The organism is Endozoicomonas sp. SESOKO1 (assembly GCF_024606265.1).
In the GTDB taxonomy this organism is placed as follows: Bacteria; Pseudomonadota; Gammaproteobacteria; order Pseudomonadales; family Endozoicomonadaceae; genus Endozoicomonas.
In genome coordinates this window covers 1-50,671 of the sequence record NZ_JAHHPP010000036.1, presented here as the reverse complement: position 1 = coordinate 50,671, position 50,671 = coordinate 1, and the positions used below count along the sequence as shown (strand labels likewise).

Here is a 50,671-nt window from a genome sequence, read left to right as displayed (position 1 = left end):
CTCCTGTCTTATATCACCGCCCGATTGGGCGATGCTTTACGACGGGTTTGGTAATGCCTTTCATCCCCCCCAGCACGGCATAAATAAAGACGATACCCATCCCGATCATAACCCCGATATTGATGTCCACCTCCAGGTAACGCGAGAAAACAATACCGACGCCACGCATCTGCCCGGCAACATAGGTAAAGGAGATAAAGATAACGCAAATAACCGCAACCACCCGCGCCGTCTGGCTGTAGTAACGTTCAGCGACAAAGTCCGGTACCGTGAACTGGCCAAATTTACGCAGATAAGGCGCAAGGCACATGGCCAGCAATACATAACCGCCGGTCCAACCCATCAGATACATGGCCCCGTCGCGCCCCATAAAGGAGATAATACCGGCCATGGAAATAAAGGAGGCTGCCGACATCCAGTCCGCTGCGGTTGCCATACCATTGGCAACAGGATGAACGCCACCACCGGCCACATAATAGTCTTTGGTTGAACCGGCCCTGGACCAGATAGCGATACCAATATAAAGCGCAAACGATAAGCCGACAAAGAGGAAAATCAGTGTTTGAGTCGCCATCTCACTCTTCCTCCTGAACGTTGTATTTTCTGTCCAGGCGGTTCATCAACCCGATATAGACGAAAATCAGAACCAGAAAGGTATAGATGGAACCCTGCTGGGCAAACCAGAAGCCCAGTGGAAAACCGAAAAAGCTGAATTGGTCCAGCTGGTCCACGAACAGTATGCCGCAACCAAATGAAACGGCGAACCAGATTACCAGCAGGGAAAGTAATATCCGTATATTCTCCCGCCAGTAGGCGGCAGCTGCGCTTTGATTATCACGAGAAGGATTATCACGAGAAGAATTATCACGGGAAGGATCAGCAGACATGAAAAGACGCTCCTGAAAGTATTATTGTTTTTCTTATCTTCAGTCACTGAGGACTGTCCGGGTCTCTCACAGTAACAAATGTGCGGACATGAGCATCTTAGACTTTAGGCTAATAACTTTGGGGTACTACTGATTTAATTATGCCTCAATTCAACAGGTTTACCGATGGGTAACAGCAATATCAACAACATTGCCACCGGCGTATAACCATTTCGCCTGATCTTCTGTCAGACAAGATAAACGGTCACTGGATGCATAGCTGCAGAAAAGCTCATCCCAATCGGGACTTCCGGTTACATTGTAACCGTAGCCATGATTGGCCTTTGGCATGGCTTGATCCAGCTTCACAAAACCAAATGAGTTCCCCCTCTGCACTTTGAGCAAGACAGCAAAGTCATGGGGAAGAGCATTCTCACCAGCAGTTTTCGAGTTCCACTTCCACGAGCCGGAAACCATGGGCTCACCAAAAAAGTGAGAGATTTCATATTTGACAGTTAACTCATCAATGGTGATATCACCTACCTTGAACTTGATTTTACGAGACTCTCCGGAGATGGGATCGGGTTTGCCTTTGTCAGCCAAGTTCTCATTGTAGAAAGCCAGTTTGTTGCCCATCGGCTTTGGGTCAACCCCAGGCTTTACCGGTGCTTTTTTCGATTCTGGTTTGGCTTGAGCTACCTTTGACTGATTGACAGTCTGATTCTTTTCAGTGGTGTTAATGGCTGCCTGCTTTGTGGCTTTTTGAGTACCTGCGGATGCAATTGGCTGACTGTCTGTCTGTTTGGGAGACGCACTCTGATGAGATACCTTTGGCGCAGGATTGGACACAGCTTGTGCAGCAATTACTTTTTGTACGACATAATCTCTCCTCTGTGCTTCAGCAATAGCTGTATTTTGCTGAGCAAGAAGAGTACTGGTTTTTGCCATTTGCTGAGAGAGGGCGGTTAATCCCGACATAAATGCTTGATGATTACCCTCACTACGCTGCCTTTCCTCTTCTCTGATTCTTGCTCTTCTTGCCCCCTCTCGTTTTTCCTCTTTCACACGGATCGCGTACGCTTTTTCAATCTGTGCATACACCTCTCTTCCCTCAGCCTGGTTCTTTAATGTTGACCTACTAAGATGTCTCCGAGCCTGAAGTATATCCTGATTGCGGACAGCAAGTTCTGCTTTTTTCAGATGTATATCTTTAGACATAAATTTTCTGTGATTTATGTAATAAGGCCTGAACATAACTCTGTCTTTATAGTCATGAAAAGCAGAGGTCCCCCAAAAATTAGTTTTTCCAATATCAATTACTGTCGAAATCAAGACCACCTCACAGTAATAGTCCTGATCAAAATCGATCACTGCATATTTGTTAACATAGTGAACGCCGCGACCATAAGCCAAAAAATCCCACACCTTAAATTTTGGGTTTGGAGATCTCGTATCTGCTTCCAGACCCATTAACGGCTTCATTGGCTCATAGAAGGTATGCAAAATATTCACTACTTCATTCTGGATATCACCATCATCCTGATCGTTAGTTTTATAGGCTCTATGAGTAGGGCTTAACTTGCGACCAATATTGTCGAACATAATCTGCCATTCTTTATAAAAAGCGTTTGTTTCTACTCTACTAGTCTCATCATCAAGAGAGATAGAAACAGCATCAAAAAATGAATTAAATTCATTGAGATATACTTGTTTTGCAGATGCATGGATTTCCGATGATAGTTTTCGAGAATCTTCGGTGCTGACTGGCTGATTGAGTATGTCAGCAGACTGGCAACCAGAAAGTAAAAGAATCAAAATAACTATTGAAATTTTAACCATGCATTGTTTCCCTCATTACTGATGAGAACACCAGATTGATTTGTCACAGTTTATATTCATGGATAGGTGCGAAACCAAAAAAAACTGAGTGAGTAACAAGCCTACAGCTCGTCACTCAATCCGTAAGTGGTTATTTAGCTTACGCAGTCTCGGTATTTGACAACCTGGTTGTTGCCATTTCGAATAAGCCATTGCAGGCTGACACTAATAATCCTTCAGAATAATTTCTTCAGATAAATAAAAACCTCCCTGTAGCGCCTTCATTCTTTTTTCTGAAAAATCTGCGGGAGTATATTCGTTGGAGGGTTTGATTTCATCTAATAGACCAAGTCGCTGGTATGCCTCTGCTACCAGTTCGCTGCAAAATATGGTCGATAAATCCTCGTGGTTTTTCCCGAAAGGACCATCATACGCGGCTTTAAACAGTTCTAATTTACTGCGCTCATATTCTTTGCCTCTCAGCTCCTGGCGAAGTTCCATGAGTCTTCTCAGGGAGTCTTCCGGTAATTTTGCTCCCTGTAACCGCCTTACAGAAATATCGCCATTGTACTTCTGTACACGATCACTCAGCGCTACCAATTGCACACCTTTGCGGGGCATCTGAGTTTCCAGGTCATGTATATTGCTCAACGTTGTGGATTCCCATATCGTCAGAAAGTCATACTCGGGAATTCTGAGCACCATGCCACAATGGGACCACTTACTTAACGTGCCGTATTTAATGATGTCGCTAAACGCGCCCTTGCCGGAAAACAAAACCAGATCGCCTGTTTTTAAACTGTTCCGAATAGAACCATAAGACGTTTCCATGAGTAATCCTTATTTTATTGGACATAATTATTTTTTTAGAGTTGGTTTTCAACCATCCGCTTCTATGACTTAACTATTCAACCCAATTTTTTGTTATTCAGACAGAGGATATTACGCAAAATTATTTATGATGCAGCCAGTCACTTCATTGACCTGAATCAATAAGTCAGAAGAAATTTCTCATTGAATGAGAAGGATGTAAAGTTTTAGCCTTACTCATTCATAGTACCCTCCGTGGCCAATAAGGCATAACACTTGAAGTAACCCTCCGTAGCGGAGCAAAGATCGGGTTGACTGATTCGTTAGGCAATACTCTCAGCCTGCTCCTTAAGATACCTTTCAGCCGTTAGCAGAATAGAAGCCAGTGATTTATCAGTGCTATGCCCTGGCAATATGGATGACAAATATTCATGCAGTGCCGCAATTTTAATCCACTGCCGTTGAGATGGCTTCGTACTTTCCTCAAACTTCAGTCGACCGAGAAAATCCTGGCTTCCATTTTTTGTACCCGAAAAAAAGCAGACTTTATCAATTAACAAATTAACCAATTTTATTTTTCCACGTACGGTTCCTCTGAATATATTTGTATTTATTCTTTCATGAACCATTAAATATGCAATAGCTTTTAACTCTTTTCTAATTCTATCCGCCCGTTGTCTGGCGCTCTGATTTTCAGTTAGCTCAGAAGAGCTTGCTGTTTCAAGTAACGCAGGAAACTTTCCTGCCCTGAGGTCGAAACGTCCTTGTTCCCCAAGCCCACCGTCGTCAATTCCTTTACTATTCCGGACAATGAACAGCCTTGCAGCTGTGACAATAGCCAGGGGTTCATTAACAAGCCGCTCACCAGCAGCGCATAACATTTGAAAAAGATAGTCGAGCGTGAAAGAAATTCTCAGGGCTCCCTTTTGTGATTCATGCAGGCCGGGGATACCCGGAACATTCTTGAGCTTCAGGTGGTTATCAAGCTTGTTAGTAAGTTTGGAAATCTCACAAATTTTCTGTATAGCCTGTTTGAGAGTATTTAACCTGCGACAGGCTTTCGCTTTGCCTGTAAAATCCTGTGTCCGTTTTCCCTTAAGCATCATGGAAAGCATCTCGAATGCAATCTTGCACTCATCACCTTCGATTGTTCTTCTGATTGAGTTTGCCAGCCCTGCCATATCGGGTGCTGCCGTATCTCCGGAAGGTATGGGAACTGCCCTGTTTCTGCTATTCATCGTCAGGGAATCAGCCGTTAAGTCACCGGACAGTGTTAAATCCTGATCCCTGCTTACTGTTGGTAATTCCGGAAAGCAGTGACCAAATCCCTCCTTACCTTGACAACGGTCTGACGATCTCTTGAGGACAGGCTCGAAAGCATGACGCACCCCATGAATAGCGGGCAATAATCGACGTTTCTTTCTCGAACAACCGGGAAAATCCTCTACCAATTCTGTTCGCTCTCTTTTTAAAGGGGGCAGGCTTTTAATTCTACAACGTCGAACAGTCTCCTTATCCATTTCTGTAGAGTCTGTCTTTACCTTTGTGGCAACTGGATAATGCCCTTGATCCAGGAGTGACGAATGAATAGCCGTCAATTCCGGCTTATCGGGTGTTGCAGCTTTGACCGGACTATGGTCTTGAGAAATAAATGATGAAACAGTTATTTTCTTCTCAGGGCTTAATTCAATATCCATTGATTCGTGGGCATCTGCTATGGCAAGAGTTGCACCGGAGGATCCACTCTCACTTGAATCCAGCCTTGAGAAAGCCTCTGGTACAGAGGTAGAGATTGCTGATTTCCATGCCCCCGACAATACCTTATCAATAGCTTCCGCAGCCCCTGAACCAGAAACCTGGCAGACTCTTTCATGTTCAGCAGGCGCTAAAAGTAGTGGTTTTGGAAAGATCATGACAATCCGGTTAAAACGACCAGGTTCTGTCAAAGACTCTTTGACTTCAGTCTTGATATAAAAACGTTGACTATCTCTGTAAATGGGTTCTCCCTCAAATAAGGGGCCTGACCGACATACGGGTTCTCTATAAACGCGTTCACCTGCGTGAAAGGAAAAGTCAGATCGCCCGGTCTTTCGTAATAATTTCAAACGGGCGTCAAGCCGTTCAATAACATAGCAGACATCCCGCCGAACCCAGAGCCTTCCGACTTCGGAATTAGGGTCAAGATAATTATTTAAAAACTGACACCAGCGCCACAGCAGTTTATTCACCCCCATAGTCATTGCGTTTGACCTTAACCTCTTTAGCCAAAGCATTAACTCATGGCTTTGACCCAACCACTTTAAAAAAGCACCGTCAGGCCATACATTCAACTCTGCCTCCATGGTCACAAAGTTTTTATATCGTTTTAACATTTTCAAATCATGGCCATTAATTTCAATATCTGAATACATGGAGTTCCTTAGCCAGCGATTTATTGACAATTTCGAAGCTTTTCCAAAATCAGGCTTTAAAATCCTGATAAATAAAGGTGTAAAATTCCTGAGCATATCCTTCCAGAAGGTCAATGTCTTATTGGTTTTACAGAAGGCAGCCATATTCAGAGTCTTACCAGTATCCGGATCCATGAATCCGTGCCTGAGATAATATTCCTCCAGTGTTAATTTCCTGGCATGACTGACCATGGTTTTTTTTTGAGCATCAGAAACATGATCCTGACTTCCCTGATAAAATTTCAAAAGAACAGCAGGTAACGAAGCTAATGGTATAGCACCTACCTTTATATTTTCCGGGCGCCTCCTGGCTCTCTTGCCCTGCTTACCCGATCCTTCTGCAGGGAAGGCCCGGTAGTCTACCGGCGAAGTACCCGAATGAGCATCCTCCACCAGCTGTATAAAAAATGAGTCAAGCCCATTCCGTTCTTTATCAAAAGACAGTAATACTTTAAATGCCATCATTGTGCAGCTGTGATAATCCTTCTGAAGATATCCAGAAGCCGGTGTGGTCAAAAAATACAACCGATTATCCTGAATATTTTCTACGGCGCATGATATGCCATGAATGATAAAATTTCTTGTCTCTGTAGCCAAAGGACAGTCTGGTTGTATTGTTTCGTGTAAATAGACAACAAATTTATTTCTGACCTGAATAAATCTGACTGCAGTCATATGTGAAGCAGAAGCATTCATAACCAGTATGCTGAATGCTGCCATGCCACTACCATTTGCGATACTTCCAGAGATATATTTTTTCAAAGCCTTCAAAGAATTTCCATCATTGACAAGACCGCAATAATAAACAGCGGGACAAGTTCCAGATTTTCTTTTTAGCACAGAGAGTTCTTTAATGGCTCTAACGGGAAGATAGTATTCGCCATTACTTGTGGTTGTGTCATTGAAATCCAGTCGCTCCTGAAGCAGGGGATTCATCTGAACCATGCGCTCTTCATGGTGATAAGCGGCCACTTTATCCCAGTAGGGTAACCCCCCTTCTGATACTTTATACTCCAATACCACGCCTTCACCAGCTGATAATGTAACGGACTGCCCACCCCCGTAGTGGAGATTGCTCTTTATATCACTGGCTTCATATGACTGATACACGCCAAGATAGCTGCCCTCCTTCAGCTGTTGGCTGGTTAAGCATTTCACGTCTTTTTTATCTGCATCTTCATCTGCATCGACAGAGTTTGAATCACGTACAACCACAATTGAACTGGCATCCAGTTTCGCTATCTTTCCCCTGCTTTCTGCTGTTGCCAAACCAGCCTTATTTTCCATGACTGGTTCCAGATGAAATCGTAATTCAGATTTACTATTCTGATCCAGAACTGAGGTCATTACCCGATCAATAGACCACAAATGATTCTTGTGATCATCAATATAGGTTATTCGCCCTACACAGTGGCGCTGCTCTAACGTTAGTAAAGGTAAAGGAGGTAAAAGTTGATCTCGAATGGTATCAGGAAGCCGCCAGAGAGCATGCAACAAACCATCCGTTACATAACGTGATTTAAATCTGCCAATGTGCTGTTTTAAACAGGTTTCATCTGCCAGAACAGATTTTTCCAACGCCGTCATTGGCTGAATAACTAATTCAACAGGCAAAACACTATGGCTCCTGAAACTGCATCAAAAAGCATTTAATTTAGAGAGGCCATTTATCCATTAGTTCACTTTGAAATTATTGGTACCGGAATTTTTATAGCAGTAGTGAAAGCCAATCAACGACGACAGGTCAGACGGCAGAAATTGTTGTGCAGGTTGTATCAACGGATTACCCGGTTGCAGGATTATTGCGGTGGTCTAATCTGTCCCTTATAGACGACATATGATTACTCTTTTTCAGAAAAAGGTTAATGGTAGATAATTCGAGGTTATGTCTGTGAGTAATAAAAAAGCGATTCGTGGTGGCATTCTGACCTTTGTTGCCGACCCATTTTCTGTTGAAAGCAATAAGTCTTATCAACACTATCAGGATGGTTTGATTATTCTGAATGGAGGTACGATTGAAAAAGTCGGTGCCTACGAAGACCTGTCAAGCCTCGTCAATAATGACCTTGAGTTTCTGGATTATTCCGGATCCCTGCTCACTGCAGGTTGCGTCGATACCCATGTACACTTCCCGCAAACCCCGATGATTGCCGGTTATGGTGAACACCTGCTGGAATGGCTCAACGAATACACATTTCCTACTGAATTAAAGCTAAAAGATAAGGCCTTTGCGTCGTCAGTTGCGAAAATGTTCCTTAAAACTACCTTGAAAGCAGGTACGACAACCAGTGTTGTTTACGGCACCGTTTTCAAAGACTCGGTGGATGCTTTCTTTGAAGAAAGTGAACGGCTCGGCACGCGTATGGTATGCGGCAAGGTCTGGATGGATCGTAACGCTCCGGATCAGTTGCTGGATACTCCCCAGTCTGCCTATGACGAAAGCAAGGAGCTGATTGAGCGCTGGCACAATAATGGTCGACAGAAATACGTTATCACTCCACGTTTTGCCCCATCCTGTACCGGTGAGCAACTTCAGAAAGCCGGTGAACTCTATAAGGAATACCCTGACGTTTATATCCAGACACACTTATGTGAAAACACCGGTGAAATGGACTGGGTGAAGGAACTTTTTCCGGAGCGCAAATCCTATACGGATGTTTATGACCACTATGGACTGATCGGAGAACGCGCTGTTTTTGGCCACTGCGTCCATTTTAACGAAGATGACTTCAAAACGCTCAGTGAAAAGCGGGCTGCCATATCCCATTGTCCAACATCTAACCTGTTCCTTGGCTCCGGCCTTTTCGATATGGAGCAGGCCAAACGGGGTAAATACCCCTGTCTGGTGGGGCTGGGTACTGATATCGGTGCAGGAACCAGCTTCTGCCACCTGCAGACACTCAATGAGTCATACAAAATATCCGAACTGCTTAACCACAAGCTCACTGCGGTCCAGGGGTACTATCTGGCGACGTTGGGTGGTGCTGAATCCATCTACCTGGACGACAAAATCGGTTCCATTGCCGAAGGAAAAGAAGCAGATATTGTCGCCTGGGACCTCCACTCTACAGAACTGATCCGATATCGCATGTCGTTCTCAAAATCTCTGGAAGAAGACCTGTTCACTCAGCTGGTGATGGGCGATGATCGTTCAGTTCGCGCCACCATCGTCAATGGCCAGGTTGTATACAATCGAGACAGTGGTTTTTTCAAGGAGTAGTTAACCATGGCTGCCGTTACCGCAAATCTTGGTGGTGGCCGTGCATGGTTCTATTGGATCATCGCGACGACCTTTGTTCTATTCCTGTTCAATTTGCAAACGGGCTACAACATTATCAACCCGGAGCTGGAAAACAGTTTGTCACTGACCGTTGCTCAAATAGGTCTGGTGGCCAGTACCTATACGGTAGTCTTTGCCATTTGCCAGTTATTTTCCGGGCCGTTGCTGGATCGCTTTGGAATTCGCTGGATCACGCCTTGCGCCATTACTGTTGTAGCTATTGGCGCTATGCTGCTGGCCAGGGCAGAGAACTTCGAAATGTTGCTGGCAGCTGAAATAGTTATGGCACTGGGATCTGTATTCGGGTTTGTCGGTGCCGGCTTTGTCGGAGGAGAATGGTTCGGCCCGGCAAAATTTGGTCTGATGTTTGGCTTTGTGCAAACAGCGTCGTGTTTTGGTTCGTTGTTTGGCGGCAATATCATCAATGAATTGCTGGTTGATTTCAGTTGGCGGGATATTATTGAGACATTTGCCTGCTTCGGTTTTGTCCTCGCTGTCATTGCTTTTATTTTCCTGCGGGACAGCCACCCGATGACTGGGGAGTTCTCAGTCATGTCAGTGCTGTCAAAACTGGTAGATACAGCCAAGGTTGGGCAAATCTGGCTCATTATGTTAATGGGGGCGGCCTTATTTGGCACGTTACTGTGTATGGCGGTGGTATGGGCCAGCAAGATTATCCAGAGTCATGGCGTTGCCGTCAGTGATGCCAATACCGCTTCCCTGCTGGTCTGGCTTGGGGCAGGTGTGGCTGCCGGGCTTATGGATAAATTTTCCCGCATGGCAGAAAGCAGAAAGAAAGTGATTGTCGTCTGCTCGATCATTTATATAGCCAGTATTCTGGCCCTGCTTTACCTGCCTATGGATTTTTATGTAGCCAGTGGCATCATTCTGATACTGGGTTTTGTCAGCTCCGCCCAGATGCTGACATTCACCATGGCCTCGGAAGTGGTGCCGGTTGAGCTGGAAGGGACGTCAGCTGCCTTCGTAAACAGCGGTATGTTTATTGCCGGAACAATTTTGATCTCTCTGCCGGGTTACCTGCTTCCGGATACCCAGGCCCATCATTTAACACTGGGTGACTTTCAGGAGGCCATGACCCCCATATGGATTATTAATATCGTCGTGTTGGCTATTTGCGTTCTTTTTATGAAAGACACGTACAAAAAGGTGTAGAGGGATGCCAGAACCGACCTCGGGCAACATCAGCAAAACCGGAGGTGCCAAAGCATGGTGGATGTGGATTATTGCTACAGGTTTTCTGCTGTTTCTATTTAACCTGCAGACTGGCTACAACATTATCAATCCTTCGCTGGCCAGAGATCTGTCCCTCACGGTATCCCAGGTCAGTGTCGTTGCCAGTGTCTACACGGCTGTATTTGGCCTCAGTCAGATAATTTCCGGTCCTGTTCTTGACCGCTTTGGTATTCGCTATGTAACTCCCTGCGCGATTTTAACCGTGACTCTGGGAGCTTTTGTCCTGACTCATGCCCAAAGTTTTACCACACTGCTTATTGCCCAGATAATTATTGCCATTGGCTCTATTTTCGGATTTGTGGGCGCAGGTTTTGTCGGTGGCGAGTGGTTTGGCAGTATAAAATTCGGTTTTATGTTTGGTCTGGTACAGTCTGCGGCTGCTTTCGGGTCTTTTTTCGGAGGTAATTTGATTAATGAACTGCTTGAATCTTATAGCTGGCGTGAAATCCTTCAAGGCTTTACCTATACCGGATTGTTTCTTTCCGTTATTGCTTTTCTCTGTCTGCGTGACAAGAAAGACTTTTCTGAAGTCTCTCTTTCTTTCCGCACTGGCATAATCAAAGAGCTGATCACCGTACTTGGCGTAAGCCAGATCTGGTTATCAACCCTGATAGGTTCTGTACTCTTCGGTGGGCTGCTCTCCCTTGCCGTAGTCTGGGCCAGCAAAATTATTCAGAGTTACGGTATAGAGCCTGCCAGTGCCAATCGGGCATCACTGGTTATCTGGCTTGGCTGTGGCCTTGGGGCCGGAGTGATGGACCTGATTTCCCGGTCGCTGAAAAGCCGTAAACTTGTGCTTCTGACTAACGCAGCCGTTTTTGCAGTAGCCCTTTTACTGCTGCTTTACTTCCCGTGTAATTTTTATATTGCAAGCTTGTTGTCGTTTATTATTGGCTTTACCAGTGCCGCCCATATGCTGGCATTCACCATGGCTGCCGAGATGGTACCCGCCGCACTGGAAGGAACATCCGCGGCCATCACCAACAGTGGACTCTACCTGGTCAGCACATTGATGATCACTCTGCCAGGCTACCTGCTGCCTCATTCCGAACCATTAACACTGACTGGTTTTCAATCGGCCCTTATGCCAATCTGGGTCATTACCGTTGCCAGCATTGGTCTGTGTCTGTTTTTTTTACAAGATACTTTCAGTGATAACAGTGAGAAACAGTCGTAGCCATCAATGATGCCCCCATTTTGAACCACCCTTGCGTGTCTGTTAGAAAGTCCAGCGAAGAACCGACTGATCAGGATACTTCCGCAGTCCATGTCCAGGAACGGGTATTTCTGGCAACTCCCGGGGCTGCCAGTGACCATACGACGGCTATCAGAATCCCTTACCGGGCAGCACCATGGCCACTCATGTTCAGTAAACCTGACTACGACTTACCAGCCAAAAAGGCCCCCATTACCTGTCGGGCTTCTTCGGAAAGCAATCGCTCACCAAAGATGATCGCTTCATCATCAATGCGCTGCTGAACATCACGGCGACGGGTACGGGTAATGAGTTTCTTGGTCAGCAATAGCGCTTCACGGGGCTTTGCTGCCAGCTCCCTGGCCTTTGCCAGGGCATATTCAAAGACCTCTTCATTGGCGACGACGGCATTGGCAATGCCATATTCATGGGCGCGCCGGGCATCAAAGAAATCCCCCAGCATCAGCAGTTCTGACGCCCGCTGACGCCCCATAATATCCGGCAACAGCAAGCTGGAGGCGGCTTCTGGCACCACGGCCAGATTGACAAAAGGCAGACGCAGCCGGGTGTTTTCGCCGACATAAACCAGGTCACAATGGAGCAGTAAAGTCACGCCGATACCTACCGCAATACCACTGGCGGCTGCCACCATCGGCTTTTTCTGTACCGTAAGCTGACGTAGCACTTTGATGGCTTCTGGCTCTTCGGTGGTATCCCGGGTCAGAAAATCCTTAAGATCATTGCCCGCAGTAAACATATCGGGCTGGCCAGCAAAGAGAATCACTTTAACACTGTCATCCCGGTCAGCAGCAATCAGTGCTTCAAGAATGGAAGCGTACATCGCTGTTGTCAGCGCATTTTTTTTATCAGTGCGGTTGAAGCGGATCGTCAGGATATCATCCTGCTGTTCGATCAGGATATGATTATGCTGATTTGACATGGGTCAAACTCCCTGTAGCTCTATTATCATTATTCTGTCGTCTGTATTCTATTACAGCTGTTGTTCAATTGGCAGCAAAGAGAGAATACCAATGCCCATTCGGGTAAACACGGAACTCTCCGGGTCAATATTGCTGATAGCACGACACTGTGGATTACAGTCAAACCACTGAATACCACTATCTGTCAGTTTCAATTCCCAGAACCCGTCACTGTCCAGCTGGCCCAAACCAGAAATAAAGTCTTTCGCCATCGCGGGTGAGTCATAAATCGCGCCTATTTCGGTATTCAACAACGCCGACCTTGGGTCAAGATTTGCAGAGCCAACGAACAGATAACGTCGATCAATAATAAAGAATTTGGCATGCAAAGTGGCTCTGCTGGAGCCGGTAATGGTCTTATGGACTTTTCCATTGGCGGCTTGAGTCTTCACCTCAATAAGGCGAACACCCGCTGCTAATAAATCTTTTCGGTATTTGCTGTACCCGGCATGAACAATGGCAACATCGGTTGAAGCAAGACTGTTGGTCACCAATACCACCCTGACCCCCCTGTTGACCAGGTCAGCAAAGTATTTTACCCCCTCTTTTCCCGGCACCAGGTAAGGGGTAAACACCACCAGTTCGCTGGTGGCACCGTCTAAATAAGGCAATAGCCGGGGAAACAGTTGGGTCGACTGGTCTGGAACGGGAGACAGGGTTTTCCCTGGTTCATCGGCATAAACAGAACCTCCCCCCCAACACCAGTGGTCAGAAACGGGGGCCAGAATTTTTCCCGGTTCATCGGCATAAACAGAGACATCGCCCCAATACCAGCGCCCCCATCCACTGGCAATATGCTCAAGCAGTAAAGCCTGATTAAGGCGACTGATGTACTGTTGTCCTTCTCTCGAATCAGCCGCTTTGGTCAGATCATTCTTGAGTTGTTGTCTATCTTCAGACGTTATCGTTCTATTAATGAGTGATTCAGCCGGGTAACTTAACGGGCTGTTCCAATAACGGTCAAACTCACGGGAAATTTGTGGAACCACAACCCCCCGGTGGACCATATCAAGGTCGGCAAACTCAACGGCACTGTTCCGATAATATTCATTGCCAATATTCCGGCCACCCAGAATGGCCAGCTGATTATCAACAATAAAGCTTTTGTTATGCATCCGTCGATTGGCCCGGTCAAACTGGGTCAGCAACTGAACCGCGCGTCCCCAGCCACGGGTAGCCAGTGGATTAAACAGCCTGACTTCAAAAAAAGGATGCTCATTGGCAATAGCCAAAGCCTCATCCAGACCGGTTATGGCCAGGTCATCCAATAACAGGCGAACCCGGACACCACGATCAGCAGCTCTTAACAAATACTGAAGAAATAGCTGTCCGACCAGATCATCATGGTAAAGGTAGTATTGGGCATCAATGGTTTGATCCGCCGCTTCAATCAATGCCAGCCTGGCAACAAAAGCGTCCAGGCCATCAGACAGTGGATGAAAACCGCTTAAACCCGGGTATTTGGCATTTTCATTCCCGACCCATTGACCAATACGCGTTGGCTGGGCACCAGCCGTTTCCAGCGCGTGGGATGGCTTTGTTTGAAAGTCGGATGGCAAACTGGCACAGGCTATCAAATTCATCATTAACAGACTAACCAGCACCGCTTTTATCACAACCCGTTTCCTTCTTTACTATTTCTAGACAGCGCGCACAGTAACAACTGGTTTTCTCTTTTGGAATAGGGAGCAATACTGGACTCCCGGGTTTGTTTTCAGAGGGAAGAGACTGCAAACACCAGCAACTTTCCAGTAGTTTCCCTGGCGAATAAGCACATTGATTCGGCTGGCCACACTGGGGACAAGTATTGAATTCACTCATCGGCATTCACTCCTCGTAATACCCGCATCGTCAGGAGCACATTCCCATGACATTTTTTTGATACCATGTACCCAATAATGATCAGAAAAGCCAGGCACGGAGTAAGGATGAAGCTTAAACAGAATGCGTTGAGAACAATAATACTAACGGCTCTGACCATGAGTTTGATGTCCGGGTGCCGCCAGGAGCAGCCTGAACCGGAAGAAGTGCTTCGACCGGTTCGCTCCATTGTGGTTAATGCTCCCGAATCCGGTTGGATAAAAGAGTTTCCGGCAACCGTTGATGCAGTGCAGAAAGCCAATCTCAGTTTCCGGGTAGCCGGTAAGCTTCAGGATATTCTGGTCAGGGAAGGTCAGTTCGTTCAGGAAGGGGACGAGATTGCCAGGCTTGACCAGGTGGATTTCGACATCACGTTAAAAGACCGGCAGGCTTCCTACGAGGTTGCCAGGGCAGATTACCAACGGGCCAGAAAGCTGATCGAAAAAGGCGCCATTGCCCGTGCGGAACTGGACAACCTGAAAGCCAAGGTCACCACCACCCAGTCGCAACTCCAGGCTGCACAGCAGGAGCTGGAATACACCATTTTGCGGGCGCCTTTTAGCGGACGTATTGCACGACGCTATGTCGATAACTATGAAGAAGTTTCGGCCAAACAGGAAGTCATTTCACTTCAGGACACCTCCGCTCTCCTGGTAGAAATGGAACTGCCCGAAAGCGTTCTGGTTCGCTCAAGGAATCACAAAGGCGATTACACCTTCCACGCCCGCTTCAGCTCCATCCCTGATCGTCTGTTCCCACTGACCTTGAGAGAAACCTCAACCCAGGCTGATGAAAACACCCGGACTTATTCCGTGACTTTTGCCATGCCGGCCATTGACAATCACCTGGTATTACCCGGGATGTCGGTGGTGGTCAGGGCAGAACAGAAATCCCCCCGCAGCGACATTATCCTGATTCCGGCCTATGCCGTTATGGAAGACAAACATGGTCGTTTCGTTTATGTGGTCAATGATGAAGGAAATGAAACCGGCAGCATTACCCGTAAGACCGTTACCACAGGCCAATTGTCGAAACAGGGAATAATTGTTGAATCCGGGCTTGTTATTGGTGACCGGGTCGTCACGGCCGGCATGAGCCAGATGAGCGAGGGTATGAGAGTCCGGCTCCAGGAAGGAGCCGCACGATGAACATTACCCGAGCGACAATAAACAATAACCGAACGGCCCTGGTACTGATTATTGTACTGATCATCGCTGGCCTTCAGGCCTACCAGAACCTGCCAAGAGCTTACGATCCCGGGTTTGTCATCAGGGTCGCCAAAGTCATTACCCACTTCCCCGGTGCCAGCCCGGAACGGGTTGAACAGCTGATTACCGACAAACTGGAAAAAGTCATCCAGGAAATACCGGAACTGGACTTTGTGAAAAGCACATCACGGACCGGTGTGTCGATCATCACGGTCAGCATTCAGGAAAGTTACACCAATATGCGTCCTGTCTGGGATAACCTTCGGCGTAAGATCGAGAATGCAGCCAAAGATTTGCCCGATGGCGTCATCGGCCCGGAGGTCAATGATGAGTTCGGTGATGTTTTTGGGATTGTGGTGACCCTCACCGGCCCCGAGTTCAGTTACGCTGAACTGAAAGACATCGCGGATCAGGCCAGGGATGAGTTTCTCCGGGTACCGGAAGTGGCCAAGGTGGAAATCTATGGAGCCCAGGAAGAGCGTATTTTTATTGAATACAACAATGCTCGTCTTTCTGAGCTTGGACTTTCCCCCTCACAGCTGATGCAAATGCTGGAGAGTCGTAACATTGTGGTTCCCGGTGGTGCCATTACGCTGGATATGGAACGTATTGAGCTGGAGCCAAGCGGCAACTTTGAATCTGTGGATGATATCCGCCATACCATTGTCGCCATTCCCGGCAGCAAGAATGTCGTTTACCTGGAGGATATCGCCACCATCAAGCGCGGCTATGTTGATCCGGCCTCCTCCAAAGTCCACTCTTCTGGCCAGCTGGCCCTGGGGCTGGGTCTTTCCATGCGGGAAGGTGGCAACAATATCCGCATGGGCGAGCAGGTCAGGGAAGTACTGAACTACCTGAATCAAACCTACCCGATCGGGATTGATTTCAACGTCCTTAACTTTTCCCCAAAAGAGGTAGAAGACAAGGTTAATGACTTTGTCAGCAACCTGATTCAGGCAGTTCTGGTGGTTGCAGCCGTTATGCTGGTTGCCCTGGGTCCTCGCACCGGACTGATTGTTGCCTCACTGATCCCCATGAGTATGATCTCAGCCATGCTGGTGATGTCGTTCTTTAATATCGGACTGGATCAAATCTCACTGGCCGCACTGATTATCGCCCTGGGCATGCTGGTTGATAATGGTATTGTCATGGCCGAGAGCATCATGGTTCAGATGAACAGTGGCAAAAAGCCGGTTGAGGCTGCCATTGACTCAGCCGGTGAACTTCGGATTCCACTGCTAACGTCCTCCTTAACGACAGCCGCCGCTTTCTTGCCCATTTATCTGGCAGAATCCGCTGTCGGTGAATTTACCGCCTCCCTGTTCATGGTGGTCACCATTACCCTGCTCTGCTCATGGCTGCTGTCCATGACACTGATACCACTGCTATGTGTCCAGTTTCTGAAAACCAGGCAGGAAAACACCGACTATAACCGTGGTTTTTACCAGAAATACCGGGAGCTGCTGACCTGGGTTTTGCAGCACCGGATAATTTCCCTGGCTGCCACGGCGGTATTATTTGCAGTAGTTATGGGCGGTTTTAAATACGTACCAAAAATCTTTTTTCCACCTTCCGATCGACTCTACTTTAAATCCGAACTGGAGCTTCCCCTGGGAACGGCCATAGAACGGACTGAAACCATTGTTGAAGCGCTGGAAGCGTTCATAAAAGAAGAGCTGCAGGTCAATGCTGATCACACTGATCGCACTGAAGAAGGCGTCACCAGCTGGATCAGCCATATTGGCAACGGCGGGCCACGGTTTGTGCTTCAGCACAGCCCGGAGCCGGCCAGTCCTAACTATGCGATGATGGTCGTTAATACCACCTCATCAGAAATCATTGATGAGATGATTGATAAGCTGGACCGCTACGCCTTTGACAACTTTCCAGACCTGCAAATTACCAGCCGCCGTATCGAGAGTGGCGTTTCCATTACCAACCCGGTAGAAATACGGCTCTATGGCAAAGAGACTGACCAGTTGTTCTCACTGGTCGAGCAGCTGAAAGCTGAAATGTCCCAAATCAGTGGACTGAAAAATATCAGTGATGACTGGGGGCAACGGATCAAAAAGCTGAAAGTGGTGATTAACCAGTCCAGGGCCCTGCGAGTGGGAGCCACCAGCCAGGATATCGCTGTTTCTCTGCAAAGTGGTCTGAGTGGACTTGAGCTAACCCAGTACCGGGAGGGTGAAGATGCCATTCCCGTGCTTCTGAGGTCTGTGGAGGCCGACCGGCAGGATATCGACAAGTTGGAAACCCTCTCGGTATTTATCCAGTCCACAGGAGAGTCCGTCACCCTGAAACAGGTTGCAGATATTGAAGTCGCCTGGGAGCCGGCACAAATCCTGCGGCGTGATGGCCTGAAAACCGTATCGGTGGGCGCACAACTGATCCCGGGTATGACGGCATCTGAGGGCTTTGCCAAACTGCAGCCCTGGCTGGATGAACAGTCAGCTCAATGGCCTGCCGGTTATCGCTATGAACTGGGTGGTGAAGCGGAAAGCTCAGGCAAAGCCAACCAGTCCATTGGTGAAAAACTGCCCATGGCGGCCTTTATTATCCTGATTCTTCTGGTGGCCCAGTTTAACTCCCTGCGTAAGCCGGCCATTATCCTCGCTACCATTCCACTGGGTATGATTGGCGTGATCATTGGCCTGTTGACGGCGCAATCATTCTTTGGGTTTATGACCTTACTGGGAATCATCTCTCTGGCCGGCATTGTCATCAACAATGCCATTGTGCTGCTGGAACGGATCAAATATGAGATTGACGACAATGGCCTTTCCAGTCAGGAAGCAATTATTGTAGCGGCTCAACGTCGGCTACGCCCGATCCTGCTGACAACAGCGACCACCGTCCTTGGGATGATTCCGCTGTACCTGGGAGGTGGCGAGATGTGGGAACCGATGGCAGTAGCCATTATTGCCGGATTGCTGTTCTCAACCATTCTGACCCTGGGTATGGTGCCGGTGCTCTATTCACTGTTTTATCGCATAAAGTTCTAAACAACACAGGGCTCTTTATGAGCCCTGCTCCATATGAATTTACCTGATAATACCCGTTGTGGCAGAACTTTATGGCAGAAAAAAGTGTCGGCTGCTAACAGCTGATAATGGCTTTGATTTTCGGGCTTTTCGCTATAACAGAAATATGCATGTTTTAATGAACTCTAAACGGAGGTAATAGTCTGTTAGGACAATAGAAAATACAGTATTTATTGCAATGGTGAGGTGCATATGGATCGAATACAGTCAGGTTGTTCAAGTCAGCAAACTTTACAGCCTGTACCAGCTCAATATCGTGATAGTGATGCTAATGACGACACTTCCTGTGCATTTTCAAACCGGATTGTGTGTCATAAAAAAATAGGTAGTGGGCTTTTTTCTCATATTTATGTTGGGACAGCAGCTGTTAAGGAAAAAGGGCTACCTGAGCGATTCGCTGTAAAAATATTTGACGGGTGGAAATGCAACGATGAAAGATTTTTCAATGTAGAAGTTAAAGCGCTGACTTTACTGAAGGAGTGCCCTTTTATCGTTGATATTTTCACATCTTATATTGATGATTACCGACATATTTTATTGGAATTGGGAGATATCGATTTAAACGACTTAATGGTAGAAATGGTTAAACAAAAAAACAAACTGACTGATGGTAATCTGAATTTTATAATTGACAACTTATCCAGAGCTGCTGAATTCATGTTAGAAAATGGCATTGCAAATGATGACCTTTTCGAATACAACGTTGTATATTTTTTCAACCAGAGCTCTTTAAAATTCATAGACTTTAATAAAGCAGTGTTTGATATTCCCGCCGAAAAAAATGACATCATGAAAAACATTGGATTAATTGTTATTTTCTGTAAATTAAGAGAATCTCATGATTGCCAGAGGGAGAACAGGTTTAGCTGTAGGACCTGCAAGAATTTTGATGCCAGAATTGATCTTAAGCTTGAAAAGTTCATAGATAAAACAAGATGGGAAAGTCGCTCATTTCATGCGCTGATCAGAAGATTAACAAAATTAGATCCTTCTTCCCCGGTGATCCCCTCAGAAGTTTACAAATCACTTGGGTCAAAAGAGATTCTCCCGCAATTAACTCGCACCTGACGTCTGGGTTTGATGAGTACAATAAGTAGCTAACCATATGAAATCATATATATCTAACTCCTTGTGCTGGCACTCCCAGCACCTGCTCCTGCATCCATGCAGTCGTGCTTCATTACAACTCCGGTCACATAGCTACGGCTATGCTCCCTCCGATGTGCCTCGCATGGTACCAGCTCAAGTAGCCAGAAATATTCGATTCCATATGGCCAGCTACTTATTAGGTTGCCGATTGGCGACCATGGTCTTGAAATAGCTCCAAAACGAGCCCCAGAATTAGGCCTTTAGTACGGTAACCACTTACTTTCTAAATGCTTGTAATTCGTATTGATTATATAAATAGTGTCATCTATTATTTTCCAGAATTTTACGCAGCTTCAGTAGTCTTGAGTAGTATTTGATCATATGGCGGACATTGCAAACAACATGGAAAGTGACTCTGAGGTTATCGAAGAGTGGAAAGACTTAAGCTGGCATAGGGACGTCTGGTATCGCGGCAGTGATGGGCAGTTCGTGCCCACTGGCTTAACTGGGAAATACTCCAAAGGCTACGTTGAGTTGCTGGGCGCCAAACAGTGTATGTCGCCGGAGGAAAAATGCCGCCAAACATTTTTACCATCAGCTTTTAACTTCTGCCCTGAATGCAGTTCACCTTTAGAAGCTCCTCAAGTATCTATTGCTCCGAATAGTTTCTGGTTACAGCCATCGGTTGCTCTGTCTACCAGTACACCTGAGAATTTCACGGGTATGGGGGGGGCTCAACAGTCAATCAAGGTGAAACCTGAAGATGATTCTGGAGTCAGAGCGGATACCTACCTCCCCATGCCCCATGGGGCAAACTATCGATTTATTGTCGGGGCTTTTGGATGGCATGCTGCCAGACTGGTAGCAATAGACATAAAAACGCATTCTCTGTTTGTGTTAAACCCCGAAGATAACACTTGGAGCAGGCTTGAAGACCAGAACGGGTTCGTTACTGATAGCATATTGCCGATGGATGCATGGGGTTGTGTAGTTACTGATCCGGTACATTCTGATGCCATTTATTTGGCCTGTGAGCAAGGTGTTGTTGAAGTAAGAATCAATCTGGTTGCTCAGCACTTTGAGTCAAGAGTTATTGTTTCTGGCCAAGCAAAAGCAGCGCCTGTTGTGAGGGACAATCTTCTATATGTTCCTGTCAATGTAGATGAATCTACTCAACTCTATCAGTATGATTTACAAGATCAGGATAAGGGTGGTGAATTTTTTCCCCTCACTGAACAGGCTGGTGGTCTTTATCTTCGTGCTGTACAGGATGAACGAAAAATCATCTGGGTTTCTGAACACCATCAACTGATCATTAGTTTTGCAGGCGATAAGCTGAGCAGCTCGGTAACACCCTGGTTAAACAGTATCAATCCTGAATTTGAATTTGGGGCCCCTGCACGTTACCACAATCAATACTGGCAACTCTGCTTTGATGACTCTCAGGATGCATACTGTTATGTTCGTCTGGGCAGTGCTGCCAGTACCACAGAAATTCATTCTACGCCCAACCCGCGTTTAAGTACCGGCTTTACCCATTTTCTTGATTCTGAAAACTATCATAGTGGTGAGCCTTGGTTTGTTGGTGAAAAAATTAACGACACTGGTGAAATACTTCTGCCAATCGTTGAATTTGGTGTCAACCTGATTGAGGTCAGCTCAATCACGCCAACAGCGCTTTGTATTCGGCTTCAATCCCCTGAGTCATTAAAAGGAATTCTAAATTCTACTCATCGCCAGGCCTGTGAGGTGGTGGTGCTGGGAGAGCCAGAGCAGACACTTGAGCGTTTTAAAGTCAGCCGCCCCTGGGAAAGTCAGAGTTTTGTTTATAACGGCTATCTGTGGTTGTACCACTGGGAGCTTAAGAATATTTCTGGCTGGAGACTGGAAAGCGGATGTTGAAGTTACTGTTACGGGGAATAGCAACTGTCGCGTTATTATTCCCACTGCCTTTGTTCGCTATGCAGCAGGCTTACCTGATTCAGAATTCCGGTTGGATGGAACCTTTCTATACCGACCCTGATTCTCAGTACAAGCCTCTGGTCAAGGCCATTATTGCGACAACAGCAAGCCAGCATGACAGAATTTCGGTAGCTGCCTTTAATCAGAGTTTGTCAGGCAATCCTTCCCCCAGACTGGTTTATCAGGGGGCTGCTAATGGCAATTATGCGGCTGCTGTTGATGGTATTGCTGTGGCTAGAAAGCCAGGTGGGCAATCTTTTGCAGACACTGACCTGAATGAAGCCATTAAAACAACAATTATCAAGTATTTCCAGGGGCAGCCTGGCATTGTCTGGCTATTCTCCAACAATAAAAACAGCCCGGGAAACAGTCAGGATACTGCCCGTAAAAATCAGGATTTCTACAATCTTATCCATCGGGAGCCGTCCATTAGCCGGGCTCTGGCTTTTCCATTGGGTATGCCAGTGGAGGGCAATCATTATCGCTCGTCCGGGGCAATGATTTATGCCCTGGCATATGGCTCTGAAGCGGCTAATCACCTTACACGTTTGCAGCAAAGCGGGCAGATTGCAAAAGTGCTTAATCAGGCCCCGGCAAGGTTAAAACCCCTTGATGCAGACGCCGTTCGATTAATTCCTGTGGATGTTGCCGGTAATAACCAGGTAGCAGCGCAGTTAGCCCGGGATCAACGGTCTCTGATTCTTAATGTAGATGCAGGCACTACTCTACCGGTTGCGTTGATAAAGGCTCGCATGGTAAATGACTTTTCACCTTATGTGATAGAAACCGCCAGGGTATCTGCCCGTTTTCGGGGAAATGGCTGGAATGATCCGCTGCCAGTCTCCAGTACCAGGCTGAATAATCTTAAGCCTGGCGACAGTATGGAGGTGGTCATAAAGCTCCCCATGCCCCTGGCATCTATTCCCTCAATCTGGTCACCTTCGGCACTGGCCAGCGCCGGTAAGCAATTTACCATACCGGCTGTTATTGAGATTCAGCTTGCAGGGCAATCTCTTGGTGTCGATGGTGAGTATATTCAACGTTTGAACCGTCTCTTTCCCGGCGACCCTCTGCCTGCGGTTTTCAGCCCGCCGGAAGAGGTCAAAAACTCGATTGCCCGGATACCGGTTTACCTGAAAGTCAGCTACCCGTTATACCCGATGTTGATCATGGTGTTACTGGTGCTGATGGCTTTAAGTGTTACGGCCTTTTTGATGCGCAATGGTGGTAGCCAGGATTATTCAGTTTCAGTAAACGGCGAGCGACGTAAGGTGAATCTTGGGCCGTTCAAGCAGAAAGATATCTCAATTGACGGCCAGGTGGTAGCCCAAATTCGGCGAACACTGGGTGCTCCCAAGGTGACTTCAGTTGAGCCGGGGTATAGTGTAAAAGTGATGAAATAGGGTGCTTCTCCCTGTTTCACTTTACAGAAGACCATTTTTTTTAACACATTTATAGATAGTGCGACGCGGAAACTATGAGTCAGGAAAACACTAATAACGGATTTACCCTTCCAGAACCGGGCGCTGCAAACGATGTGGCTTCTTCATCACCTTCTCCCGGCTTTTCGGAAGAGGTGGTTGCAGTAGCTGACACCTTTATGCGTGATCTTGCGATAGGTGCCGGGGTTATGCTGGTGTTGGCGATTATTTTCTTTTTTATGAAAAACGCTTATGCCAACTCGCTGGTAGACAGTAAAAAGCGTTTGTCGCCCAATAAGGCAAACTCTGCCGGTTGGTGGTTGTATGGTTTCTTAATGACCACGTCGTTCTCTGTTCTATTAATGATCATCAGCCCTGCCAGATTTATGTTGCCTGAGGTGATGGCAGGCCTGGCAATACTACCCGTCATCACTCTGGTGCAAACCATTCGTGGCAGCCGTAATTAATTGATTCAAGGAAGAAGACAATGAGTACAGACGATTCAGTCGGCGTGCAGCTGAGCGGTGCCCGGGATAAGGGCGAACAGACCGTTAAATTGAGACCAACGCTGTTTATTGCCGTTGGTGGTACCGGTATGGAAGTGGCCCTGCGGGTACGTCGTCGTATTTTAAATGCGACCTGGGGCAGTGCCGGCAATCCCCAGCGTGTTGAATCGCTGGAAAAATTCCATATTGCCGAATTTATTCATTTTGACCTGGATCATGGTTCGGTTGTTGAGTCTGGTAAATCCCGCAAGAAAGAATTGGATGCCCTCAGTGAACTGGTCAAACTGAGCGATGAAGATAAACTGGTAGAAAGCTTTAACATTGAGAAGTACAGCCGCAGCGATGATGACCTGGATCGTTATCCTCATATTGCAGAATGGTCGCCGCTGACGCCTCGTAAAATCCGTGAGCTGGGTATAGATCCATCGAAAGGTGCGGGTCAGATGCGGGGGATTTCCCGTCTGTACTTCTTCGATAAGTACCCAAAAATTCGGGATATGATTCGCAACAAACTGCATTCTCTCAAGAGCAGTTTGTCGAAAGAATCGGATTTGAAAAAGCTGGGTATGGAAATCGACACCAGCAAGTTCCGTATTGTGGTGATTGGTTCTGTTGCCGGTGGTACTGGGGCAGGCTCGTTCCTGGATATGGGCTGGCTGGCTGGCGCTATTGCCAGTCAGGATGTATCTGCCCATGAAGTGGATATGATGCTGTTCCTGCCCTCTGGCTATGCCTCTGCCAACAAGGACCGCACCGAAGCAAATGGTTATGCCTCTTTGATGGAGCTGGAAACCTGCATGAAAGGTGGCAGCAACTTCGTCAAACGCTGGGATTTACACGACAATATGCAGTTGAGTGTAAAGCCTTACGACGAAGTCTATTTGATTGACTCCGGCAACCTGGCACAGCACGGCACCGAAGACCAGAAAGATGTCTATGAAATGGTGGCTGATACACTGTTTGAAGACTTCCGCTCTGCAGATTTTGCCAATAAAAAGCGTTCCGTTGCCGTTAATCAGTCTCAGCACAAGATCACGCCTTTCTCGGCACCAGTACCTCAGAACCGTTTTGGTGATATGAAGCTGAATTACTTCAAGGGGTATTCAGCTTTTGGCCAGTCGGTACTTGATACCCAAAGCTCTAATATTGCTGATCAGGGTATGTACCGCTGGACCAAGGCAATGCTTGAAGTATTTTTCGGTGTGGCTGCCAACGACCGGGAAACCAACCGGGCGACGGATAAGCAGCGCGATGAATTTATGGAAAATCATCTGCATCTCAAAAAGGTGCTTTTTGATGATAGTCCAGAGTTCAGTAGCGATGTCCAGCTGGAGCTTTCTGATGGATCATTCTTCGATTTTGCCCTGACCGGAAAACTGCTGGAAGATAAACAGGGCAGTTTGCTGGCTGGTATTGAGCAGCGAGTGAATGCAGAAATTGAAACCATAGCGGATACCATGGGCAAGGATGACTGGCCTGCCCGTATTCGTGAAGTTGTTGGTGTCCTTGAGCGAGACTGTATGCGTAATCAGGATCGTACTGCCGACACCAGTGAAGATCGTATCACTGAAGTACGCAGGCTGCTCAGAACAGATCTGCAGGAAGTGCTGCAGGATAAACTCTACCAGTATCTGGACAATCGGGAGCTGGGTGGTCTCGAGTATGTCCTGTCACTGGTTGAGCAGATTAAGGAAAAGCTCTCGTCCTCCCATGATGGCATTGTCAAGCAGCAAGAGCATAATGCCCGTTGTTACGGTGAAATCCGTGATGCGCTTCGTACCAGTGAATATGAGCGTCTGCTTTCTAATCTGGTGGAAACACGTGGCTCCAGTATTTTTGGTAACAAAGAAAAACAGGCCCGCGCCATCCTGGAAGACTTGAAAGAAGAGATCAGTAACTATCTGAAGTTCCACTTACGCGCCAAAGCCGCAGAGCAGGCAGCCAGACTGTTACAGGACCTTTCTGCTTTCCTCGGCGAACAACAGGGCCTGAACGATGATGGTGAAGCCATCTGGAGTGGTCTGGTCGGTGAGCTGCAGAAAGGTCGGGCATCGGTGCTTGTGATGCTTGATGAAATTCGCCAGTTTGAAAGGAGACTGGACGAAGATAATAAAAAGCAATACGCCAACTACTGCAAGATCGATACGCCGATTCATCAGCTAAGCCTGCCGTCTAATGAAATACTGGCAAACTGGGCTGAAGAGGCACTGAAGGAAATTGGTGGTTCCAGAGAGTTGTTCAAAAAACTGATGTCCGGTGAAGGTCAGGTTCAGATCTTTAAGTGTCTGAGCAAACGAGCCAGACAGGAATATAAAGCGGTGGAGGAAAATGACAAGGACCCGCTGGTTCAGGCCCTTGAAAAAATGGAACCCGCCGCCCGTCAAAAAGTGTTCTCTAACTGGTTATCCAGAGCCATGCCCTGGATTGATGCCAATATGGGCAGGGAGTTCACCCCGAATGCTGACCAGTTCAAATGCTACATTGGTGTTGGCCGCTCTTCTGACTATCAGGCATTCCGTGATGAGATTCTTGCAGGGTTGCCAGCCAGTGCTGGTGTAACACAGGCACAAGTGAGCTTTGTTGACTCTGGCGTTCATGGTCGTGCGGTCTGCTATGTGGAATTATCCGGTGTACCTCTGACTGTACTTCGCGGTCTGGAAACCTGGAAAACCAGTTACCTGAAAGAGTCTGAGAAAATCCCGCTACATACCAAGTCCGACGTAACGCTGTTTGAGCATCCACTGGTACCAACAGTTGACCAGTTGAACATGATCGCGGAAGACTTCCGCTACTACCTGTTAGCTACCATGCTGGGCGTATTGAAGCGGGACAGTAATCCATATACACGACCACCAGGTCAGTATCTGTTTACTGTCGGCCGTGGTGACGTACGTCGCATGGGTAATGAAAGGGCATTCCGCCTTAACGGTTTACCAAAAGCCTATCGCCAGAAAATCATCGATACAGTCTGTATGCAGCTCGATGAACTGGATGGCTGGCAGATCGCTGCACTTGCAGCATTGGCTGACAGTCTGGCCAGTGATACCTATACCCCGCAGCTGGTGCCGGACGAAAAGGGTACAGAAGTCGCTGTTCAGGGTTTTGCCTCTGCCATTGCCGCAAAACTGAAAGATGATCTTTTATCCCGGGCGAAAATGAAGGGCCTCTCGGAAGAGGCACTGGTTCGCTTTGAACCATCTGCTTACGATGGTCTGGCAAAGTGGACGGAAGCGGTGGAAAACTCCGAGCAGGATGCCTATGCATGGGAAGTGCGTGACAGCAGCTCACCACGGTTGAAACGTATGGTGAATCCGGAGTTTTTCCAGAAAGGATGGGTTGAGCAACGTCTCGGATCTGGCAGTTCATCAGCAAATACGCCGTTTAATAACGGTTACGCTGTAAAGACAGAGATCCCGGGAGCGGCTGTCCCACCCCCGTTACCACCGGCGCTCCCTGTTGAGTACAGTTACCATCTGCACATTAACGGCGAGAATGTCGGGCCTTATCCTAAAGGAACACTGATGGGATATCTTCAGGCAGGTCAGGTATCTCAGGATACTCTGTGCTGGCGCGAGGGCTGGGCTGGATGGCAGGCCATCAGGGATGTGGTTGAATTAAAGGCATCAGCATCAACGCCGCCGCCCTTACCAACAGTATAAAGAACCGCTTATTTTTTTGAACTGCAAGGCGCTTGTGCCTGGAAATTTAACAACATGCCCTCACTTGCCCTGAGTTGGCAGGGCAAGTGGGCGGAAGTTTTGAGAACGAATGATTAATGGACAAGTTGCTTTGTATAAACGATGACTGTCATCGTGAGTTTGGAGGTAAAGTTAACTATTGCCCATATTGTGGTACTGCTCAAATTGAAGTAGATCAGGCAGATAATGTTCCAGTGGTTGAACCTGCCGACCCTGAAAAGGCAGAGCCGCCGGTTACTGAAAAGCAGCCAAACCGGGTAGATGTGGTTAATACCCGAAAGATTCGTGAGCGAGAGGAAAAGCCCAGAGCCGAAACCAGTCAGAGTCAAAAATCTTCTTTTACACCTGATAAGACTGACACGACAACTACCTCAAACATTAAAGCTGAAGAAACTTTGGCACAGCCTGCCAAGGAAAGTGACAAAACTCCGTCAAAGAAAAAATCGGGATTTTTTAAGAAAGTTATACACTTCTTTTTTTGGTTGGCATTGGGTTATGCGCTTCAGGGCTTCTTTTCAGATTCTGACTCCGATGAAAAAATGTCTTCAGTGAGGGTATCATCAACGTCAGCACCAGCAACCGATAAACCGTCGAGAAGTGACTCACTAAGCCTCTTTATTTATACCGAGCCCTCTAATGCAAAAGTTCGGGTAATGAACATCAAAGAGACCTATAAAAATGGTATCAGCCTCAAGCCTGGTCGGTACGATATTGAGGTCAGTGCACCCGGCTTCAAGACCCAGCGACGCTTTGTAGAACTGTCACCGCAACAGTCACGTTTCAGTTTTATTTTGGGAAGAGCCAGTAAGGTTTCTGTTGCGAACCTGCCAAAAGGTGGTTATGCAATAGACACAAAAGGTCAAAGATTGCGTCTACCTCTGGCAGTGGATAGCAGCGAGCTTGAGTTTTATCTGACCGCGCCAGGTTATCAGCAGAAGTTTTATAGTGTTAAGGCAGGCAAGGATACGACAGTCCGTGCAAATCTGGAGCCTGTACGCTGTAACATTACGGATAGAGAAATTAAGTCGTTGGGTGCAGAGTATGAAATAACCGTTGATTTAGGTACTTTACCGAAGCAGCGAGTGATTGATGGCTTTCATGATTTTTGGAAAAGTCAAGGTATCACGACACAACTTTCAACGGATGGCGTCATTGCAAAACGAGCCATCAAGAATAAAAAATCCGCCATGGGCTATTCAGTTTATGTTTTTGAACGCAATGGACGAACATATGTTGATTTTATGTCCAAATTGTTTGATTACGTACCTGTGATTGAAACAGTGGACAGGACGTTTGAGGAAAATATTTTCTGTAATATTTTGAAGACTATTTGATATTTGTGTGATGGCTGATTGTGACTTAGCGGTGGGGGTTACCTTTAAGTCACAAAATACTTTTCTTGTGCGGTTTGAATAAAAAAGCTGAGAAAGTTTGTTATGTGAATTTGTTTGATGGTTTCTGTTCAGATTTACATATTATCTATTGTGTAATTGATCTTTTAGAGGGTTGTATGAAAAAAGATCTTGATATTGCTTCGCTTTATGACACTGCTTTTTACGAAGTAGTCGATGAAAGGACTCATAAGTATTCTTCTACGGATGTACATGAATCTACAGATTTTGCCGGGAACTCCAGGGTTTCATCAAATGTGTCTTATCACAGTGACCAAAATGTCTGGGTTAAAGATGTTGAAACAGGAAAAGAAAGGAAGTTTAGTTTTAACTCATACAATATTAGTGTAAGGCCTGGCCATAAAATTCTTTGTGCGTGGAATAAAAAAAGTTCTAAGTTAGAAAGAATTGTTAATCTATCGACCGATGACACCAGTGCTGGGAACGGTGTTTATAATTATTGGGCTTATGGTAGTAGGGGGAACTATGTGTCCAAACTGCTTAAAAAGCCATTTAAGGTTGACTCTGAAACCATCTTTATTTCACTGTTTGCGGCACTACCATTTCTAGGTACGCTAGCCTTGGCGTTGTTCTCTTTGGCGGTATTGTTTAAAATGAAAGGAGCTTTTTTAGCGGCGACTCCGGATAAAGATGATCGTTATTTACGTTGGAACTTCCTGTATTTAGGTTTGACTGTATTCAGTATTCATAATTGCTTGTATATAATATCAAACTTTAAAGATGTTGGTGCTATGGGTTTTATTCTTTACCTTGCTCTTGCTTTCGGTTTGATAAAATTTTTACAAGGTTCATATATTGTTGAATATCAAATTATTAAAAAACACAGCGATGCTCTTGATGCTTATCTTCAATCTCTGATTTCTCTTAATCGAACTAAGTGGAAATCACAAGAAGAAAAACGTGAGCCCGAAGCTGCATTAATCTGATTGATTTTCTCAAGCTTCTATTCACAAAAAGAAGGGGGTGTATCTTTTAAGTTGTAAGATCGCCCCTTAATATGACTATGGCTATGCCAGAGTGCTTTTAGTTTTAATAAGGTAATAAGGTAATAAGGTGAAAATGTCTCGTACTATTTCAGTGCTTGCTTTTACTGTCCTGGCGACAGGCTGTGCTTCAACAGGTTCATCATCCAATGATTTTATGGGCACTGTTTCAGAAACTGCCAAAAGTGTTGGCTCTACTGTTGGTGATGTTGCCTCCGGTTTCCTGAGTGGATATGAAACCGGTATCTATGTCACTCCTGAGCAGCTTGACTCTATCAAAAAAGGGGTAACTACCGAGAGTGAAGTATTCGCTCTTATTGGCGCGCCAAGTAGAAAAGAACAGTTAGGGAGCAAGGAAGTATGGAACTACCCCTATACCAAGATCCCTCACTTTGGCAAAAACGTGAATGAAACCACCGTTATTGAATTCAACAGTAAGGGCGTTGTTGTGTCAGCCTACAAGGCAAATGGCGTATCCGGTTCTACCGGCAATGCCATGATTGATGCGGCAAGAGGTGTTAATTAATCATACTTGTTATTCAATAAACTGCCTGTTGATTTGATAGTTATCGCATTAAAAACGATAGCTATCATTCTTTGATCCAGAAAAGCGTGATCGTTTGAGTTTTTCTGATTGTTTATATTTATTGTCCTTTAATGAAATGGTGCTGAAATGGAAAAGATAGCAAAGGATATTATTTTCTTTAACTCAATGCTAACACCAAAAATAATTACCTTTATTTATTGGTTGATGGTACTGGGGGTTGTAGTCTCTGGTTTTGGTTTGATGTTTAACAAGTATTCCGGAGGCTTCTTTATTGGTCTTGGAACTATTCTTGGTGGTTTGGTGACCACCAGAATATTCTGTGAGTTGTTGATTGTGATTTTCAAGATTCATAGCAATCTTGATAAGATTGCCAATAAATGATGTACTTTTGGGGCGTACCTTTTGGGTCAAAAACTCTTTAAGGTCGCCCCTTAATATGATTATGCTGCTTTGGTATCTACATTCTGCAACCGTCGGGTTTCATAGTAATCTTCTGCAAGAGCGGTCATTTTAAACTCTGCTTCACTTCCAGAAATTCGTTCCACGGCGCTCTTGATGGATTTCAAATCTACCCTGAAAAATTCTTTTCTCAGATTTACAGCATTGACCCGTACCTGGGTAAATGCTCTGTGAAGCGCTGTTTCCAGTGCTGGAGCATCGTCAGAATAAATCATCGCATGGACATCAAACGAGAATGGGACACTGGCATCGCCAAGCTCTTTTACACGATCCATGGGTTCCAGTCTTCGGGTCAGGCCGATTTTGTAAACATTTTCACCAAAGGATCCAATGTTGCTGATAACATGTGAGCGCTCAGCAAACCTCACCTTCAAAAGCCCGTCGTTTGCTTGGATACTGAACCCTCCTTGACTCAGGAGGTTCCCATGACCCGAGAACAAAAGCACCAGTATTGGTTTAACCATATAAAAGCCTGGCAAGCCAGCGACTTAAGTCAGACCGACTATGCACGCCTCCACAACCTGTCTGCAAAAGCATTCAATTACCACAAGCGTCGTCACTGCAAGGCGCCTGCCGAAAACAGACCGGTACAGTCTGTCGTACCCGTGGTCGTAGAAACTTCTGAAATCAATACTGCCCCATTGAAGTCAGGCATTACCCTGTCCATGCCGCAGGGAGTCAAAGTAGAACTGGAGCCGGGCTTCAATGCTGACTGTCTGAAATGTCTGCTGGAGGTATTGGCATAATGCTGTCGTCCAGTGAACTGAGCTGTCCCGTTTATCTTGTCACCGGAGCGACAGACATGCGCAAGTCCATTGACGGCCTTGCCATTATGGTCAGCGAATGCCTGGAACTCGACCCGCTATCCAGCAGCCTGTTTGTGTTTTGCAACCGGCAGCGGGATAAAATCAAGATACTCCGCTGGGACGGTACCGGATTCTGGCTCTACTACAAACGTCTGGAAAAAAGCCGTTTCCAGTGGCCGACACACTTTCATGATGGCCACCTGTCGTTGACCCGGCAGCAACTGAACTGGCTGCTGGACGGACTGAGCCTTGAACAAAAGCAAGCCCATAAACCCTTATCATTCCGCAGTGTCGCCTGAATCTGACATTGCAATGACCTGCGTCGGTACAAAAAACAGCCGGTTGCGATAGGCTTGCTGACATGACGACCGCCAACACCAAGTGCTTTGAGAAAGCCTGCCAGAAAGAGAATGCTCTCCTCAAGCGCCAGCTTCATGACCTGCAAAAAAAGGTCAACTGGTTCGAGGAGCAGTTCCGCCTGCTTCGCCACAAGCAGTACGGCCCTTCCAGCGAACGCTTTGAAGGGCAGCAGGCGATGTTCAATGAAGTGGAAGAGGCTCTCGAAGCCGACGCTGAAGCTCAGGAAGAAGCACCCAACACCGAACAAATCACCTGCCAGCGGAAAAAGCCGGTTCGCCGCCCACTGTCCAAAGACCTGCCAAGGCAGCGGGAAGTTCATGATATCCCTGAAGAAGAAAAACAGTGCGATTGCTGTGGATGCGAACTGCATGTCATAGGTGAAGAAATCAGTGAAAAGCTGGACATCGTTCCAGCCAGGGCCACCGTCATTGAACACGTGCGCCTGAAATACGGTTGCCGTGGCTGTGAAACCGGTGTTAAAACAGCTCCGGTGCCAGCCTCTCCCATTCCCAAAAGCATTGCGACACCGGGCTTGCTGGCCTGGATTACCATCAGCAAATACGGCGACGCCCTGCCATTGTACCGGCAAGTCTCCATTCTCAAGCGAATGGAAGTTGAAATCAGTCGTGCGACATTGGCTAACTGGATGGTGCGTACCGCTGAGCTCCTTGAGCCACTGTATGAAGCCCTCAAAGAAAAACTGCTGAAACAACCAGCGATCATGGCGGATGAGACAACGGTTCAGGTTCTGAAAGAGGAAGGCCGTGAAGCCACAGCGACTTCTTATATGTGGCTGTACCGCAATGCCTCCCACAGCCAGCCAGTTATCATTTACGAATACCAGAAGGGGCGGGGATCGGAGCATCCGATCCGCTTCCTGCAAGATTACCGTGGCTACCTGCAATGCGACGGCTACAGTGCTTACAAGAAACTGGCCCGGGAACAAACAGGAATTACTCTGGTTGGATGTATGGCTCACGCTCGCCGCAAGTTCAAAGAAGCGTTTGACGCCCTGCCCAAAAGCAAACAGCTGGCGACCAGCAAGCCAGGGCAAATGCTGGCCCTGATCAGAACGCTGTATGCCATAGAGCAGCGAATAAAAGACAACACACCTACAGAGAAGTGCCTGTCGAGGCAAAACGACGCCCGTCCAGTGATGGACAAAATGAAAGCCTGGCTGGAAAAGCAGGCTTCGAAAATCACCCCAAAAAGTAAGCTGGGTGAAGCCATCCGGTATATGCAAAACCAGTGGGTCTATCTGGAACGCTATCTGGACAGCGGGCTGGTCGATATCGACAACAATGCTTCAGAGCGAGCCATCAAACCCTTCGTGATGGGACGTAAAGGCTGGCTGTTCTCGGATACCGTGGCCGGTGCGAAAAGTAGTGCCATTCTATATAGCCTGGTGGAGACCGCCAAACAGAACGGTCAGGAGCCTTATGCCTGGCTGCGTCATGTTCTGACGCAGTTGCCATCCATGTCAAAAGGTAGTGATGTGACGGAATTGCTGCCAATGAACATTCAACCGGAGTCGCTACGATACCCCCAGTAAGGCTTCAGGGGTAGGTGTTGTTGGCTGATCGCTTACGATAACATAGACATGTCCTTTTCGGGTTTGTTCTGCCATGCTTTTTGCTCTTTCTTCTTTTGCCTGAGCTTCAGCAAGTTGCTGTTCCAGATCATATATCCTTTGTTCTGCGATAATTCTCTCTTCGTCCGTTGCCCTACTTAGCTCCTCTTTTGCTTTAGCCAGCATATCTCGGTACATTTTTTCTTCTTTTTCTGCCTGGGCAACCGCTCTTTCATATTCTTTGATGACTCTTTGTTCTTCTTTAATTTGCTCCCTGATTAATCTCTGCTCTTCCTGTTCCTCTTGCTTTTTGAGGGCATATTGGTACTGCACTCGGCACTCTTCATACTTTGATTCGATGTATTTGATATTAAATCCACATCGTAATGTTGCCGCTGATTTTTCAAGATTGTTCGCAAGATTTTCTATGCGTTCGAGGGTTCTTGGGAAGGTGCTGGGTTTGACTTTCCCAATCAGAGAGTCGCATTCAATATTAAAGGCTGTCAGCATTAGCTTGACCTGACCATCCAATATTTTTTTGTTGTATGCCTTGTTCTCACTGATGGCGGTTGATTCCGGAAAAGTAATTGCATTTTTATCTTTGATCAACTCTTTTTGAAACTCCCTGATCCGTTTTATTTCTTCTGCAAAACGCTCCGATGTTTCAAAAAGGTATTGTGGAATTTCATAGTGACCATTATCGATAAAATTATCCAGCCTGTCGTATATATCTATTTTTGATAAAAGCTCATGAAGCTGCTCATCTTTCGACTTAATGTCTTCTTCTGTTTTTAATATCTGGATTTTATTATTTTCCAGCTTTTTCTGGTTTTCGGTGAGTTCGGAAAATATACGGTCTGCATTTTCTTTTAGTTCCTGCAGGTCTTTTGTTTCTTTATTCATTTTTTTTAGTTCACTTCCGGACTTTTCTACCTCCCTGTTTGTGCTTTCAAGCTTTTGCTCCAGCGAAGCAATGTTTTTGCTTGCCTCTTGAATTGCCTGATCTATGCTCTGGTAGTTCGATATTTTTTTATTGGCTTTTCTATTGGTTATGAAGTAAGTGATTGCAATAGAAAAAGCCACTGTTGCAATGAGTCCGATCAAAATATTGGGTTCCATTCTGCTACCTTATTTCTGAGTCTACAAATTTTTTTCTGAGTTGTTGTCTGGCTAAGCATCTACCATCAAAGTCAGCTTTAGCATTCTCAATTTCCGTTTTGAATCTTTCCTTTTGGGCAGCCATCGCTGCTTTTTCTCTGGCCTTGGAAGCCTTTTCATTCTGCCTCAGTTGTTTCTCATACTCTCTTTCTTCGTGCCTGAGTTCCCTTTCCAGCTCTCTTTGTTGTCGTGCAAACTCGCGCTCTTCTTGCCGACGTCGCTTTTCCGCCTCTTTTGCTGCCTGCTTGCCTGCTTTATCAATCGCCTTTGCAATCTTTATAACAGTTCTCAAGCCACTGCCTCGTCGTGCCATAAGACTCCTTTTGAGATATGCAATATTGTTGATTATTTTATCAACAGAATGATTCTGTCTGGTCAGATTGATCACTGAAGCGCAGGTACGCTACCGCCAATGGATTGTACTACAGTACATAATCGACGGTAGGGAGCATGGGCCCAGATAGCTCAAATAAGGGTTTTGGATACTCTGGTGAGTATACGGCTGAGAACTGCTGGACGGTAGTTGTGACTTTGCGCAGTACTGATTAGAAAAAAATGCGTCACAACTCGTCGCAGGGCTGTTTTATGATGGGATTCTGAAACGGGAAAGCGTTGCCGAATGGCGATGAAGTGAGCTTTCTATGCTACACCTGTTTTGCGGAGTCTGACAAGAATATGAATAAACGACAATCTTCTCTGGAAACCACCATTCTCATCATTGAGTTACTGAAGCGCATCCCCAAAAGCTGGTGGATTACTGCTCAACAGCTGAAACAACAGCTGGCCGAGATTGGATTGGACCGGGATATCCACACCATTCAACGACATATGAAGTCTCTGGTAGAGAGCAGTCATTTCCACATTGATATGAATAACCGCAGTAAACCTTATGGCTACCGGTGGAGCCAGCAGGCTGTGGGCTTTACCGTGAACGCCCTGAGTATTCAGGAATCGCTGATCCTGCAAATGGCACTCAAGACGATGAAGAACCTGTTGCCCAGCAGCTTGATGGATTCCATGTCTGGCTTTTTTGAGGAAGCCAACCGAAATATCAGCCATGCCCAGGACCCCGCCAAGGAGATTCAGTGGTTATCCAAAGTGGTGGTGGCACCTGAGACACAGCCACTGTTACCGCCCGAGTTACAACCGGATGTATTTAATGAAGTCAGCTGTGCTCTCTACAACAACTACTGGCTGAATATTACCTACAGAAATGCTGGTGGAGAGATAAAAGAAAAAACCGTCATGCCATTGGGACTGGCTCAACAAGGGCCTCGGTTGTTCCTGGTCTGCCGGTTCAAGGGTTATGACGATGAACGGAATCTGGCGATGCACAGGATGCTATCCGCTCGCTCAACCTCTATGACTTTTGAGCGATCAGAGGGGTTTGACCTGAAACAATACAACGATGAGGCGCGGTTCTCATTCGGGGAGGTAAAAAAAAGTGAAACTGTCTTTCCGCGTTGAATAAGGAGGCTGGGCTTCATATTCTGGAATCCAGACTAACTAAAGATCAAACGTACATTGAGCATAAGGGCTGCTATGAAATCAGTGCCACTGCTATGGACTCACTTCAGCTCAAGTTCTGGATTAATGGTTTCGGTATGGATGCCTGGGACATTGATTACCAGCCAGTTGATGAGGAAATAGCTGAATAAAACAGGGCTGGTTATCCGGAAATAAAATTCAAAACATAACAATAGGGACAACGTTATGATGACAGATTATATCAAGGAGTTCTTTCATTAGATCAAACCAGCTTAAATCCCTCCTTTGCGTCCTCACCATTTTCAAACCGGGCTTTCATTCGATCCAGAGCGGCCTGTAAGGCATCATGGATCTGCTTGACCTCTTTCTCGCTGTACTCAAACTTAGTCTTGTCTGACAGGCTGCCGATCATAGCAATCTGCTTCAAGGCTTTGGGACCCCGAACCTCTGCCAGTTCGACAAATTTTTCCTTCCTGGTTTTTCCTTCAGGCTTCTCTGCCGTTTTACTCTCGTTTTTACCTTTAGCCATTATCGTTCTCCGATAGATTATTGTGCCAGCTCCTTATGGGTGATGTCCCTGTAGTACGCCGTATAGGCTGCTTAACTGCCAGCCAAGGACGCTGGCTAAAAATAAGGTGAGAGCACTGCGCTGTACACTGGCTTAAATTGCCGTACGAAAGTGGGTAGTATAGAGGCGGTTTTAAGGCAGATTAACGGGCTATTGTTAAGAGCTGCGGCTTCTATCGAAGCTCTGAACAATAGCCATATATGCGGGTTAAAATACTTCTATTGCGGCGATTACTAATTAGCCGGTGAGGGGGCTAGATAAGACAGGATCTCATCTAGCCAGAAGTAATAACAGCCTATATTCTATAGACTTACCGGTAATTATACTGTTCTCGCATTTATGCAATCCGACTCGTCACCCCAACCGCCATGCACCACGAAACCCGGAGTTCATAGTGCATGGCGGTTGGTTCGGGTGTCGGCTTCTTTAGAAGCCGACCTACGCTCTAAGCTAACCGCTAATCATTTTCTGGTAACGCTGCAAAAGCTGAGCCTGGGCGTTCATGGTTTCCTCATTTTTGCAGGCATTGTCATCGCACTCCCTGATACGGAAGTTTTTAGAGCGATCATGCGCAATACCGTTAAGCCACATGACCTCCGCATTAACAACATCTGTCAGGTGCGTATTCAGGACAATTTTCTCCAGCCCCTTGTAGCCGGTGCTGAGTTCCAGAAAGTTCTGTTTTTCCGATTCAATCAAGCTGATCAGCTGATTGAGGCTTCTGACTTTTTCAGAGCCAACACGGTCAACTCTTCTCAGAAAGGTGTTGTGATAACCCCGGTTGGCCTCATGGGGAAGGACTTTCAGGATAACGACTACCTCATCTTCGTCAGCAAACCGGAAGTTATTGAGCAGCACAGGCGTAAGGCCTGCATAGGAAATCAGGTCATGGCCAGCCCCCATCAACAACTCTCTGGTCACTTTGGTAAACACCAGCCCCTGATAGATAAAATATGACGGGGCGGCCTGGCCATCAAACCCGAGCAACAAATCATTATTGACCGGCTGAGTCAGCGTAACCGCCAGATCCAGCGCCTGCTTGTCACGGATAACCCGGACGCCAAGCGCCTCTCCAACCTGCCGTGAGTGAACCACATAATCCATGGAAACCCGCTCACTGCCCCGGAACACGACCGTTTTATCATGGCCAACCGCATGCCCGTCCAGCTCCAGGATCACATCATCCGGCTGCAGCACACCGTCTGCCGCAGAACCGGGTATTACATGGCGAACCAGCACTCCCTTGTTTTCTTTCACCCCATAGACGGTTTTAAAAAAGCCATTTTCAAGCTCTTCTGTTTCAATACCAAGGCTGGGAACTCCACTGTAATGACCATCAGCAATGTCCTGCAAAAAATGCCTTATGACATTTACCGGCACAATATGGGCAATATTGCTGGCTTCGAAAGGACTGTATCCCTGCATTAACACCCCAATAATCTCGCCATTGACCACGGCAGGGCCACCACTGTTGCCCGGGTTACTGGCGGCATCAATCTGTCCTGCCAGAAATGAGAAGCCGGAATTGCTGTAAGGCTGATACTCCAGACGGGACAGAACCCCTTTTGTCGCACTGATCGTATCGCCACCAATAGGGTATCCAAGCAGCATCAAATCCGTTTGCAGAGGGGGAACCTTACCCAGAGGGATAGGAGTGGTACCGCTGAAAAACAGTGCACTTTCATGGTCATGGAAGGGTACCAGCAATGCCAGGTCCAATTCGTGTGAAACCCACAAAGGCTTGAGTTTGTAACGGTCAGTCTGGCCATTTTTTCTGCCTTCAATATAGGTGTGGGCACTGATCACATGGCTGTTGGTCAGAACGACCATCTGGTCACTGTCTGGCAGCTGGATAATGGCACCGGAACCATACTTCTGTCTTGGGCCAAGTTTGCTCCATGGATTCTGATGGTCATATTGGTTAAATGAGGTATAGATTTTGATGATGGAATCCCTGACGCCCCGGTCTTCCGCATATACCGGAAGAGGATCATCAGCCTGCGAACCTGCCGCATATCCATATAGCGCGACTGCAAGAAACAGAAAACAGACGGCTTTAACAATACTATTCTGCCTCACCATCAAACACCTCAACGACCAGAGAAAGAACCCTTCAAGCTAGCACAAAAAAAATATCCTGCCTGACCTGTGAAAGACTTTATAGACATGTACCTGTCGGACATCTGATATAATCAGATGCATTGAATGACGTTCATTATTCAGCATCAGGCAGCGCTCCATGATTGTTCTTTCTCCCGACTCCTTGAACGAGCTATACGCCCGTCATCTTGACTGGTATCCAGCCATTGCCAACCCACAGTCTACCCCTGAGTTTATCGATGGACTGACAGATATTATGGGGCAATTTGACCTGATCCTGCTGGATTCCTATGGTGTCCTCTGCCGTGGCAGCACGCCCATTGCCGGTGCTGCCCAGGCAATACAGCAACTTAGGGCAAACAATATCCCATTCTGCGTTGTTTCCAACGATACCCTGACCAACCAATCCGTAGCCGCCGAAAAGTATCAAGACCGGGGGTTTGATTTTACCGCAGATGAAGTACTGACCAGTCTTGATATAACCGAGCAGTACCTTGACGGACTCACGGACCGGAGCCGTATTGGCGTTATTGCGCCTTTAGAGCACCCTTCCAACCACTTATTGGAAGGCATGGTCCGGCTTAATGGCTGTAACGGAGAGATCCCGGAAGGTATCGATACCCTGTTATTCCTGACCGGTGCAGGCTGGACGGCAAAAATGCAGGAGAACCTGGTGAATACGGCCAATGGGCGTCAGTTTGAACTGGTTGTCGGCAATCCGGATATCGGCGCCCCCCACGGTGATCACGTCACCGCAACACCGGGTTACTTTGTCGCCGACCTGGTTGAACAAACGATTCAGAAGGCCAAACCGACGCTGTTCGGTAAACCTGATCGTGCCATTTTTTCAATGGCGATTGAGCAACACCGGATTACCGACTCATCCAGAGTCCTGATGGTCGGGGATACGCTTTACACTGATATTCTGGGCGGCAATGCCATGGGATTCAAAACATTGCTGCTGCAATGCGGGGTATACCAAGATGAGGATATTATGGCAGTCATTGCCAGCACGGGAATAAGCCCTCACTACATAGCACCATGCTTATAAGAAAATCAGGGCATGGTTTAACGAACCATTCCCTGATAAAGATCAGCATAACATCCTGGATAATGGCTTCTTTCATCCCGCAAGGTTAGTGAATAGTTATTCATCACCATCGATGCCCAGCTGTTTTTCATTATTCAAATCCAGCTGAATCATATCCCATCTTTTTAACGCTTGACTAAGTTCTGCATACTGGCTTTTCAAATCAGCAGATTTTTTTTCATGTTCTGCAGACTGAATTTTCAGATTATCCATTTCTTCCTGATGGACCTCGATATCACCCCCTTTGCGTTTGGCTTTATCAAGTTTTTCCTGACATTTTTTAATGGATTTCTGAACGGAGGCATGTTGCTTATCCTCAGCGGCATATTGCTTCTTTAAAGCGTCACACTCCTGCTGTAGATCTGAATAGCGGGTGACCTGCCCCGGATCTGAATAACGGTTGAACAGCTTAATATCCATATCCAATTGGATTTTATAATACCTGTTTAACGCTTGGCGAAAACCCACATACTCCTGTTTCTGTGCAGCAAGTTGACTTGCGATGTTAGCAGACGCTCTGTTCAGATTATTCATTTTATTCTGAATATCTTCCAGAGGCTTGCCTTTGCCTTTGGCTTTATCAAGTTTTACCTGACATTCCTGAATCGATTTCTGCAAAGAGACGTGTTGCCTATCCAGGTCATAACACTGCTTCTCTAGCCAGGCGCATTGCATCTGCGGATCCTGATAGCTGGTGACCAGCTTGATCTGATCATGCACCGGTTGCATCGATTCCCTGAGTTTTTTGGCCTTGGCTAACACTTCTCGCTGCCTGAGTATATCAATGCCATCCTTACCGCTTTCCTTATAGGCTTTCATCGTTCTTGCTAACAGTTTTTCGGTTTTCTTTAACTCTTTACACTGATTCTTATAATACTCTGCATTTGTTTTAAGCTTGTCACCAATGTTCTGCTCCCGGGCATTGAGTGTATCCAGTAAATTATCCTTATTTTCCTGGAAAGCCGGGTGTCGTATGGTTTCATCTGAATAACGTCGAAATGTTTGTGAGAGGTGTTTTGCCAGCCATTTAAGCCTCAATCCGTCACTGAACCCCCGTATAAATTGTGGATCTTTCAGGTCTTTCAGCTTTTCCAGATACTCCTTGTCAGGGAGTTGTTCCATATCATCCAGCTTGTCCAGATACTCCAGGCACTCCGGAGATTCCCGGTTTTCCTGGTAACTCAGTTCTTTCAGATGTTTTTGCATTGCCGGGTGTTTTTCCACAGATTCCCGTGCTGCAGAAGGTGCCATTCCTATTGTTTCAACGGCTGCCTCAAGGGCAGAAACATAGGCACTATCGGTAATGTGTGGATCAACTAATGGCTCGCTGCCCTGATGATCCATTATATTCAGCTCCTTAAACACCGTGGCCTTTACTGTCTGGATTTGTTGCTGTAAAGAATGGGTTTCTGCCATTGTCTCTTTTGCCCACTGGCTGCTGTCCAGTGTATTTTTAAACAGTTGTTTTGCAGCAGCATATTGGCTGGCAGTGGATAACGTCACTTCAGACTCAAGGTTTTCCACCAGCTTGAGAGTACCGTTGAAATCGCCTTCAACCTTCGCCATTACCGGGTCGATGACAGCATCTTTTACCGGTGCCGTTTCCGGTGTTTTTGGCGGGTGTCGTACCGGGTGAAGCGGTCTCTTCTGGTGCATGGCCCGGTCGATAATTTCCTGGACAATCTTACCCGCTCCCCGGTTTAACGACTTCACGCCTTCTTTCCGGGATTCCCATTTCATTTCCTGTTTCAGTCTCTTGTTTCCCTTCGAAATGCCCGTAAAGGCCTTGTCACTGGCCAGATAATGTTCAATTTTACGGTCATCATCATGGGTATTTTCGGCATAAACAGTTTCAAGCCTTTCAAGCTCTGTTAAATAGTCACTTTCCTTTCTGCCTTGATACTCATCCAGTTTTTTTACTTCTACATGCAGCAGCCAACAGCGCTTAAGCAAATTATTAAACTTTGGCAGGCGAAAGGTTTGCCTGTCGTACTCTTTCACCCAATTGTTGGCCTTGGGGGAATGGGGTGGGCCAGCGATACTTTCATCGCTACTGATACCGGAATCCTCAGCAATACTGGCCAGTCCTTCGCTTATCTTGCTGTCCTGGTTCTTGCGATCCGCAGCCGGGCGGACTTTTTCCCTGCCCTCTTCGGCAAGACGATTCTTTTCCCGCCTGCGTGCCCTGGCAGAACTATAACGACCTGACGCACCGTTGCTATCTTGTCTGATATTCCTTTTTTCAATAGGCGTGTCAATTTTTTCACCAACCTCATCCTGAGGTGCCTGACTCTTTTTAGTGACCTTATCAACCCCGGAAACCGATGTCCCCCGGTATGTGGCGTTATTACTTTCTTCAGCCGGCCCTGCTGTGCCACCTTCTATGCCCGGGGTATTTCCCCCAACCGGTCTCTGGCCTTCTATCCCTGGTGGCATATTTATATCCTGTGTTTTATTGATCAACCCTTGGTTCCATCATCGGCTGAAATCAGCTGGAATTCATACCTGGAGCACACTCTACCGGATATCCACCGGACAAGACTGTCAAAACCGTCGGGAAAAAGGCATAAGGGCAGCTTGAGGGTTGGTAACCTGTCAACTACATTCACTTCTGGTTTTTTCGACGCAGCCCCCCGGTGTTGAAAGTGTCACATGAATGTATTCGTCAAGGTTAATACCGTTGCCAACCACCAGTTGCCACAGGCAGATGTGCGGGTTTCCACCGGTCGCTATTGTGAGAAAGAAGTTCGGCAACATCACTCCGGTTCATTGTTGAACAGGGCACCAGACGGGAATGCATCCCGGGTATATGATCGGTGCAGGTCTGTTAATGAGGTTGATGAGTTTCCAGAATTGCAGAAGTTATTCAACTATTTCAGATTGCAGATTGACTCCCTGTCAAAAAAATTACAAGGCCGGGAGCGTGCAGATGGCTGGCGCCAGTTTACAAATCCGGTTAGAGCGCAGATCACCAGAATGATAAGCCTTGAGGTAAAATTGGAGCAACTGCTGAAAGAGATCCTGACAGCCGATAGTCCCGTTTCCCGGCGGAAATGTCAGGGCATTTCAGCCCTTCTGACTCAAGCAGTTAACAATTCCAACGATTGGGTTACCTATTGTCAGGATGATGCCAGAAAAAGATACTTTGAATCACTGGACTGCAGTACACAATTACGCATTACCAATTTATCCTGGCAGCTGTCAGACACTATTGTCCCCGGGAAAAAACTCGCCAATACACCGGATATTCATATTATCCGCACTCGAAGCAGACTTCTTTTTAACCTGGGCCTGGTAAGACGAAAGATTCTTACGTCAAGAGCGGCCCAGAGAAAAGCATTTGATGCTGAAGCTTCATGCCTTGCCGGACAGTTGGGGAGCATCAGGAAAAAGTGTGCCCTGACGTTGAAGCGTGCTTACAGAATGATGAATGAATCGACCAGTCATGCCTCCGGTGACCCCGGAACTTCTTACAGCAGGCGGGTTCCCGGCCGGTCAGTCCGAATGCAGGAAACACTGGACGAATTATTGAAACTTGGCAGGGCGCCCCGGGAATATTGTCTTGAAATTCTGGGGATTGATGAAAAGACGGCCCGGGACCCGGTAAAAATAAAGCAGGCCTATCGCAGACTCTGCCGGAAGTGGCATCCGGACAAAAATCCGGATAAGCAGGCTTTGGAGGCGTTCAAAAAAATCACTCAGGCCTATGAAATACTCAAATAGCCATTACCCAATATGATCAGACATAGGTCTCGGTAATGGCCTCTTCATAGGTCGGGAGCGGCCACTGGGTTGCCTGCTGGTAGGTGGGTAAATTTGTTGCCTGCTGGTAAGTAGGTAATTCCGTTGCCGATGGTAATTCCGCTGCCTGCTGGCAGGAACCCTGCTGAGCCTCCGGCCGTTGGCGAGGAAGTTCCGGGCTGGCGGGTCGCACAATGGCATCCTGGTGCGCACCAATCGGAACAGGCTGGTGGGGATATCTGAAATAATACGGCTGTTTCAAGGCCATTTGCAAAAGCTGACAGGCTGAGGCTTCAGGGTTGGTACACCGCATAGCTTTAACGCTTCGATAAACGGCAATACAGTAATAAGTAGCTAAGGATACGGCGCATATACCAAGCACCCCGAAAAAGGGAGCCGCGTGCAAATATCTATCGTACGCTGGTAACGATGTGTCCCCAGTGCTGCTTTCAGGTGGCAGCGGTGTGGGTGATGTGGTTGCTGGTGTCAGCGGGGTGGGTGATGTGGTTGCAGGTGTCACCGGGGTGAGTGTTGGGGTTGCAGGTATCACCGGGTAGAGTGTTGGGATAGCAAAATTACGACACGTGTACTTGGGTGGTTCATCCGACCGATCACCGCAATCGTCACGCTGGTCACACGTCTTATATCGAGGGATACATTTTACACTGTTGTTGCAAAGAAAGTCATCCTTCACTTCACATTGGGTTATTAGGGGACAAGACTCTTCGTCTGTTTTATCAATACAGTCTTTGTAACCGTTACACGTCCAATTTCTTGGTATGCAACGGGGGGGGATGCCGTCGCACTGGAATTGTCCATCACCACATATCTTCAGAGGATAACCCGAGACCATCGTCGGCAATGCCAACAGAGCCACCAGGCTCTCTTTTAATCCCGGACAGACGAGACCAATCTCCGGTGAATCCATTACCTGCTGAAAAGCAAAACCCGCCACACTACGCATCAGGCTGTTGCCGATTTGCATGGCACCTTTAGCGAACTGGCAGACCCGGTAATCGGACAGGGTGGATCCCCGGGTCTGGTTGTCCGGGTATACCACCGGGCTGGCAGTTACCGTTGAGACGGATCTGCCATCAGTGGTTCTGCCGTTGCAACAAACAGTATCCCGGGCAACGGTCTGTGAGTTGGACGGGAATGATTGAAGTTGACAGGAGATCGGCTGCATGGGTGTGAGGGCCTGGACAAAATGGATTTCTGAGTACTTTTCTGACAATCCGATAACTGTTAGGTTCACATGGCTTTTATCGCTTCGACTGGCATGGCTCGGGATGTCCGGGCAGGCAGCTATTGTCAGCCACTCAAACCCACAGCGATTTTTGCCTTTCCAGTGGGGTGGCTGTTTGCTCCCGGGATTGGCAGGCCCACTGCCCGGTCATAGCTGGCAGTTCGATGTGGGCCGCCCTGTGGTCAACGGCCTGCTGGTACTGTCGAAAATACCCCGGGTTTTTCAGTGCCGTTCTTAGTAGCTGACAGGTTGTTGCCTCACTGTTGCCATGCCTGAGCGCCTTGAAACTTTTATAGACACAGGTACCGTAAACAGCGGTGACCCCAATGGCCACTGTTGCGGTAGTGATCGCCGCAATTATCTCCGGTGCCAGGCCACAGGCACCCTCATCGGATTGATCATGGCATTGGGTGGAGCCATCGCATACCCAGTGGGCTGGAACGCATTTACTCTTGTCACAAAAAAAGGGACGCCCTAATTGTTCGCACCGGGTCTGATTGCAGTATTTTTCATCCGTCCCATCAAAACAAAAGCTTATACCGGTGCATTCCTGAAACCCGCCAAAGCAGGCAGTCATGGTGTAGTTCCAGTCACAGGGGAAATAATCCACCGGGCAACTGTGGTTCCTGGCATCCATAATGGGTAACGCAGACAAAAGCACCAGACTCTCTTTCAAGCCAGGCCATAGCCTGACTATGTCGGGAGCATCAAGTATCTGGCGCAAGGCAAAGCCTGCGGCATTACCCATCAGGCCAGCACCGGCCTGCAGCGCTTCTCTGGCTAATGTGCATACCCGGTAGTCAGCCAGTGATTTGATTGTGGAACGGTGATCCGCACCTATATGGAAGCTATGCTGTGTTGCGGAAACTTCTCGATCACCAAAGCTTGTCGTGTGGCAACCACCGTTCCTATCGGCAGCGATCTGCGCACTGGATGGGAGTGATGGTGACGCAGGGGAAGAGGTCAGCATAGGTCGTTATTCCGGTCGTATATGACCCAGTTTCGGACAACCAGCCTGTGGTTAAGTTCCCGTGTTTTTACCTTTGATATGACCCGGAGCCTCAAGGTGTGCGATAGAGGCGCTTTAATGAGAACCAGCCCCGGTTGAGTGAGTTGATATGCTCACTTCTGGGGTACAGCAGTTTGAACGTACTGAAAACATGCCCGAGACTCCTGGCCTGACAGACAATACCAAACAGCCATTCGGTGATTTCAATGGGACTCAGGCTCGGGGTGACCCGTTCAACAATGCTCAATACATCGGCTTCAAAGGTTTCCGGATCCGGTAGCTGCCGGTATTGAATGCCTGTTTTTCGGATGATGCTCTGCTGCAGCAGGTCGCGGGCCCGGTTCAGATGTTCAGCACACCCGTTGACAGCACTTTCCTGCCCATGCCCAACATCGTGGTACAGCGGCTGTTCTGCGGCACCAATATGTTCCCAGGCCAGATGTTCCATCAAGACTTCGCTGCCCCGCTTTCTGCGGATTTTGTCCAGCTCCGGGCGGAGCCAGGCGATCTGCTGATCATGGGTGTAAATCAATTGTTTTTTTCTGTCGAAAAACTGCTTTAACAGGTTGTGTACAGAGCAATCCCATTGACTTGTGAGTCGATTCCTGACAAACCGGGACAGGTCTGCCCTGTGCTCTTTTTCATGAGCAGGGTTAACGGTTTTTTGGTGCGGTTGTCGGGGCGTGTCTTGCCGAACCGCTGGCGGGGCAAAGCCCGGGGTTTGTCCGGTTACCGGTGTAGATAAGGTTTTGCTGACAGCGCTGCTGGTATCGTTGCCCACGCCCTTTTCCTGAAACAACACGGGCGGGTCTTCGGGCAGGCACTGCTGCTGACTCACGGGATATATACGACTCTGGTTGCCCGCCCGGGAATTGGTCCGTTGCCCGGCAGGTTTTCCGTGACTGTTATCTTTATCGCCGTTGATGTATTGCTGAATATCCTCTGGTGGCAGGCTGCGCAGGTAACGCGTATCTTTTGCCTTGATTCGGGCATATTCAATTTTTGACCGCAAATAATCCTGAAATGACGGACTGAGATAACCGCTTTCCGCTGTTGCCGGGTTCCCGTCGGGGGAATCCACCAGTGTTTGCAGTTGTTGATGCATCTGCTCATAACATCGACAGGCATTGCCATAGTCCCCTATTTTTGCCAACAGGTCACCGGCCCGGAGGTTTAATGGAATGAATTTTCCCCGGCTGGCAGCCTGTTCATACAATGTCGCCGCCTTTTCAGGCGATGGATGGTTGATTAATTGCTGCTCATGGAGCCAGGCCATCAGGAAACAGGCGTAGCCATGAAGATTATCGGGTAATGGCGGTTCGCTGCTCACGGCCTGTTTCAGCAGTTGAAAAGCCTTCATCATTTTCCCGTGATGCTGGGGCACATTGTAAATGCGGGTCTTGTCAGTGGGTCTCTGGTAGGTCATGACGTTGAAAACCGTCGCGAAGGCCGTCACCAGGTTCTCAGGTTCCGGAAACGGTTTGTGCCCCGTGAGCAGGGAAGCAGATGAAGCAGCCTGCCCCGCTTTTTTGGTTCTGACAAATACCGCCTGTTTGTTTCTGACAAATTCTACCTGGTTGACAGGAGTATCCCTTGTAAAGTCCTCAGACCACCAGCTGACGGTTCTCTGGGTAACTGCCCTGGTTAATTTACTGCCCGGGGTGGAGGTTGTCCGGTTGGCAGTTGGCTTCCCTGCCATGTCCAGATTGATTTTTGTCAACTCATGAGAGGTGCGAGCCCAGTCATCCAAAATGGCAATATCCAATGCTCTGTACAGCATTCCGTATTCATGGTTTGGCTCAGAAAGATAGCCTGGCTTGTCACGCATACATCCAGACAGGAATTCATACCTGGAAAACAGTAAAACCTGGGAATCATGGGCTGAATACGGGTAGTGATGATTTATCCTCGTGAATTGACTGGCTATGCCAGCCAGCCGTTGCGTCAGGGCAATAGGGGATGCCAGAGGTTCGGTATTGGGATACAGGCCACTGTCAATGAGTAATCTGTACCACTGGTCCGACAGCCGTGCCTGCTGGCCAGAGCGAAATTGTTTTATTTTCTCTATATCACTGGCCCGGCTGATTGTGCCGTTGTTTAATGCATACTGGATAAGCCAGGATCTCAGTTGGTTCCGGGTTTGCTCAGCATTCAATAGATTGGCTGTCAACCACTGCTTATACGCTTCCTTACATTTGCTGCTGGCCTTTTCCAGAAACAGTGATGATATATCAGCAGGTGCCTTTTTCAGTTGCTGCTCATGCATCTTGCGAAACCGTTCCGACTCAATCAGGTGGCATGCGCCCAGTGCCAACAGAGCTTCGGGATTCAGGCTGCCGGACGCATCCGCCGGATCGTCTTTAACGACCCTGCGCTGGTTTTCAATCAGGATGCCTCCCACCTTCTGTTTCGGATATTGTTGATGCACTCCTTTCCAGGAGCAGGTGCAGCCGTATGGCGGTTTTACATCCTCTACCAGACAAAGCTCACCCCAGAACCAATTGTTAAAGTTCCTTATTCCGGTTTTATCATCAAGCGCTGGCGAGAAGTTGGTGTTAATGGCAACGTCAAACACTGTTCTGACCTGATCATTAAACGACCATGGTTGGTCTGCTATGCACATTGAACGAACGGTATTATGATCGATACTGACTTTCCTGCCCGCAAAAAAATGCGCATCGCCAATCGTATCGACCGTATCGCTGTGGGCGATGAGTACCCTGTCCACGAGCTGGTTATGACTCAGTCTCTCCATAGCCAGGCCTCGCACGAAACATCCATAGTCATAGTCAAACCAAGAACACCATTTGGATAAACAGTTATACATTCAGACAGAATAAAGAGCAGATCGTTCTGTGGAGGAAAAAAATCTTTCCGGCAACGCTGACCTGCAGGTATAACAACCGATTTATCTACTTGGATTTATAATCCCCGGTACCATTATGAAAAATTGCAGGGCTGTCATTACCATGCAGAAAAAGATTCCAACCAATTTGATCACAGGGTTTCTCGGCTCCGGGAAAACCACCGCCATTTTGCACCTGCTCAGGCACAAGCCCGAGAATGAAACCTGGGCTGTGCTGGTTAATGAGTTTGGTGAAGTCGGTATCGATGGCGCTCTTTTACAGGGATCCTCAGCACGCAATGACGTGGTAGTGCGAGAAGTACCCGGTGGCTGTATGTGCTGCGTGGCCGGACTGCCCATGCAGATTGGCCTCAATATGCTGATTGCCCGCAGCAAACCGGACCGGCTGCTGATTGAACCCACAGGATTGGGACATCCACAGGAAATCATTAACACCCTTCAAGGGAATTATTATCAGGAAGTCCTGAGCCTGGAAGCCTGTATCTGCCTGGTGGATCCCCGGAACCTTGAAGACACCCGATACCTTGAGAATGACAATTTCCGGGATCAGATTCATCTGGCCGATGCGCTGGCAGCCAATAAAACTGACTTATCCTGCGAAGATGACCGTCACCGTTTTGAACAATTTGCCAGCCAGCTACCGGAGCCAGAACCGGTAACGGCCTGGGTAAAACAGGGTGCATTATCCGTAGAATGGCTGGATCTTCCTCACTGCGACCGTGTCGCGGTTAACCCCAAAGCCCATCATGCTCATCGCGAGAGTGAGCATCAACATGCCCCTTTTGACCTCACATTACCTGAAGGTCAGCTGTTTCTCCGTAAGGAAAACAGAGGCCAGAATCATTTCAGCTGTGGCTGGCTGTTTTCCCAAAGTGCATCATTCTCATTTGACCGTTTATTCTCATTGATCAACGCACAAACGGCCCAGCGTCTGAAGGCGGTAGCCAAAACAGACCGGGGGGTGAGAGGGTTTAACATGCAGGACGGGGTTGTCAGTATCATTGAAATAGAAGACAGCCCGGACAGTCGGCTGGAAATCATCAGCAGCACACCAATGGACTGGGATAACTTTGAAACCCAGCTACAGGAAACCATTATTTACCATCCGGCAGCATAAGTTCTTTATTCTTCAGTCAACAGCGCTGTTATTTAAGGCCATTTCCAATGAATATCACAACAGTTAAATCCATCCCTGACTCTGGCAATTATTTCAGCAAAGGAACGGTCCTGAAATAACTTCCACATTTCAACAGACGCTACCCGCTGCCTGAAAAGCCAGAACCGCTTGTAATCATACGGGCAACGGGCAACGAGAAGCCACCTGCGGCCATTTCCCAGACTGAGTAAAACGATGGAGCTATTCTGTGACAAATCCTTCGTGAAAGTACTTGCGCAGAGCATCATCAATGGAGTCAGTTTTTTGCATTAAGAAAAAACATACCCCGGGAACTTTTATATCACTGGATGGATCAACAACGGAGTGCCAAGTAACTTTTTGTACATTTTCCAATGTACTTTCTGTGCAACATCATCGAGACCTGTTTATGATTCAGCACCCCATTCAGAAACCCATTCAGCAACCACGTTGTGACAGGGCTTCCCAATGTTCAGGGAATGGCGTCGAATGTTCCTGGTTCAGCCATAGCGTTGCTGTTTCCAAAGCGCTTGTGGAATCATTGATTCCAATGGAAGATCCCTGCTTCAGTATTAATCCCGGTAAAACACTGCAAGACATTGGGCGGCTGGCTGTAACAACTATCCTGCCGTCGAGTTCCATCATTTTCATAATGAATGATATCGCCAATGCCTGGTCCGGGAGCCGTGTGC

General features: G+C 47.3%; 39 protein-coding genes and 1 pseudogene. 23 read left to right on the top strand and 17 right to left on the bottom strand.

Annotation, left to right across the window (positions count from 1 at the left end; translation table 11 throughout):
* Nucleotides 1–49 precede the first annotated feature (49 nt).
* From KDK13_RS02360 to KDK13_RS02340, 5 genes and pseudogenes are all read right to left on the bottom strand, one after another.
* A pseudogene (locus KDK13_RS02360) lies at nt 50–574 on the bottom strand (cation acetate symporter); the annotation flags it as partial.
* A gap of 1 nt (nt 575) precedes the next feature.
* A complete protein-coding gene (locus tag KDK13_RS02355) occupies nt 576–887 on the bottom strand; it encodes a DUF4212 domain-containing protein (RefSeq protein WP_257283203.1) in 312 nt (103 codons plus the stop codon).
* 159 nt (nt 888–1,046) lie between these two features.
* On the bottom strand, nt 1,047–2,705 hold the full coding sequence (locus KDK13_RS02350) for a hypothetical protein (RefSeq protein WP_257283202.1): 1,659 nt from the start codon (nt 2,703–2,705) through the stop codon (nt 1,047–1,049).
* Nucleotides 2,706–2,909: 204 nt separating this feature from the next.
* A complete protein-coding gene (locus KDK13_RS02345) occupies nt 2,910–3,515 on the bottom strand; it encodes a hypothetical protein (RefSeq protein ID WP_257283201.1) in 606 nt (201 codons plus the stop codon).
* Nucleotides 3,516–3,817: 302 nt separating this feature from the next.
* Nucleotides 3,818–7,558: a hypothetical protein gene (locus tag KDK13_RS02340; RefSeq protein WP_257283200.1), complete on the bottom strand. Its 3,741-nt coding sequence runs from the start codon at nt 7,556–7,558 to the stop codon at nt 3,818–3,820.
* Nucleotides 7,559–7,835: 277 nt separating this feature from the next.
* On the opposite strand from KDK13_RS02340, the gene guaD reads away from it, so the two are divergent.
* From guaD to KDK13_RS02325, 3 genes are read left to right on the top strand one after another with little or no spacing between them, the layout of a single operon-like run.
* Entirely contained in the window at nt 7,836–9,164 is a 1,329-nt protein-coding gene (gene guaD, locus KDK13_RS02335; protein ID WP_257283198.1) for a guanine deaminase, read from the top strand.
* A gap of 6 nt (nt 9,165–9,170) precedes the next feature.
* On the top strand, nt 9,171–10,397 hold the full coding sequence (locus KDK13_RS02330; protein ID WP_257283197.1) for an MFS transporter: 1,227 nt from the start codon (nt 9,171–9,173) through the stop codon (nt 10,395–10,397).
* A gap of 4 nt (nt 10,398–10,401) precedes the next feature.
* Nucleotides 10,402–11,655 carry an MFS transporter gene (locus KDK13_RS02325; protein WP_257283196.1) on the top strand — a complete coding sequence of 418 codons (1,254 nt, stop codon included), beginning with the start codon at nt 10,402–10,404 and terminating at the stop codon, nt 11,653–11,655.
* A gap of 202 nt (nt 11,656–11,857) precedes the next feature.
* Here the strand turns inward: KDK13_RS02325 and KDK13_RS02320 are convergent, their stop codons facing one another.
* From KDK13_RS02320 to KDK13_RS19110, 3 genes are read right to left on the bottom strand one after another with little or no spacing between them, the layout of a single operon-like run.
* Nucleotides 11,858–12,613, bottom strand: coding sequence for an enoyl-CoA hydratase-related protein (locus KDK13_RS02320; protein ID WP_257283195.1), 756 nt, complete (start codon nt 12,611–12,613; stop codon nt 11,858–11,860).
* A 51-nt stretch (nt 12,614–12,664) separates the two neighbouring features.
* The gene (locus tag KDK13_RS02315; RefSeq protein WP_257283194.1) at nt 12,665–14,239 is read right to left on the bottom strand and encodes a phospholipase D family protein; all 1,575 of its coding nucleotides are present in this window, start codon (nt 14,237–14,239) and stop codon (nt 12,665–12,667) included.
* Nucleotides 14,240–14,246: 7 nt separating this feature from the next.
* Nucleotides 14,247–14,474: a cysteine-rich CWC family protein gene (locus KDK13_RS19110; protein ID WP_373692196.1), complete on the bottom strand. Its 228-nt coding sequence runs from the start codon at nt 14,472–14,474 to the stop codon at nt 14,247–14,249.
* Nucleotides 14,475–14,581: 107 nt separating this feature from the next.
* Here KDK13_RS19110 and KDK13_RS02310 point away from each other — a divergent pair, with 107 nt between their 5' ends.
* The 11 genes from KDK13_RS02310 (at nt 14,582) to KDK13_RS02260 (ending at nt 30,764) form a co-directional block, all read left to right on the top strand.
* On the top strand, nt 14,582–15,661 hold the full coding sequence (locus KDK13_RS02310) for an efflux RND transporter periplasmic adaptor subunit (protein ID WP_257283193.1): 1,080 nt from the start codon (nt 14,582–14,584) through the stop codon (nt 15,659–15,661).
* On the top strand, nt 15,658–18,726 hold the full coding sequence (locus KDK13_RS02305; protein ID WP_257283191.1) for an efflux RND transporter permease subunit: 3,069 nt from the start codon (nt 15,658–15,660) through the stop codon (nt 18,724–18,726). The genes KDK13_RS02310 and KDK13_RS02305 overlap by 4 nt, the downstream gene beginning before the upstream one ends.
* A 231-nt stretch (nt 18,727–18,957) precedes the next feature.
* Nucleotides 18,958–19,833, top strand: a complete 876-nt coding sequence (locus KDK13_RS02300; protein ID WP_257283190.1) for a hypothetical protein — start codon at nt 18,958–18,960, stop codon at nt 19,831–19,833.
* A gap of 402 nt (nt 19,834–20,235) precedes the next feature.
* Complete coding sequence (locus KDK13_RS02295; protein ID WP_257283189.1) at nt 20,236–21,756, top strand: hypothetical protein; 1,521 nt, start codon at nt 20,236–20,238, stop codon at nt 21,754–21,756.
* Nucleotides 21,750–23,219: a hypothetical protein gene (locus tag KDK13_RS02290; RefSeq protein ID WP_257283188.1), complete on the top strand. Its 1,470-nt coding sequence runs from the start codon at nt 21,750–21,752 to the stop codon at nt 23,217–23,219. Before KDK13_RS02295 ends, KDK13_RS02290 begins: the two co-directional genes overlap by 7 nt.
* Nucleotides 23,220–23,293: 74 nt before the next feature.
* On the top strand, nt 23,294–23,704 hold the full coding sequence (locus KDK13_RS02285) for a hypothetical protein (protein WP_257283186.1): 411 nt from the start codon (nt 23,294–23,296) through the stop codon (nt 23,702–23,704).
* A 20-nt stretch (nt 23,705–23,724) separates the two neighbouring features.
* Nucleotides 23,725–27,402 carry a tubulin-like doman-containing protein gene (locus tag KDK13_RS02280; RefSeq protein ID WP_257283185.1) on the top strand — a complete coding sequence of 1,226 codons (3,678 nt, stop codon included), beginning with the start codon at nt 23,725–23,727 and terminating at the stop codon, nt 27,400–27,402.
* 116 nt (nt 27,403–27,518) lie between these two features.
* Nucleotides 27,519–28,775 carry a PEGA domain-containing protein gene (locus KDK13_RS02275; protein ID WP_257283183.1) on the top strand — a complete coding sequence of 419 codons (1,257 nt, stop codon included), beginning with the start codon at nt 27,519–27,521 and terminating at the stop codon, nt 28,773–28,775.
* A 74-nt stretch (nt 28,776–28,849) separates the two neighbouring features.
* Entirely contained in the window at nt 28,850–29,779 is a 930-nt protein-coding gene (locus tag KDK13_RS02270; RefSeq protein WP_257283181.1) for a hypothetical protein, read from the top strand.
* A gap of 133 nt (nt 29,780–29,912) precedes the next feature.
* Nucleotides 29,913–30,362, top strand: a complete 450-nt coding sequence (bamE, locus tag KDK13_RS02265; RefSeq protein WP_257283180.1) for an outer membrane protein assembly factor BamE — start codon at nt 29,913–29,915, stop codon at nt 30,360–30,362.
* Nucleotides 30,363–30,509: 147 nt separating this feature from the next.
* The gene (locus tag KDK13_RS02260; RefSeq protein ID WP_257283179.1) at nt 30,510–30,764 is read left to right on the top strand and encodes a DUF4282 domain-containing protein; all 255 of its coding nucleotides are present in this window, start codon (nt 30,510–30,512) and stop codon (nt 30,762–30,764) included.
* Between the two features lie 59 nt (nt 30,765–30,823).
* Here the strand turns inward: KDK13_RS02260 and KDK13_RS02255 are convergent, their stop codons facing one another.
* A complete protein-coding gene (locus tag KDK13_RS02255; protein WP_257283177.1) occupies nt 30,824–31,306 on the bottom strand; it encodes a GIY-YIG nuclease family protein in 483 nt (160 codons plus the stop codon).
* On the opposite strand from KDK13_RS02255, the gene KDK13_RS02250 reads away from it, so the two are divergent.
* From KDK13_RS02250 to KDK13_RS02240, 3 genes are all read left to right on the top strand, one after another.
* Nucleotides 31,268–31,588, top strand: coding sequence for a hypothetical protein (locus tag KDK13_RS02250; protein ID WP_257283176.1), 321 nt, complete (start codon nt 31,268–31,270; stop codon nt 31,586–31,588). The genes KDK13_RS02255 and KDK13_RS02250 overlap by 39 nt on opposite strands.
* Complete coding sequence (tnpB, locus tag KDK13_RS02245) at nt 31,588–31,947, top strand: IS66 family insertion sequence element accessory protein TnpB (RefSeq protein WP_257283174.1); 360 nt, start codon at nt 31,588–31,590, stop codon at nt 31,945–31,947. Before KDK13_RS02250 ends, tnpB begins: the two co-directional genes overlap by 1 nt.
* 62 nt (nt 31,948–32,009) lie before the next feature.
* Nucleotides 32,010–33,560: an IS66 family transposase gene (locus KDK13_RS02240; RefSeq protein WP_257283173.1), complete on the top strand. Its 1,551-nt coding sequence runs from the start codon at nt 32,010–32,012 to the stop codon at nt 33,558–33,560.
* On the opposite strand, the gene KDK13_RS02235 is transcribed toward KDK13_RS02240, so the two are convergent.
* Both KDK13_RS02235 and KDK13_RS02230 read right to left on the bottom strand, forming a co-directional pair.
* A complete protein-coding gene (locus tag KDK13_RS02235; protein ID WP_257283172.1) occupies nt 33,543–34,697 on the bottom strand; it encodes a DUF4041 domain-containing protein in 1,155 nt (384 codons plus the stop codon). The genes KDK13_RS02240 and KDK13_RS02235 overlap by 18 nt on opposite strands.
* 4 nt (nt 34,698–34,701) lie before the next feature.
* On the bottom strand, nt 34,702–35,049 hold the full coding sequence (locus KDK13_RS02230; protein WP_257283171.1) for a hypothetical protein: 348 nt from the start codon (nt 35,047–35,049) through the stop codon (nt 34,702–34,704).
* 362 nt (nt 35,050–35,411) lie between these two features.
* Here KDK13_RS02230 and KDK13_RS02225 point away from each other — a divergent pair, with 362 nt between their 5' ends.
* Together KDK13_RS02225 and KDK13_RS02220 are read left to right on the top strand one after the other, a co-directional pair.
* The gene (locus tag KDK13_RS02225) at nt 35,412–36,203 is read left to right on the top strand and encodes a YafY family protein (protein WP_257283170.1); all 792 of its coding nucleotides are present in this window, start codon (nt 35,412–35,414) and stop codon (nt 36,201–36,203) included.
* A complete protein-coding gene (locus KDK13_RS02220; RefSeq protein ID WP_257283169.1) occupies nt 36,200–36,394 on the top strand; it encodes a hypothetical protein in 195 nt (64 codons plus the stop codon). The genes KDK13_RS02225 and KDK13_RS02220 overlap by 4 nt, the downstream gene beginning before the upstream one ends.
* Before the next feature lie 92 nt (nt 36,395–36,486).
* On the opposite strand, the gene KDK13_RS02215 is transcribed toward KDK13_RS02220, so the two are convergent.
* Together KDK13_RS02215 and KDK13_RS02210 are read right to left on the bottom strand one after the other, a co-directional pair.
* Nucleotides 36,487–36,753: a hypothetical protein gene (locus tag KDK13_RS02215; RefSeq protein ID WP_257283168.1), complete on the bottom strand. Its 267-nt coding sequence runs from the start codon at nt 36,751–36,753 to the stop codon at nt 36,487–36,489.
* A gap of 489 nt (nt 36,754–37,242) precedes the next feature.
* Nucleotides 37,243–38,874 (bottom strand): S1C family serine protease, encoded by a 1,632-nt coding sequence (locus KDK13_RS02210; RefSeq protein ID WP_257283167.1) that lies wholly within the window; start codon nt 38,872–38,874, stop codon nt 37,243–37,245.
* A gap of 157 nt (nt 38,875–39,031) precedes the next feature.
* On the opposite strand from KDK13_RS02210, the gene KDK13_RS02205 reads away from it, so the two are divergent.
* On the top strand, nt 39,032–39,943 hold the full coding sequence (locus KDK13_RS02205) for an HAD-IIA family hydrolase (RefSeq protein WP_257283166.1): 912 nt from the start codon (nt 39,032–39,034) through the stop codon (nt 39,941–39,943).
* A gap of 96 nt (nt 39,944–40,039) precedes the next feature.
* Here KDK13_RS02205 and KDK13_RS02200 read toward each other — a convergent pair whose 3' ends face one another.
* On the bottom strand, nt 40,040–42,418 hold the full coding sequence (locus KDK13_RS02200) for a hypothetical protein (protein WP_257283164.1): 2,379 nt from the start codon (nt 42,416–42,418) through the stop codon (nt 40,040–40,042).
* 216 nt (nt 42,419–42,634) lie between these two features.
* On the opposite strand from KDK13_RS02200, the gene KDK13_RS02195 reads away from it, so the two are divergent.
* Entirely contained in the window at nt 42,635–43,705 is a 1,071-nt protein-coding gene (locus KDK13_RS02195; RefSeq protein WP_257283163.1) for a J domain-containing protein, read from the top strand.
* A 16-nt stretch (nt 43,706–43,721) separates the two neighbouring features.
* Here the strand turns inward: KDK13_RS02195 and KDK13_RS02190 are convergent, their stop codons facing one another.
* The 3 genes from KDK13_RS02190 to KDK13_RS02180 form a co-directional block, all read right to left on the bottom strand.
* Nucleotides 43,722–44,909, bottom strand: coding sequence for a hypothetical protein (locus tag KDK13_RS02190; RefSeq protein WP_257283161.1), 1,188 nt, complete (start codon nt 44,907–44,909; stop codon nt 43,722–43,724).
* Nucleotides 44,910–45,042: 133 nt separating this feature from the next.
* Nucleotides 45,043–45,939 carry a low-density lipoprotein receptor class A repeat-containing protein gene (locus KDK13_RS02185; protein WP_257283160.1) on the bottom strand — a complete coding sequence of 299 codons (897 nt, stop codon included), beginning with the start codon at nt 45,937–45,939 and terminating at the stop codon, nt 45,043–45,045.
* A 91-nt stretch (nt 45,940–46,030) separates the two neighbouring features.
* The gene (locus tag KDK13_RS02180; protein WP_257283159.1) at nt 46,031–48,733 is read right to left on the bottom strand and encodes an SEL1-like repeat protein; all 2,703 of its coding nucleotides are present in this window, start codon (nt 48,731–48,733) and stop codon (nt 46,031–46,033) included.
* 214 nt (nt 48,734–48,947) lie between these two features.
* On the opposite strand from KDK13_RS02180, the gene KDK13_RS02175 reads away from it, so the two are divergent.
* Together KDK13_RS02175 and KDK13_RS02170 are read left to right on the top strand one after the other, a co-directional pair.
* On the top strand, nt 48,948–49,961 hold the full coding sequence (locus tag KDK13_RS02175; RefSeq protein ID WP_257283157.1) for a GTP-binding protein: 1,014 nt from the start codon (nt 48,948–48,950) through the stop codon (nt 49,959–49,961).
* Between the two features lie 427 nt (nt 49,962–50,388).
* Nucleotides 50,389–50,671 (top strand): hypothetical protein (locus KDK13_RS02170; RefSeq protein WP_257283155.1); only part of this gene is annotated, 283 nt, incomplete at its 3' end.

Excerpts from the sequence above, each read along its gene's own strand:
- KDK13_RS02345 (WP_257283201.1), bottom strand. The coding sequence starts at position 3,515 with ATGGAAACGTCTTATGGTTCTATTCGGAACAGTTTAAAAACAGGCGAT.
- KDK13_RS02195 (WP_257283163.1), top strand. The coding sequence starts at position 42,635 with ATGAATGTATTCGTCAAGGTTAATACCGTTGCCAACCACCAGTTGCCA.
- KDK13_RS02280 (WP_257283185.1), top strand. The coding sequence starts at position 23,725 with ATGAGTACAGACGATTCAGTCGGCGTGCAGCTGAGCGGTGCCCGGGAT.
- KDK13_RS02260 (WP_257283179.1), top strand. The coding sequence starts at position 30,510 with ATGGAAAAGATAGCAAAGGATATTATTTTCTTTAACTCAATGCTAACA.
- KDK13_RS02185 (WP_257283160.1), bottom strand. The coding sequence starts at position 45,939 with ATGCTGACCTCTTCCCCTGCGTCACCATCACTCCCATCCAGTGCGCAG.
- KDK13_RS02320 (WP_257283195.1), bottom strand. The coding sequence starts at position 12,613 with ATGTCAAATCAGCATAATCATATCCTGATCGAACAGCAGGATGATATC.
- KDK13_RS19110 (WP_373692196.1), bottom strand. The coding sequence starts at position 14,474 with ATGAGTGAATTCAATACTTGTCCCCAGTGTGGCCAGCCGAATCAATGT.
- KDK13_RS02350 (WP_257283202.1), bottom strand. The coding sequence starts at position 2,705 with ATGGTTAAAATTTCAATAGTTATTTTGATTCTTTTACTTTCTGGTTGC.
- KDK13_RS02305 (WP_257283191.1), top strand. The coding sequence starts at position 15,658 with ATGAACATTACCCGAGCGACAATAAACAATAACCGAACGGCCCTGGTA.
- KDK13_RS02290 (WP_257283188.1), top strand. The coding sequence starts at position 21,750 with ATGTTGAAGTTACTGTTACGGGGAATAGCAACTGTCGCGTTATTATTC.
- KDK13_RS02225 (WP_257283170.1), top strand. The coding sequence starts at position 35,412 with ATGAATAAACGACAATCTTCTCTGGAAACCACCATTCTCATCATTGAG.
- KDK13_RS02285 (WP_257283186.1), top strand. The coding sequence starts at position 23,294 with ATGAGTCAGGAAAACACTAATAACGGATTTACCCTTCCAGAACCGGGC.
- KDK13_RS02315 (WP_257283194.1), bottom strand. The coding sequence starts at position 14,239 with ATGATGAATTTGATAGCCTGTGCCAGTTTGCCATCCGACTTTCAAACA.
- bamE (WP_257283180.1), top strand. The coding sequence starts at position 29,913 with ATGTCTCGTACTATTTCAGTGCTTGCTTTTACTGTCCTGGCGACAGGC.
- KDK13_RS02330 (WP_257283197.1), top strand. The coding sequence starts at position 9,171 with ATGGCTGCCGTTACCGCAAATCTTGGTGGTGGCCGTGCATGGTTCTAT.
- KDK13_RS02255 (WP_257283177.1), bottom strand. The coding sequence starts at position 31,306 with ATGGTTAAACCAATACTGGTGCTTTTGTTCTCGGGTCATGGGAACCTC.
- KDK13_RS02230 (WP_257283171.1), bottom strand. The coding sequence starts at position 35,049 with ATGGCACGACGAGGCAGTGGCTTGAGAACTGTTATAAAGATTGCAAAG.
- KDK13_RS02240 (WP_257283173.1), top strand. The coding sequence starts at position 32,010 with ATGACGACCGCCAACACCAAGTGCTTTGAGAAAGCCTGCCAGAAAGAG.
- KDK13_RS02235 (WP_257283172.1), bottom strand. The coding sequence starts at position 34,697 with ATGGAACCCAATATTTTGATCGGACTCATTGCAACAGTGGCTTTTTCT.
- KDK13_RS02200 (WP_257283164.1), bottom strand. The coding sequence starts at position 42,418 with ATGCCACCAGGGATAGAAGGCCAGAGACCGGTTGGGGGAAATACCCCG.
- KDK13_RS02300 (WP_257283190.1), top strand. The coding sequence starts at position 18,958 with ATGGATCGAATACAGTCAGGTTGTTCAAGTCAGCAAACTTTACAGCCT.
- KDK13_RS02210 (WP_257283167.1), bottom strand. The coding sequence starts at position 38,874 with ATGGTGAGGCAGAATAGTATTGTTAAAGCCGTCTGTTTTCTGTTTCTT.
- KDK13_RS02275 (WP_257283183.1), top strand. The coding sequence starts at position 27,519 with ATGGACAAGTTGCTTTGTATAAACGATGACTGTCATCGTGAGTTTGGA.
- KDK13_RS02215 (WP_257283168.1), bottom strand. The coding sequence starts at position 36,753 with ATGGCTAAAGGTAAAAACGAGAGTAAAACGGCAGAGAAGCCTGAAGGA.
- KDK13_RS02175 (WP_257283157.1), top strand. The coding sequence starts at position 48,948 with ATGCAGAAAAAGATTCCAACCAATTTGATCACAGGGTTTCTCGGCTCC.
- KDK13_RS02205 (WP_257283166.1), top strand. The coding sequence starts at position 39,032 with ATGATTGTTCTTTCTCCCGACTCCTTGAACGAGCTATACGCCCGTCAT.
- KDK13_RS02295 (WP_257283189.1), top strand. The coding sequence starts at position 20,236 with ATGGCGGACATTGCAAACAACATGGAAAGTGACTCTGAGGTTATCGAA.
- tnpB (WP_257283174.1), top strand. The coding sequence starts at position 31,588 with ATGCTGTCGTCCAGTGAACTGAGCTGTCCCGTTTATCTTGTCACCGGA.
- KDK13_RS02310 (WP_257283193.1), top strand. The coding sequence starts at position 14,582 with ATGAAGCTTAAACAGAATGCGTTGAGAACAATAATACTAACGGCTCTG.
- KDK13_RS02180 (WP_257283159.1), bottom strand. The coding sequence starts at position 48,733 with ATGGAGAGACTGAGTCATAACCAGCTCGTGGACAGGGTACTCATCGCC.
- KDK13_RS02325 (WP_257283196.1), top strand. The coding sequence starts at position 10,402 with ATGCCAGAACCGACCTCGGGCAACATCAGCAAAACCGGAGGTGCCAAA.
- KDK13_RS02355 (WP_257283203.1), bottom strand. The coding sequence starts at position 887 with ATGTCTGCTGATCCTTCCCGTGATAATTCTTCTCGTGATAATCCTTCT.
- KDK13_RS02190 (WP_257283161.1), bottom strand. The coding sequence starts at position 44,909 with ATGCAGCCGATCTCCTGTCAACTTCAATCATTCCCGTCCAACTCACAG.
- KDK13_RS02250 (WP_257283176.1), top strand. The coding sequence starts at position 31,268 with ATGACCCGAGAACAAAAGCACCAGTATTGGTTTAACCATATAAAAGCC.